This is a genomic window from Mixta mediterraneensis (genome assembly GCF_014946725.1).
Classification (GTDB): Bacteria; Pseudomonadota; Gammaproteobacteria; order Enterobacterales; family Enterobacteriaceae; genus Pantoea; species Pantoea mediterraneensis.
In genome coordinates this window covers 345,138-398,984 of the sequence record NZ_JACFXY010000003.1, presented here as the reverse complement: position 1 = coordinate 398,984, position 53,847 = coordinate 345,138, and the positions used below count along the sequence as shown (strand labels likewise).

The window sequence follows — 53,847 nt, the reverse complement described above, 5'->3', positions numbered from 1 at the left end:
AGGGATCAAAAATACTGGAGAGTTTTTCTTCATCAACGCCCGGTCCCTGATCGCGTACGCGGATCGCCAGCCACTGATCTTCTGCCTGCAATCGCACCTGGATGTGTTGCCCTTTCAGTGAAAAACGCAGCGCATTGCGCAGCACATTTTCAACGCCGCGACGAATCAACTCCGCATTGCCGCGCACGGTATAATCCGCACTTTCATCAACATGAAAATCGACTTTCACTCCAGGGATCTGTGCCTCATAACGCACATCGGTAACCACCGCATGCAGCAGGCCCGTCAGATCAAAGTATTGCTCATCTGGCATGCTTTCGTGCTCGGCACGCGACAACGTAAGCAATTCGCCGATCATCTTATCCAGTCGTCGCGCTTCTTCGTCGATGCGGTCCAGCGAAGCATGGACGCTTTCAGGGGTTTGTCGTGCCAGGCCGGTTGCCAGCTGCAAACGCGCCAGCGGCGAGCGCAGCTCATGAGAAATGTCGTGCAACAGTTCTTCGCGGGCGCGTACCAGCGTATCCAGCCGCTCGACCATCGCATCAAACGCTTGCGCCACGGTAGAGAGCTCATCGTGGCGTTTACGCATTACAGGATAAAGCCGAACGCTTAAATCTCCATCAGCAACGCGAGAAAAGCCTTCGCGTAGCTGGCGCATTGGCCGCGTCAGGTTCCACGCCAGCAGAAAACTGAACAGCAGCCCCACCGAACCGGCAAAAATAAACAGGGGCTCTGGGATATTCAGAAAGTCGCGCGGCCCGTCCATTCGGCTGTCCTCGCGCATCCCTTTGACGTCATAGCGCAGCTCGTACTGCTTACCATCCGCCCCTTTTACCCATCGCACAATCACGTCAGGGACATGGCCTTCGAAAGGCGGATTAAATCCTTCCGGCAGCACTTCACCTTTTATCGGCCTGTTATGCTGAATGATTTTGAAAAACTGGCGATCGTTGGGTTCCCAGTCAGCCATCATGTCATCCAGCGAGCCCAGCCCGCCGCGCTCCAGCACTGAAACCGCAGATGCCATTTGTAAATTCACAATACGGCGGATAGCAACAATTTCTGGCGGCTCATGGCGTTTACCAGCGAGGGTAAAACCCAGCCAAATCAACTGACTAATAATAACGAACACGACCAAAAAGCCGATAAGGATCTTCCAGAACATCCGTCCGCGATAGCTATATTTCATCGAATGCGATAGCCGATGCTGCGTACCGTTTCAATATTGACGCTTTCGGCCGTCAACGCGCTTAATTTCTGTCGAATATTACTGATGTGCACATCTACGCTACGATCGTAGGCTTCCCGTGGCCGTCCCAACCCCTTCTCTGACAGCTCATCCTTTGATACCACACGGTCCGGCGCACGCAGCAGCAGATCGAGCAGATTGAATTCTGAAGCGGTAAGATCAAAGACTTTACCCTGCCATTCGGTGATACGGGTAGCAGGATTTAGCGTCAGTTCGCCCCAGCGTAGCAGCTCTTTCTTATCGGGCAGTGGCGCTTGTTCTTCAAAGCGGCGCAGTACCGCACGCAGACGGGCCACCAGTTCACGTGGATAGCACGGTTTCGGCACATAATCGTCAGCGCCCATTTCCAGGCCGATAACACGATCAATATTATCGCCTTTGGCCGTCAGCATGATCACCGGCAAACGGCTGTTCTGGCGAACCTGGCGTAATACATCAATGCCACTCATGTCTGGTAGCATGATGTCGAGAATCATTGCCATATATTGTCCAGAAAGCGCGCCTTCAATGCCCGCGCTCCCGGTTAAAACCAGTTGTGCATCAAAGCCTTCCGCAATCAGGTATTGGCTTAACATCGTACCCAGTTCTAAATCGTCATCAACCAGCAGGATTTTCATGTTCATCTTCTCGTACAAAATTGCGGCTATTCTGTCCTGAGCCAGCCTCGGACGCAGCCGGTTTTACGCGATCCTTACAGAATCGGCGCCAGAAATTTCTCAGGCTGACTATAGACAAAAAAGGCCTGTCAGCACCAGCAGGGTGCGAACAAGCCTTTCAGGACAGGAGAATTATTGATAAATGCCGGTTGAAAGGTAGCGATCGCCGCGATCGCAGATGATAGCGACGACCACGCTACCGGGATGCGCAGCAGCGATGCGTAATGCGCCAGCAACGGCGCCACCCGAACTCACGCCACAGAAAATGCCTTCTTTTTTCGCCAGCTTGCGCATGGTGTCCTCCGCTTCCTGTTGCGACATATCCATCACATCATCGACCAAATCAGGACGATAAATCCCTGGCAGGTACGCCAGCGACCAGCGACGAATGCCAGGGATATTGCTGCCTTCGCTCGGCTGCAACCCTATGACTTTTACCCCGGTTTTCTGCTCTTTGAGGTAGCGTCCGACGCCAGTGATGGTGCCCGTGGTGCCCATGCTGGAAACAAAATGGGTCATGCGCTGACTGGATTGCTGCCACAATTCCGGCCCGGTGGTTTGATAATGACCTAACGGATTATCGGGATTGTTGAACTGATCAAGCACCAGCCCTTCTCCACGCGCCGCCATCTCCTGTGCCAAATCTCGTGCGCCTTCCATGCCCTGCTCGCGACTCAACAGTACCAGCTCGGCGCCGTAAGCCCGCATTGCATCCTGCCGTTCCTGACTCATGTTTTCGGGCATCAACAAACGCAGACGATAGCCTTTCATCGCAGCGATCATCGCCAGCGCAATGCCCGTATTGCCGCTGGTTGCTTCAATAAGTTGATCGCCAGGTTTGATGTCACCACGCAGCTCGGCCTGATTAATCATCGACCAGGCGGCACGATCCTTAACTGAACCGGCCGGATTATTCCCTTCCAGCTTGAGCAAGACTTCGCTGCCGTTAGCGGGCGTCAGACGCTGTAGTTTAATCAGCGGCGTATTGCCGATGGTGTGTTCGAGAGTCGTCACTTTCATTCCCGGTGCAAATTAAGAAAAGGCGAGGCAAAAAAAGGGCGGGATCTTCTCCCGCCCTGTATTGAAAAAAAATATCAGGCGCTTTCAGCAAAGGCAACAGCGCGTAATGGCTGGGCCCCCTGATAGAGGCGCGCCTGCTGCAAACCGACAAACAGTCGCTCGCCGCGAACCGGTGCAGACTGATCACCTTCAAATACCAGCGAGAATGGCTCGCTCTGCCAGCCACTCGGCTGCACAACCAGTTGCCAGAAGTGACCGCGCGGGCTGACTTCCATAATCTGGACGGGCAGCGGCGTTTCAAGGCTGCTCTGGCGTGATACATCAAGTTCCCAGGGGCGCAGGAACAGATCGACGTTACCCTGAAGTGCTGGCGTATAATTCAGCGGCCAGTGATGGGCACCGACGTAGAATTGTGAACCGCGCACTTCGCCATCGAAACGGTTTACTTCGCCGAGGAACTCCAGTACGAAACGGGTGGCAGGATCGCGCCATACATCGTCTGGTGTGCCAACCTGCTCTATATTGCCTTGGCTCATCACGACCACGCGGTCAGCGACTTCCATCGCCTCTTCCTGATCGTGAGTAACGAACACGCTGGTGAATTTTAACTCTTCATGCAGCTGGCGCAGCCAGCGACGCAGCTCTTTACGCACCTGCGCATCCAGCGCGCCGAACGGTTCATCAAGTAACAGGATTTGTGGCTCAACGGCTAAGGCACGCGCCAGCGCCACGCGCTGTTTTTGTCCGCCTGAAAGCTGAGCCGGAAAACGGTTCGCCAGATGGGACAGTTGCACCATCTCCAGTAAACGCGTCACGCGTTGTTTAATCTCAGCAGACGACGGACGCTCACGGCGTGGCAACACGCTCAAGCCAAAAGCGATATTGTCAAACACTGTCATATGCCGGAACAGCGCATAGTGCTGGAACACAAATCCAACCTGACGATCGCGCGCATGCAGGGTACTGACATCTTTATTGTGAAAACGAATCTGTCCGCTGTTTTGATGTTCCAGCCCGGCAATAATACGCAGCAGCGTGGTTTTACCTGAACCGGACGGCCCCAGCAGCGCCACCATTTGGCCAGAAGGAATATCTAAAGAGAGGTTATTCAGTACCGATGTGCGACCAAATGATTTATTGATCTGGTTAATCTCAATGCTCATGATTTTCCTCCTGTTGCAAGCGCTTGTGCTGTTGCTCTAAACGCCATTGCACAATGCTTTTCAGAAACAGTGTCACTATCGCCATCAGGGTCAGCAATGCGGCAGCGGTAAACGCGCCAACGGTGTTGTAGTCCTGATGCAGTAATTCAACCTGAAGTGGCAAGGTGTAGGTTTCGCCACGGATCGATCCCGAAACCACCGAGACCGCACCAAACTCCCCAATGGCACGCGCATTAGTGAGTACCACGCCATATAACATGGCCCAGCGAATGTTCGGCAGCGTCACGCGGCGGAACATCTGCCAGCCGGATGCACCCAAAAGCACTGCGGCTTCGTCTTCATGACTGCCCTGGCTCAGCATCACTGGCACCAGCTCACGCACCACAAATGGACACGTCACAAATACCGTCGCCAGCACCATGCCGGGCCAGGAGAACATGATCTGGATGTTATGCGCATCCAGCCAGCCGCCTGCCGGGCCGTTAACGCCCCAGAACAGCAAATACACCACCCCCGCCACTACCGGCGAAACAGCAAAAGGAATATCAAACATCGTCAACAGCAACTGACGGCCAGGGAAGGTAAAGCGTGTCACCAGCCAGGCCAGCAGCGTACCGAATACCAGGTTAACCGGCACGGTAATCAGCGCCACCAGAACGGTCAGCCAAATCGCGTGCAGCATATCGCTGTCGGTCAGATTGCTGAAGGTCAGGCCTAATCCCTGATGGAGCGCCTCATAGAAGATGGATGCCATTGGCACCACCAGCAGCAGAATTGAAACCAATGCTCCAATGCCAATTAATAGCCATTTACCCCAGTTTACCGGCTGGCGGGCAGCATGATTAAGTTGCGAAATCTCTGCCATTAATGGCCTCCCAGGCGACGACCAAAGCGGCTCTGCAATGTATTGATAGCGAACAGTAACAGCAGCGATGCAGCCAGAATCACCGACGCGATAGCGCTGGCAGCCGGGTAATCAAACTCCTGCAGGCGAACAAAAATCATCAGTGACGTCACTTCGGTTTTCCAGGCGATATTACCGGCGATGAAGATTACCGCGCCAAACTCGCCCAGGCTGCGGGTGAACGACAGTGCCGTTCCGGCCAGTAACGCGGGCGCGACTTCCGGTAGCACCACGCGGCGAAAGCTCTGCCATGGCGTAGCGCCTAACGTCTGTGCGGCTTCTTCATATTCCGGTCCTAACTCTTCCAGCACCGGCTGCACGGTACGCACCACAAACGGGATGCTGGTAAAAGCCATGGCGATGGCGATACCTATCCAGGTGTAGGAGATTTTGATGTCAAAATAGGCAAACCACTGTCCGTACCAGCCGTTGACCGAAAACAGGCCGGCCAGGGTTAAGCCCGCGACTGCCGTTGGCAGCGCAAACGGCAAATCCATCAGACCATCCAGAATGGTGCGACCCGGAAAACGGTAGCGCGTCAAAATCCATGCCATCAGCATACCGAACACCGTATTGAACAGTGACGCCACACCCGCAGATAACAGCGTCACTTCATAGGCAGCAATCAGCTGTGGATTAGTAATCACATCCCAGTATTGCTGCAGCGTCATTTGCGACAACTGCATGATCACTGCGCTGATGGGCAACAGCAGAACCAAACAGGTGAACAGCAGACTGGTGCCAAGACTGAGACCGAAGCCGGGCAGAACCCGTTTTTGGCTGGCTGCAAACATTATCCGCGCCCCGCCGCTAACAGTTTGTCCAGCTCGCCGCCGCTGGCGAAGCGGGTTTTCATCACGTTATCCCAGCCGCCGAACGTCTCCTCTACGCGAAACAGTTCAGTTTGCGGAAAGCGTTCTTTTTGTTCAGCCATCAGCTGTGGATTGTTCACGCGATAGTAAAAGTCGGTAATAATTTTTTGTGCTGCTGGCGTATACAGGAAATGAAGATAGGCTTTGGCCGCGTCCGCAGAGTTATTGTGCTCAACATTTTTATCGATCCACGCCACCGGGAACTCCGCCAGAATATCGGTTTTTGGCACGACGACCTGGTAGGCGTCTTTGCCGTATTGATTGCGAATGTTATTCACTTCAGATTCAAAACTGATCAGCACATCACCCAGCCCGCGCTCGGCAAAGGTCGTGGTTGCGCCGCGTCCGCCGGTATCAAATACCTCAACGTTTTTCAGAAACTGCGTCATAAAAGCTTCGGTTTTGGCGTTATCGCCGCCGTTCGCTTTATTCGCTGCGCCCCATGCAGCCAGGTAGGTATAACGTCCATTACCGGAGGTTTTTGGATTGGGGAAAACCAGCTTCACGTCTTTACGCGTTAAGTCAGACCAGTCGTGGATTTGCTTTGGATTACCCTTACGTACCAGAAACGCCATGGTGGAATAAAAGGGTGAGCTGTTATTGGGCAGACGATTTTTCCAGTCGGCTGGAATCAGGTTGCCTTTGTCATGCAGCACCTGCACGTCTGTCACCTGGTTATACGTCACGACATCGGCGCGTAGACCTTGCAGAATAGCTAACGCCTGCCGGGATGAACCCGCATGTGACATCTTGATCGTCAGCTTGTCGTTCGGATGGCTGGCATCCCACTGTTTTTCAAAAGGCGCGTTCAGGGCAACAAACAGCTCACGCGACACGTCATACGAGCTGTTAAGCAGTTCAGTTGCGTTGGCTGCGCCCATCAGGCTCAGTGACAACGTGATACCGCAAACGATTTTTTTCATCGCTTTACTAGTCATTTGGCACCCTGAAAAAGTTTGATGCGGAACGCCTCCGCTATATGCCCAGTTTATTTATATCTCAGGGAAAACCTGTAACGGTTTTATATATCGTTTGATGATTTCAAAGTCGAAAAAAGCATAAGACAGCGGCAATGTTTATGCGGAAATTGAGAATAGCGGGAAAGGAGTGATGCAGAGGGATTGTTAACCTGTGCCTGAGCAGATCAGACAAAGGCTGGCCTGGTGCCAGCCCGGTGTACAGTTAACGCTGCCAGATGATTTTGCTTAACGTCCAGCTCTTTAAGGTGTCATCGGATGGCATCAAACCCTCTGGACCATGCCATTCACCGCTGTAGACGTAGCGCAAGTGCTGACTGCCTGGCGCATGGCATTCCACATCCCGGCTATCCAGACCAGAAGCCAGCGTGCAGTTGTTAAAAGCTTTGCTGAACTTGTTGCTGAAGGCGTCACCGATTTTGCTACCGTCGGCGCTGACAATGTCGCTGTCCAGCACGTCAATCCGCTCAACGCGCGTTTGCCCGTAAATCACCAGCTTCACCTTATCGTCATCCAGCGCCTGCCAGAAAGAGATAACCTGACCGTTCTGACCACGCATCCCCTGACGCAAGTCATAATTCCCCTTTAATCCTTCTTTAATGCTGCTTTCATTCATAGGCGTTGACGCGGTAAGCCCCCCGACGCCTTGCCCGGTGACGGTCAGTGAAGAACTAAACCAGTTCCACGGTAATGCCGAAGACCAGTGATAACTCAGCGGATTCCACCAGCTTGCCTGCTGGCTGCTGTTAGCACCGGAGCCGGAACTGGCGCAGCCGCTCAACATAACGGCGGCAATCAGTAGCGTGGAACGAACAGCTTTCATGAAAACTCCTGTTAACGAAATACATAATGATGGAACTGGTTGGAGTCGCAAAGCGGCAAAAAGTTTATTCGAGCTGGTATTCAGGCAAAAAACAGTCGCGCAAGCGCGTATTAAACTGGAGCCAGAGTAGCGCCAGCAGATCAAAACCCGCCAGCAGCAATGGCAGCGGCGAGCGAAGCAAATCGCTTTGTGCAAACTGGACGCCTTGCCATAGCAGATTGACCAGCAGCGATAACACCAGCACGCTGTGACCGTATTGCCATATACGTGGCCAACGCGCGCGATAACCGGTCAGCAGCATGTCGAACAAGGCGGGAGCACCTGACACCAGGCCAATCCAAAATGCCTGTCGATCGGGATAAAACAGCGCCAGCAAATCACTGCCCTGCTGACGCGACGCGCCTGCCATCACCAGCAATAACCACGTTCGCGCCAGTAACAGTAAAATCAGCCAAAAAAGAAAGGGCAGCCGCAGCTGTCCTTTGCCGTCATATTCGTCCGGCAAATATTTCAGTCCATTAATACTCACGATCTTCAATCAACCGTTTGCCAAAAAGCAGCGCATCTACCGGCTCGTAATCCAGTTTTTCATAAAACGCCACGACCTGATCGGTAATGCTCCCAACTTACTGATTTAGTGTATGATGGTGATTTTGAGGTGCTTGCGTGGCTTCCATTTCCATCAGATGTCCTTCCTACTCCGCTACTGAAGGCGTGGTGCGTAACGGCAAAAGCACTGCCGGACATCAGCGCTATCTCTGCTCTCATTGCCGTAAAACATGGCAACTACAGTTCACTTACACCGCCTCTCAGCCCGGTACGCACCAGACAATCATTGATATGGCCATGAATGGCGTCGGATGTCGCGCCAGTGCACGCATTATGGGCATTGGCCTCAACACGGTTTTACGTCACTTAAAAAACTCAGGCCGCAGTCGGTAACCTCGCGCATACAACCGGGCAGTGATGTGATTGTCTGCGCTGAAATGGACGAACAGTGGGGCTACGTCGGTGCTAAATCACGTCAGCGCTGGCTGTTTTACGCGTATGACAGGATACGGAGGACGGTTGTGGCACACGTCTTCGGTGAACGCACTCTGGCCACACTGGAGCGTCTTCTGAGCCTGCTGTCGGCCTTTGAGGTCGTGGTATGGATGACGGATGGCTGGCCGCTGTATGAATCACGCCTGAAGGGAAAGCTGCACGTTATCAGCAAGCGTTACACTCAGCGCATTGAGCGACATAACCTGAATCTGAGACAACATCTGGCAAGGCTGGGACGGAAGTCACTGTCGTTCTCAAAATCGGTGGAGCTGCATGACAAGGTCATCGGACATTATCTGAACATAAAACACTATCAGTAAGTTGGAGTCATTACCGAAAAGTTCAGGATCGTGATTCATCTTACGTTCAATATCCATCTCTGGATCGTTCCACGGCCGTAATAAATCGCAACGTTCCCAGAGCGTAATCACTTCTTCAAAATCTTCCTGGCGGAAGGCGCGAATTTCCATGTTCTTTACCTGCAATTAAGCACAATTTGCTGATTATCACGCATTCTTTGCGTCGTGCAACCCTGTAAAAGCCGGGTCTGGATAAAAAGTACGGTTTTTTCTGTTAGCGAGCTGAAATACAAAGTAAAGCCCTGAAATGACTGGACGCTCGCGAGCGGTAAAACGCTACGATATAACACGTAGCACGTTTCCCTTCACGGACCTGAATATGAAATTGCTTAAACATTTGACCAACCGTCGCCAGCTGCTGCTTTCAGGCATGGCGCTGGCCATTTTGTCACCGCGCGCTGTACTGGCAAAAGAAGATGCCGCCCTGCCTTCATCGCATCATTCACATCCTGCCCCACCGGCAAAAAACGGCAAGCGCATCGTGATGCTCGATCCCGGCCACGGCGGGATCGACTCCGGCGCGGTGGGTGAACAAGGGTCAGAAGAGAAACATGTGGTACTGGAGATTGCCAATAACGTGCGCCGTCAGTTGCAGGATCATCCGCATATTGAGGTGCGTCTTACGCGCGACAGCGACCATTTTATTCCACTCTATCAGCGGGTAGAAATTGCTCACCAACACGGCGCGAATCTGTTTATGTCCATTCATGCGGATGGCTTTACCAGCCCGGAAGCCAACGGCGCCTCGGTTTTCGCGCTGTCCAATCGCGGCGCCAGCAGCACCATGGCGCGCTATCTGTCAAAGCGCGAGAATGATGCGGATAAAATTGGCGGCGCAAAAGTCGAGCAACAGGAGCACTATTTGCAGCAGATCCTGTTCGATCTGGTGCAAACCGACACCATCAAAAATAGCCTGACGCTGGGTAAACATGTGCTCGACCGCATCCGCCCGGTACATCACCTGCATAGTCAGCACACCGAACAAGCCGCGTTTGCTGTCTTAAAATCCCCTTCGATTCCTTCGGTGCTGGTGGAAACGTCTTTTATTACCAATCCACACGAAGAGCTGCTGCTTGGTACGCATGCGTTTCGCCAGAAAATTGCCAGCGCCATCGCCGATGGCATTGTGAATTATTTTGCTGAGTACGATCGCCACACGGCTTAAATTTACGTCCTGGTTCGCGCGGCGGCGCACTGATTATCGCCATCCGTCCCGACTGCATGGGTGGAAGGCTGCCGTGACTTATGCGCTTGCCAGCTTTCCGCAGCGCGGATTATTTAGGATATAATGCCGGTAAAATTTGCAAACTTAAGCGATAAACATGCCTGATATTTCACGCGTAAAAGCCTTTTTGCTGCAATTGCAGGAAGATATTTGTCACCGTCTCGCCGCCGAAGACGGTGGCGCACAGTTTGCCCAGGACAGCTGGCAGCGGCCGGGGGGCGGGGGCGGACGCAGCCGTGTGCTGCGCGATGGCACGGTATTTGAACAGGCGGGCGTCAATTTTTCCCACGTGCATGGCGATCAAATGCCCGCGTCGGCAACCGCGCATCGTCCTGAACTGGCGGGCCGCAGCTTCGAAGCGATGGGCGTGTCGCTGGTCATTCATCCCCGTAACCCCTATGTTCCTACCAGTCACGCTAACGTGCGTTTTTTCATTGCCGAAAAACCCGGTGCCGATCCGGTGTGGTGGTTTGGCGGTGGGTTTGATCTGACACCCTACTACGGTTTTGAAGAAGATGCGCTTCACTGGCATCAAACCGCTTTCGATCTGTGTCAGCCGTTTGGTAACGATGTTTATTCACGCTACAAGAAATGGTGCGATGACTATTTTTACATAAAGCATCGTGACGAGCAGCGCGGCATTGGCGGGCTGTTTTTTGACGATCTCAACACGCCCGATTTCGACCACTGTTTTCGCTTTATGCAGGCAGTTGGCAACGGTTTTATGGCGGCTTATCAGCCGATTGTGACACGCCGCAAAGCCCTTCCGTGGGGCGAACGTGAGCGCCAGTTCCAGCTTTATCGTCGCGGACGTTATGTGGAATTCAATCTGGTATGGGATCGCGGTACGTTGTTTGGCCTTCAGACCGGCGGGCGCACCGAATCAATTTTGATGTCAATGCCGCCGCTGGTGCGCTGGGAATACGATTACCACCCGGAAGCCGGTTCGGCAGAAGCCGCGTTGTACCGCGACTTCTTGCCTGTCCGCGACTGGATTGTGCCCAAATAGCGGCCTTGGTAGCCACGCTGAAGGCGATCATAAAGGCTGGGTTTGGGCTTCAACCACGGCCAGAGCCACCATATTGACGATGCGTCGCACCGAGGCGATGCGGGTCAGTATATGCACCGGTTTGGTAATCCCCATCAATACTGGCCCGACCGTTACCCCTTCTGTACACGATACGCGTAGCAGATTGTAACTAATGCGTGCCGCTTCGACGTTAGGCATGATCAGCACGTTTGCGGTGCCTTTCAGCGGGCTGTCCGGCATGACATCGCGGCGGATACTTTCGATCAAAGCCGCATCGCCGTGCATTTCTCCGTCTATTTCCAGCTCCGGCGCGCGCTGCCTGATCAGTGCCAGCGCATCACGCATTTTGCGTGCCCCTGGCGCATCCGAGGTGCCAAAACTGGAGTGTGACAGCAACGCCACGCGCGGCTCAATGCGAAGCGCCGCACGGTTTCTGCCGCCATCAAAGTAATATCGGTGAGCTGCTCCGGCGTCGGATCTTCATTCACATAGGTATCCGTAATAAAGGTATTGCCGCTCGGCAGCAGTAACGCGTTCATCGCGCCTGCCACTTTCACGTCATCACGAAAACCAAATACCTTTTCGATCACTTCATAATGCTCACGGTATTCGCCAATGGTGCCGCAAATCAGCGCATCAGCTTCGCCACGATGAACCATAATGGCCCCAATTAAGGTCGGATTGCCGATCACGGCACGCTGCGCCTGCTCCGGCGATACGCCGCGCCGCTTCATCATCTGGTAATATTCATTCCAGTACGCTTTGAAGCGTGGATCGGATTCGTTGTTCACTATCTCAAAATCTTTCCCTGCCTCAATCTTCAAATCCTGCTTTTGTAAACGCATAGCAATAACATTAGGGCGCCCAATCAAAATCGGTTTCGCCAGCCCCAGCGAGACCAGCTCCTGCGTAGCGTGCAACACACGAACCTCTTCGCCTTCCGCCATGACCACGCGCTTCGGCGCCTTGCGTGCCTGAGAAAAAATCGGCTTCATAAAAAGATTGGTTTTATAGACGAATTCCGTGAGGTGCTCGCGATACCCATCGAAGTCTTCAATGGGCCGGGTAGCCACACCCGAATCCATTGCTGCTTTGGCAACGGCCGGGGCAATTTGCACGATCAAACGCGGGTCAAAAGGTTTTGGGATCAGATATTCCGGACCAAAACTCAGGTCCTGATCGTCATAAGCTGATGCCACCACATCGCTCTGTTCGGCCTGCGCCAGCGCCGCAATGGCATGCACCGCCGCCAGCTTCATCTCTTCATTAATGGCTGTCGCGCCCACATCCAGCGCGCCGCGAAAAATAAACGGAAAACACAATACATTATTGACCTGATTAGGAAAGTCAGAGCGGCCAGTACAGATAATCGCGTCGGGACGCACGGCTTTCGCCAGCGGCGGCATGATTTCCGGCTCGGGGTTAGCCAGCGCCAGAATCAGCGGGTCTTTCGCCATCTTTTCAACCATGTCTGGCGTCAGTACGCCCGGACCCGAACAGCCAAGGAAAATATCCGCACCCGCAATCACCTCTTCCAGCTTGCGCTTGCCGGTATCTTCTGTCGCGTAATCGGCTTTGGTCGGCACCATATTTTCATCGCGTCCCTGGTAGATAACACCTTTGGAATCGCAAACCACCATGTTGTGCTTCTCCAGCCCCAGTGCCACCAGCAAATTCATGCAGGCGATAGCGGATGCACCTGCGCCGGACACAACCAGCCGCACGTCAGAAATCGCTTTTTTGACAATGCGTAAGCCGTTTAAAACGGCGGCGGTACAGATGATTGCCGTACCGTGCTGATCGTCGTGAAAAACGGGGATTTTCATCCGTTTGCGCAGTTGCTGCTCAATATAAAAACATTCGGGGGCTTTAATATCCTCCAGATTGATACCGCCAAATGTCGGTTCCAGAGCGGCAACGATCTCAATCAGCTTGTCAGGTTCCCGCTCATCAATTTCGATGTCAAAGACATCAATGCCGGCAAATTTCTTAAACAGCCCCCCTTTGCCTTCCATCACCGGTTTGCCCGCCAGCGCGCCAATGTTACCCAGCCCTAGCACCGCCGTGCCGTTGGAGATTACCGCCACCAGATTGCTACGCGCGGTATATTTATGCGCAGCCTGCGGATCCTGAGCTATCTCCAGGCATGGGGCTGCAACGCCTGGTGAATAGGCCAGCGCCAGATCGCGCTGCGTCGCTAACGGTTTAGTGGGTGAAACCTGAATCTTGCCGGGCGTGGGATATTGATGAAAATCAAGCGCGCTTTGCTTCAGTTGATCATCCATTTCGCATCCTTAATCGTCAGGAAAAGTTGTTCCAGTATAGGGAGCCATATCTGGCCAGACGGTGAAGGTGCTCAAAGAAGCGCCTTTACAAACGGCACAGATTGCTACAGTGCAGCCAGCGGCATTTGCTTAGGCTGCTATGCTTAAAGATGGAAAAAGGCGCACCTGGCGGTTTAATAGCAGACGGCAACGCCACACGCTTCCCCAATGGCAACAATCAGAGAAACCGCATTTTCATATGAAAGTGTCTGTTGCAATGTGATAGGTCCGCGTTACCGGAAACAGAACGGCTGCGAAGCCAAAGGTGCCCCCTTTTCGCTTTAATGATTTCTTTTCAAGGAGTTTAGAGATGAACCAGCTAGAAGCCTTAAAACAGTTCACCACCGTGGTGGCGGACAGTGGCGATATTGAATCCATTCGTAATTATCATCCTGAAGACGCCACCACCAACCCTTCCCTCATTCTCAAAGCTTCCGGTCTCGACGCCTACAAACATCTGATTGACGACGCCATTGCCTATGCTAAAAAGCAAGGCGGCAGTAAAGAGACGCAAATCATCAATGCCAGTGACAAAGTGGCGATTAACCTTGGTATGGAAATCCTGAAAAGCGTACCGGGCCGTGTTTCGACCGAAGTGGATGCTCGCCTTTCTTTCGATCGTGGCATGTGTGTCACTAAAGCAGAGAAATTGGTTCGGCTGTACGAAGAAAACGGTATTGACCGCTCGCGTATCCTGATCAAACTGGCGTCCACCTGGGAGGGCATCCGTGCGGCAGAAGAGCTGGAGAAAAACGGCATTAACTGTAACCTGACGCTGCTGTTCTCCTTCGCTCAGGCGCGGGCCTGCGCCGAAGCGGGTGTGTTCCTGGTTTCACCTTTCGTGGGTCGTATTTACGACTGGTACAACACCCGCAAGCCCCTGGACCCCTATATAGTTGAAGAAGATCCGGGAGTGAAATCCGTACGTCGCATCTACGATTATTACAAAAAGCACCGCTACAGCACCATTATTATGGGAGCCAGCTTCCGTAAGGTAGAGCAAATCGTCGCACTGGCAGGCTGTGATCGCCTGACCATTTCGCCAAACCTGCTGGAAGAGCTGCAAAACAGCGATGCGCCCGTTGAACGCAAGCTGGAGCCCTCAACCGAAGGCTTCCATCAGCCTTCCTCGCTGTCTGAAGCCGAATTCCGTTGGGAACATAACCAGGATCCGATGGCGGTAGAAAAACTGTCTGACGGTATTCGCCAGTTCGCGGTTGATCAGCAGAAACTGGAAGATGTGCTCGCTGCTCGTCTGTAGTTTTCATCACATTCTTCTCGGACGAGAGCTTTCTCGTCCGCAGGCATAACAAGGGAGAACCCTATGTCATCACGCAGAGAGTTGGCAAACGCGATTCGTGCATTAAGTATGGATGCAGTACAGAAAGCAAACTCAGGCCATCCCGGCGCACCAATGGGCATGGCAGACATCGCGGAAGTGTTATGGCGCGATTTTCTGCACCATAATCCAACCAACCCCGCATGGCTTGATCGCGACCGCTTTATTCTTTCTAACGGCCACGGCTCAATGCTGCTGTATAGCCTGTTGCATCTGACCGGCTACGATTTACCTATGGAAGAGTTGAAAAACTTCCGTCAGTTACACTCAAAAACGCCGGGCCACCCGGAAATCGGTTACACGCCCGGCGTCGAAACCACGACGGGGCCGCTGGGCCAGGGTTTAGCCAATGCTGTCGGTTTAGCGATTGCTGAGCGCACGTTAGCCGCGCAGTTTAACCGTCCCGACCATGAAATCATCGACCATTTCACCTATGTCTTTATGGGCGATGGCTGTCTGATGGAAGGCATTTCGCACGAAGTCAGCTCGCTGGCAGGTACGCTGGGCCTTGGCAAACTGATTGGATTTTACGATCACAACGGTATTTCCATTGATGGGGAAACCGAAGGCTGGTTTACCGATGATACCCATAAACGCTTCGAAGCCTATAACTGGCACGTAATTGGTGATATTGACGGGCACGACCCGGAAGCCATCAGCCAGGCGATTAAAGAAGCGCAAAGCGTGACGGATAAGCCGTCGCTGATTATTTGTCGCACCGTTATTGGTTTTGGTTCTCCGAATAAAGCCGGTAAAGAAGAGGCGCACGGCGCAGCGCTGGGCGAAGAAGAGATCGCGCTGACGCGTAAGCAGCTCGGCTGGAATTATCCGCCATTCGAAATCCCCAAAGAGATTTATCAGCAATGGGATGCTAAAGCCGCAGGTGCCGAGCGTGAAAAAGCCTGGAACGCCAAACTGGAAGCCTATAAGCAGGCACATCCCGAACTGGCACAGGAATATCTGCGTCGCATGAATGGCGAAATGCCATCGACCTGGGAAGCCGATACGGCGAAATTTATTGCTGATCTGCAGGCTAATCCGCAAAAAATTGCCAGCCGTAAAGCGTCGCAAAACTCGCTGGAAGTTTATGGCAAGCTGCTGCCGGAATTCCTCGGCGGTTCCGCTGACCTTGCGCCAAGCAACCTCACCATCTGGTCAGGGTCAAAATCGATTAAAGAAGACTGGGCCGGTAATTACATTCACTACGGCGTACGTGAATTCGGGATGACTGCCATTGCCAACGGCATTGCGCATCACGGCGGCTTTGTCCCTTACACCGCAACCTTCCTGATGTTTGTGGAATACGCACGTAATGCAGCGCGTATGGCGGCGTTGATGAAAGCGCGCCACATTATGGTTTACACCCATGATTCGATCGGTTTGGGCGAAGATGGACCAACGCACCAGCCGGTTGAGCAACTCGCCAGTCTGCGTCTGACGCCCAATATGAGCGTCTGGCGTCCGTGCGATCAGGTGGAAACCGCAGTGGCGTGGAAAGCGGCCGTTGAACGCCATCATGGCCCCACCGCGCTGATCCTGTCACGTCAAAATCTGGCACAACCGGAGCGTACCCAGGCACAGGTTGAAAACATTGCGCGCGGCGGTTATGTGCTGAAGGATTGTGACGGCACGCCGGAATTGATCCTCATCGCTACCGGTTCAGAGATAGAAATCACGCTGGGTGCAGCCGAAAAACTGACCACCGGCGGCCATAAAGTACGCGTAGTCTCGCTGCTGTCCACCGATCTGTTTGATGCTCAGGATAAGGCCTATCGCGAATCGGTGCTTCCATCAACGGTGAAAGCGCGTGTGGCAGTCGAAGCCGGTATTGCAGATTACTGGTTTAAATACGTTGGCCTTGATGGGGCTATCGTTGGTATGACCACCTTTGGTGAGTCTGCGCCAGCCAGCAAACTGTTCACCGAGTTTGGCTTCACAATCGAGAATATCGTCAGTCATGCTGAAGCATTACTCAAGCCTGTGTAATGCTTTTGCCCTTCCCGCTCAGTCGGGAAGGGCTATTTCAGTTCATCTTCTGAAACAGAAAAAAATCCGCTTTTCCCTCTTCCCGTCCGGCCTAAACTGATTACTATAGGTTTTCCTCTGATCCTGATAGCGTACCCACGCCTGTTGAAAATGCGCATACCTTATTTACTGGCCTTAATGGTTTCTCTGCTTCCATTAAAAAGCATGGCGCAGGTCGCGCCCGATCCGTTACTCGCTTCGCAAATTGTGGATCGCTACGCTGAGCATATCTTTTACGGCAGCGGCGCAACCGGGATGGCGCTGGTGGCGATTGATGGTAATCAGCGCGTATTCACCAGTTTTGGTGATACCCGACCGGGCAATAACGTGCGTCCGCAAAAAGATTCCCTGATCCGTATTGCCTCGCTGAGCAAGTTAATGACCAGCGAAATCATGGTAAAACTAGCCGAGCGTGGTCAGATTAACCTTGACGATCCGCTGAGCAAATATGCACCGCCTGGCGTTCGCGTTCCCAGCTACAATGGTCAACCTATTCGCCTGATCAATTTATCCACCCACACCAGCGGTCTGCCACGTGAGCAGCCGGGCGGTAAACCGCACCGACCGGTGTTTATCTGGCCAACACGCAGCGAACGCTGGGATTGGCTGCCCCATGCCACCCTGAAAACCGCACCGGGTACCGATGCGTCCTATTCTAACCTCGGTTATGATTTGCTCGGCGATGCACTGGCACGCGCCGCAGGTAAACCCTACCCGACGCTGTTCCAGCAGCTGATTACGCGCCCGCTTGGCATGAAAGATACAACCTTTACGCCGTCGCCCGAACAGTGCGGACGCCTGATGGTGGCAGAGAAAGGGGCCAGCCCGTGTAACAATACGCTGGCGGCCATTGGCAGCGGCGGCGTCTACTCCACCCCAGATGATATGAGCCGCTGGATGCAGCAGTTTCTTAACTCAGCTGATTAGACTTGAGATAAATGACAGGGAATAAGTGAGATAATTATGGGAAGAACTGGGTCAACATGGGAAGAGACTGGATGGAATATGCAATAACCTTACAGTATGTGAAAATCAGACCGGCCCGAAAAAAACAGAACTCGCGCCAGCCTGATTGCAGATATTACTCCTTTTTCCCTGTATCGGTATCAGGTTCGCCATCAAACAGTTTGCCCTGCATCCGATCCAATTCTTCTTTTCTGACACGCTTCACCACGCTGTAAACCCACTGTAGTGAAACACCAAATTTGCGGGCCAGTTCGTGATGGTTGCGCCCGTCAAACTCCAGGAAGATTTCCCGGTCGCGCTGGCTGACCTTCCAGACCATGCCCATCGGAAAATAGACGTTTTGCCCGCCCCAGACCTGCATCATGCGGTTAGCGACAGCCTGACCAATCTGGTCGGCAACAGCGGGTTCGATATCAATAATCTCGCGGACGGTCTCAGAGGTATGCTGTGCCAGTTCCACCAACAGTTCCGGCCCTTTACTACGAAACTGATTCAGGTCGCTCATTGCTTCACTCCCGCAGCTCTGCGCTGCCACTTCTTCAGTTTCTCAATCACGCTACTTGCCTGCTCATTGCTGAGCCAGCGTAACGCGCTGATGCCCGTTTCCCGTTTAACCCACAGCGCCAGCGCCTGCTCTGAACTGTCACGGATGATGCCTGCGGCAGCCATTTCAAGCCATAGCGCACGGATTTTCTTTGACTGCGGATGGCTGTCGAGCGGTAAGCCGGGCCTGGCTTTCCCGGCAGGCTTAATGCGAAAGCCTTTCTTTTTCATGGATTCCAGCACGCGGTTTAGCTGTGGGGTATCCATCCCTTTGGTTGAGGCTTTGCCGGTCAGCCCCTGTAGCATCAGGCGGTAGGTGTCCTCATCCATCTGGAGGTCGCTGCGGGCAATATGAATGAGTTGAATAAGACGCTGCTTAGTCATCATTGCCACTCCTTTTACCTGCGCCACCGATATAGTCGACATATAAAGGAAGCGCGACAGGCCAGCACAGGAACATAACGGCCCAACTGATCCAGTGTCCGGCACCGCTGTAACGTGAGTAAAACCCTGAACGGCGGTGCAGTTCAGCAGTACACCACCCCACGAGACCATACCAGAACAGGGCACATACAATTGATTCAGCCATCATAATGAATACCACCCCAGTTAATATGAATGTTACGGGCTGTAGTAACCGGATCGTTATTCCACCATGCACCTGACATATAATTTTTAACCTGTTCTCGTCCAGCAATAACGCCAATTTGAATGCCGGGCTTTACGTTCTTAAAAAAGGCGCGAGCAAAAAGATATTTAGCAGCTGTACGGCAAGGGTTCGGTGCTTTCTTCTTACGCGATAACATCATCTTTCAGCCCTCAGTTTATGCTGCTCCTGCCCGCCAACGGGCTGATGCAGGCGGACGTTTTCCCCTTCTCTGTAACCGATGTGGCGGGACATGTCTGCGTCACGTGATTTCCCGGCCCCACGGCCCCTAGTTGTGCCTGAGTCAGGGTATTTTTGTTCAAGCCAGAGGCTTGCCAGCTCCCGTTCTTCGCGGGACATAGCAAATAAATGAACCTCGCTGCGCACGGCCAGAACCCAGCCTTCGGCAAATTTGTCACCACGGCTGGTCTTGGTCGTGTTTTTGATCCTTTTATTTTGCTGTCGAATATAGTTTTTACGGGCCATGATTAATTGTCTGGCCAGTACCTCCCATGTATATGAGGCCAGTTCAACCCGGTCTTTATTACCGTAAAAGCCAACGCTGGGTTTAAAGCCGGAGTGAATAATAGACTTAACGCCAAATGCCACCTGGATAATGTCCAGCAGACCCAGCATGTAACGCGGCGGATTAACGCTACCTGCAGCCCAGTAGTGACTGACGCTTTCATCAATATCACTGAGTGCGAGGTCAGCCTGGGTGATGTTATAGGCCTGCATCAGTTTCTGGGCGCGTTGCAGGGCCAATGCCGCTTCATGGGGGTTATCGGATTTAGCCAGCGCAAGTAGCTTTTTTAATTTCTCCAGCTGCTTTTCATTATTCTGCGGCATAAGTCACCCCCAGACGTTCGGCAAGGCGTTCCAGCTTTTTCTGCTTATGAAAGTCAATCATCAGGCCCATCCCGTTGAGGCGGAACTGTTCAATCATGATTTCAACGTCAGCCAGTTCGCCAGCCAGGTCAACCTCATTACCCAGCCCATTCATGTTACGGGCGGCAGCAGCGGCCAGTTCGGCGGCTTCTTCCATCAGCTTCAGCGCCTGTGCTTCAGGGCCAAAGGTTTTCAGGGCCAGATTGTATATAGTGGAGCGGTTATATAATTTCATGCCTTTCATTTTTTTGCCTCGCAGGGGATGAACTCCATGGCCGGGACTTCGGTGTAGTAATGCTGGCTGCAGTGAGGGCATACCAGCGTGATGAGGACGGCTGGCACATGGTATTTGCCAGAGGTAATGACGCTGGCGTCGCTGAACTTCAGGGTGGTGATACCTTTCTTACAGTTGGAACATTTGATGGACATGATTTATTCCTCCATGCTGTTTTCGGCGTGCAGAAGCCCACGGCACTGACGCCGAAATAAAAAAGAAATTGAATTAAAATTAAATGGCAGCGATATCTAACGGAATATTAATTAGCTTCCCGTGTTTATCTTTCTCCCGGAAATTAATATAGGTTTTGGACATTGCTACCTGCAGTGATTCCGATATGGCCTCCATAGCACGGTTCCAGCGCTCGTCCTGAATCTTGACGCGGCGCAGGGAAAGAATACGTCCGGTATTAAGCTGGCCCTCTTTGTCCACCTGGAAAGCATCGCTGATGATGGCCCGCAGGTTGGCATTTGCGCCTTCCGACCACTCGGTGACGCACTCGTCTATCAGGTCTTTGGCAATCTGCAGCTCTGGCCCGAAGGTCAGGGTTTCCTGCACGCGGATGGTGATCTGCTGAGCACCGTCGAAGCTGCTGAAGGTCACGTTGCCTTTGGCACCGCCACGCGTTCTGCCGTACTTCTCGGCCACAAGGTCAAGCCAGGCATAGCACTCGTCAAAGGCACGACGCTTGAAGTCACTGAGTTCATCGCGTTTAACCTTCGCGGCGGCAACCTATTCTTTAACGAAAGAGTCCATCGCAAGGTCATAGTCAGACACCTGGTCAACCGGCACCAGACGCCCCTTGCGGTCTTTCATGTAGTTTTCTTTATTTACTTCGCTCATCTCTGTTCACCTTATGGTTAATGTAACGACTCTGACCAGGTAATACGGCAGCCATGCAACTCAAAGACGCCCTGACGAAAGCGCCCTGAGCCGTCATGGCCAACATGGGTATAACTCGCTTTGCCCTGCTCCAGCAGGCGGGCACAGTGCCCGTTGCGGGCGATACGGATAACCGGCTTACTGCCAGCAATCATGACGCTCTGCACGGTGGTGTTCATGGCGTTGAGCGCCATAATGGCGGACTGCACCTTGTTCATCTGCTGGTTGATATCGGCGATGGATTTCATGATTAAACCCCTTTAACGACGTCGGCGTTGACCTGCGGAACCCCGATTTCAGCAGCCAGATTCATGGCGGCTATCACCAGGTTACTGACGGCCAGCGGATACAGCAGGCTGACCATGCTTTTACGGCTACTACCCAGATTGCTCAGACGGGCGCGGATGGCTTCCACTGCGCTGGCGTCCATGATGTCGGCCAGCTGCTTACCGGCGCGTTGCAGTTTGAACGTCAGAAACTCTTCCAGGCTGTTGTCCAGCGGCAGCAGTTCAACCACCTCACAGCGCTGGACGACCTCACGGACTTCCATGTTGCGTTCGGACAGTTTGTCCGCCAGTTCAGGCTGGCCAATCAGCACGATGGACAGCAGCTTTTTGAAGCCGGACTCCAGTTCGAAGAAGCGTTTGAGGTGCTTCAGCGTCGGGATGGGCAGACTGTGGGCCTCCTCAATCACCAGAACGTGGCTGAAACCCGCCTGGCTGCTGTCCTTCAGGACGCGGTGCAACTGGCGGAAACGGGCGTCCTGGCTGCGTTTGATGCTCTCCAGCGGCGCGATGGTGCTGATGATGGCCTCGGCGATAGCTGCCGCCTTCAGTGTTTTGCCCTTCACGTCGTTGTCTTCCATGGCAATGATGTATGGCTCGATAACAATCACCGGCGCGTTCTCGCGGTTGACGCGTTCAATCAGGTCGCGGCGCAGCGTGGATTTACCCGCGCCAGACTCGCCGATAACCGCCAGAAAGCCACCGTGGCGGGCGGTCTGGAACAGCGCCTCACGCACGTAGCGGATATCCGGCGTGGTGAACACATCGTCCGCGCCCTGCATGGCTTCATCGGCGAACGGGTCACGGAAAAGGCCAAACGCTTTTTTGGTTGCTGGAAATAACACCTGCTTTTTGAGTAACATGTTCTCTTCCTCGCTGAGGTTGGTTTTATCGGTAGTACCCGCTGTACGGGGCGTGACAGCGCCCTGTGCAGCATCAAAACTCTTCGCTGTATCAATTCCCTGACTTTCCAGATATAACGCCAGACGCTGGCGCACCTCCTCCGTGCTGGTGCGTGGCCACTCGTTGTGGTTCACAATCTGGGCCAGCGTGGCCTCGGAAACGGCGACGGCTCTTGCCACCACCGCCTGCGGGATGCGGGCCTCTTTCAGTTGTTGCTTCAGTACCAGCATGCCTTCCTCCTCAGTTACCGTTAACGATGCTGATAACGCTGTTGCGGGCCGGAGTGGTCAGGGCGACCATGACCTCATCCAGCGTGGCTTCCGGTACGCCATCCGGGTACTGTGCCGTTAACTGGCGGTAATGTTCCGGCGTCCAGATATGGCCGTTAGCGCCAAACTTCTCGCGCAGGGCTTTCGCGGCCTCCACATGGGTCAGCGGACGCTGCTCAATACGCGGCCCGCGCACGTCTGAAGCCTGACCGCGCTTCGGCATATAGGCCGGAAGCGTGGTGTCGTCGATATGTTTGTACGGGTCAAGTCGCCCGCCGAACGGCAGCGCCTTCGCCTTGCGTGCAGCAGCTGCATCGGCGGCGTTATCGGTGCCCGTGACCAGCTCTTCGATTTCTTTTGCAGCCGTCTGCGCCGGGGTCTCCGGCAGGGCTTTGTAGCTTTCGCCAAATACCACCGCGCTTTCGGCAAAGCCGAACTCGTTCTTTCTGACCTCCTCGACCAGGAAGAACGTCTCGTGACCGTCCTCGCCGGTCAGCACCACCTGTGCCACATCGCTGCGCCACGGGTTACGGGTAATCATCAATTTTTCGCCGACCAGTACGCCCGGTACTGTCGAAACATCAAACTCAGCGCCCCGGAACGAAACACGCAGTTTTGATGTGACCTTGCGGAGTTCCGGTACGGCCACCGCCAGTTCGCGGCAAACCTCAACGGATGGCGCTTTTTTCAGCTGGTCAGCAGTAATCTTCAGCCAGATATCCGTGCGGGTTTTACCGTGGCGGCTGTGGACCGCCGTGGCGTTAAAGTGGCTGCGCCATTTCACCGCCAGCGCGTTCAGTTCGTTCAGGCTATGAACCGGCTGGAATTTGAGACCCGGTTCCAGTTTGCGTTCGATAATGTCACGGGCCTTTTCCACCTGCCCGGTGGCGCGGGCGTTATGCGGCTTGTGCGCTATCAGATTGATGCCCAGCGAGCGGCACATGTTTTTCGTCATGCCAGCGGTGTTCGCCGAGCCGGGGTCGAGGTAGAGTATTTTCGGCACACCGTGCAGCACGTCAGCGCCGCCGCGTTCCTGCATGGCGTTAATAAGAATAGAACAGAGGTTCTCACCGGACTCCGCGCCCATTACGTACTCAACGTAAATCCAGCCACTGGTATGGTCGGTAATCTCATAACTCCACACGCGGTCACTGGCGATGCGGGCGATGTTGGCAGGCTTGTTCTTGTAGAACTTAGCGCTGTCCATCACCTGCAGCCCTTTATGGCCGTTGCTCAGGTAGTAAAGCGTACAAAGTGAGGCATCAATCTCCCAGACGTGGTTGGGATGCAGGCTGGCCATCTCGGATGAAGGTGCCGGTGCGTCAAGCTGTTCCGGGTGCAGGCCATAGTTACGCAGGGCGCGGCTGATGGTGTCCTCGGACAGCGGGAAAAACTCGCCTGTGGCCTCGTCCGTTCTGCCAGCAGTGATAAAGCCGTTTGAACGCAGGGTCTCCACCGCATCCGCGATGGAATACAGGCGCTTACCGTTCTTACGGGTGGCCTCGCGTAGCGTGGCAGATATCAGCGCGGCTTCGTCGCGGCTCAGGGCGCTGCGCCCGGCATCGGCGCGTTTTTTGCGTTTGTCAGTCACTGATACCTCCTTCAGTTTGCGCAGCAGGGTGGCGCGGGACATGCCCAGTTCAGCGCAGGCGGCGTCGTATATCGCACCGCGCTTGCCATGCCCCGCGTCACGTGCCGCGCGGGCAACATAAACCAGTCGTTCAGTCAGGGCGGCACTCATGGGTTATGCCTCCTGCCCGTTAATCTCTGGCGTCGGGTCAGTCAGCCATGAAGGGGCGGCGTTGCCTGTCGGCTCGTCCGGCAGGTCAAATGTGGAGCGCAGGCTACGCGCGGTGCTTTCCAGCTGGCAGACCAGACCGGCCATAAAGTCTCTGGGGGTATCAATCATGTTTTCAGCACAGTATGCGCACAGGGTCTCAAAGGCGCTGGACAGTCGAACGGCGATGGCAGATTCCGCCTCAACCGCTAACGCTGTAACTTCCGCACGCAGCTTCTTCACCTCTTCGTCAGGCTTGGGCGGCTGGATACGGGATTTCTTCTCCAGTTTGGTGGAAAGCGAGTCGATTTTTTCGTTTTTGTCGGCCAGCACGCGCTGTTGTGCTGCGTTGGTTTCGCGGGCTTCGCGTAATGCAGCCCGGAGTTCGCGGCTGGTCATGCGATCGATATCATCTAGGGTTAAGCCTGCAATGGTGCCGCCTTCGGCTAACTCTGATAGCTCTTCGTCGTCCTCTGCTATTAATTCGAACAGTTTAGTTTTGCCCAAATGTGCCAGCGCTGGCACATTTGATTTCAGTGTGGGAGATAAATATTTAGTAGCAGCCTGCATCATTCTTACGGAAGTTCGGTATGGTAAGCCCAACTCATTTTCGAGGACGTTAATAAACTCCCCATGCGGCTCATTCTCTTTCAATATCACCAAACGCTTACCGGCTTCGAGCATAGACTCGGCACTTTGCGCCATATAAAAGCGAGCCTCATGAATAATCCGATCACGTTCATACGGCAGGCCATCACCGAACTGCTGCATGATTTCGAGGCGATGTTCAGTCATGGCATTAAGACTAACGTTGAGGCCATCACTTACCGATGCATCTTCCATTAGTTCAACTGGTTGTGATTTTGTGCGTCCCATTTCAACTCCTTAGCGACTGCCAGCCATAACACGCTGGTTGATTTCATTAATACGATCCTGCGCCCGCGCCATCTCGGTGCTGTGCGCCATGGCGATTTGTAAGAGCTGGACTCCAGGGGCGAAGCGCCCGTTATCCAGTTTCAGGGCCAGTCCCTCTTCGATAAGGGTATTGAGTGCCCGATTGATATTCGCCGGGGACTCGCCCAGAGCCGATGCCAGTTCACCGTTAGAAACACCGTTCAGGGCGTGGCCACGCAGTGCTTTAAGAACGCGCAGAATGCGGGAGCCAGAACTGGATACATTTGCCTTACTCATGTCACATTCCCCTTTTTGCGATATGTGATAATCTGTTACACGGGCTAAAACGTTACGCCGCATTCGAATCTGGTTTCAGACCCAGCTTCACGGCAATTTCGTGTGATTTGCCGTAACGAGCTTTGGTGAAGCCGTTAAGAACACGGTAGACCTCATTGCGGCTGTAGCCGTTTTCTTCAGCCCAGCGGGTGAAAGTGACCCCGCGCTGGCGGAAGAGAGATTTGACTTGTTCTGCAGTCATCGTTGTCTCCTTTGTTCATGCAATGATGTTTGCCTTATGTGTGATAGATTATGGTGCAGATTTCCTCACCAGTCAACTTTAAGAGTGCAGAAATACTCACATGATCGGTTTACGTATTAAAGAAGAAAGAGAACGTCTATCCCTTACGCAGCAAGGGTTAGCTGACGCTATAGGTGTGGCGAAGAGAACTTTCATAGATTGGGAGAAAGATCGCACCTCCCCAACTGCAGTGCAGTTATCTGCACTATCAGAAATCGGCGTGGATGTTTTGTATGTAGTTACTGGGACGAGGAGCCAACCAGTTGTTGCACCTTACGAGTCACAAGAAAAGAAAGAGTTGATGGACGCGTTCGACGACATGAGTCCCGAACAGCGGAGGGCTATTCTTGAGGTCGGCAAAGTCCTCACTCAGCCAAAGCCCAGCAAGTTTGCTAGTTGAGCACACTGGTAAAAAGGGGCTGAAAGTAAAGATAATGTGGTCGATTTTGCTACCTTTCGCAGGCTAAGTTACAAAAAGAATAAATAGGGTTAGAACGTTCTAACAGACAACATAAGGATATATATGCGTAAGATGTTTTTGGTCTTAGCTCTGTCATTGCTGGTCGGTTGTGATAGTGGATCAGATGGTGTATCGGATTCTCCTTCTACTCCGTCCGTAGAATTCAATGTAAAAACGGACGATTTGACTGTAAACAAGCTGTTGCCTGCTATCAAAAATCTACTGCCAGGGTTGAATCGGTACGCAGATCAGTTCGAAAATATTCACGTTGAGCAAAATCATTGGCTCACTATCGTGTTTCATGTTCCCGAAAATGCAAACATACCCGCAGATTATCTCTCTCAGGGGAATAATTGCTTCATCGAGATCAATAAAGAAGGTACAGCTATAAAAGTGCCTAAAAGAGCCTGTAAATCCGTTGCCCTAGATAGAGTTGTGCAGGATTTAGATAGCGACTATTGGTTCTATTTCAATGCCGACGAATTAACCTATATGCCGTATGATTTTGCAAAGTTAAACGACAAACAACGTGTAGATATTGGTGTCGCATATCTAAAAAAAATGTGGGATATCGTGCAGATGGTTAAGCAAAAAACAGACTGGCAACCAGATGATTTTCCTAACTACGCCAGATTGTTCAGGCAACTGGAGAGTGAGGGTAAGCAGTTTGTAATGGAGGGGGATATGTTCCCAGCTTATGGCTCTTGCAGGATGGCGGGGGCTAACGCTCAGCAATGGTGGTCTACACAAATTAGCTCACTTAAAGATTTATCTTCAAATGACCCCCAACGAGCGGGTTCCGCTTTAAAACAAATTAAACGTCAATATGACTCATATCATGAAAGCGCTGTGAGTTGTGCAAAAGAAATCAGGCAAGCTCCACCAGTAGAGAAAAAAATGGAGGTGTTACCCCCTACGACAGACAATAAACCTCCAAGAGCGGGCTGTCTGATGATATTTACACCTGATGACAAGACTAGCTGGAGCTGCCCGATAAACTAACATTAGCAAGGCTTTCTGCTTTGGGGGTTGGCGCTGATGGTCAGTCTTATCTCTCCAATGAGTATTCCTTTCAGCTCATTTTCAGGGAGCATTCGTGGCGTTTTCTCCACCTGCTCAAGCGCGGCCTGCATCTCTCTTAGTGCCTCTGCCAGATTGTCGGCATTGACGCTAAGTGTGTAGATTTTTGCTGCAGTTTCATACTCATCGCAGGTTATTCCCATTAAGTATGAGTGTTTGGGTTTATTAGTTGCTGAACTCATGCGTTTCTCCTTTCAGAAATTGCATATCACAAGTTCCTGGCGCGGTGATGACTTACCCGACAGGCTGTAGTTGATGCAAACGGTCTGGATGTTGAGGCCTTTGAAAGCCTGCCTCATCTCTGGGATATCGTTCACCGATATAATCATTTTCCCTTTGATACTCCGGGCCAGTTCCGACATGTGGATATAGTTCCCTATTGGAAAATCCACGCCATAGCCCTCTGTTCCCCAGTACGGTGGATCACAGTAGAACAGCGTATGCGGGCGATCATAACGCTCTATGCATTGGTGCCAGTCCAGATGCTCTATCAGCGTTCTGGACAGGCGCAGGTGTGCCATCGACAGTTCTTCTTCGATGCGCAGGAGGTTAAAGCACGGCGCACTTGTGGTGGAGGTTCCGAACGAGTGATCGGCCACCTTGCCGCCAAACGCCTGTTTCTGTAGGTAGTAGAACCGGGCCGCCCGCTGAATGTCAGTGAGCGTTTCTTCCGGCGTATCCTGCAGCCACTTGTATATCTGACGGCTGACCAGCGCCCATTTAAACTGGCGAATAAATTCTTCCAGATGATGCTTGACCACCCGATAGAGGTTCACCAGTTCCCCGTTGATATCGTTAATGACTTCGGTCTTGCTGGGCGTCTTGAGAAAATAGAGCGCAGCTGCCCCGCAGAACGGCTCCACATAGCAGGTATGGGCCGGAAACAGCGGCAGAATATGTTTAGCCAGACGACGTTTGCCGCCAATCCATGGGACGATGGGTAAAGATTGTTCTTTCATTATCCGTAAGCCTTTTGCAATCAATGAAAATATGGCAGGCTAGTCAGGTCTCGCGAGACTGACTGAACCCTGGTCGGCTCACAGTGCATACCTGTGGGTTGATGACCAGCCTGGTGTTACAGCACCGGGCTGGTCGTTCTTTCAAAGCCATCATGCGGTTCACGTCCGCATCCTCACTATTAACGCTGTTTAAAATCCCTTTCCCCGACCATTTGTGATGCTGTCTCCACTACACAAGGAGACGCACCATGAAAAACCTGAAAAAACTCATTCCCCCTGTTAAAAAGCCACGTCTCAGCGGCTGGCTGCTGACCGCAGTGCTGTTGCTCGGTACCATCGGTCTGGTATCGCCCCAGCAGCTTCCGGTGGTTGTCTACAAGCTGTCACTCATCACGCTGGCAGCAGTGCTGGGCTACTGGCTTGACCGTTCGCTTTTCCCCAAAGCCCGTCCCGGTCAGTACCTGAAGCATGATGACAGGCTGATGGCTGATGGTCGCTTCCCCGTCCAGACTGGCCTTCACCTGGTCTTTTCCGCTGCGCTAATCCGCCGTGCGCTGATTGTTGCCGCAGTCTGTCTGGCCGTAGCGACGGGGCTGTAATCATGAACTGGCCTCAAATCACCCTCATCATCCTGCTTGCCTTTGGTCTGGGCGTAACCGCCATTAAGCATGGCGAGCCACGCAACGATAAATACAGCTTCTGGTGGCAGCTCGCTGGCAACCTGGTTATTGCCTGGCTGCTCTGGTGTGGCGGCTTCTTCAGTCAGGCCCGCGCAGCCCAACCACCGCAGGCCGCGCTGCAGTATCGCGACGATGTGATCCGTAATGCCCGGCTTGAATGGGGACTGTCTGCGCCGGTGGCTGACTTCGCCGCACAGCTGCATCAGGAAAGCGGCTGGCGACCTGATGCGGTCTCGCCGGTTGGCGCTCAGGGGCTGGCGCAGTTTATGCCCGCCACCGCTGACTGGATAAGCCAGCTGATGCCGGGGCTGAACAGCCGCGAGCCGTTTAATCCGGCGTGGGCCATCCGGGCGCTGGTCAGCTATGACCGCTGGCTGTGGCAGCGTGTCAGCGCCGCCAACGGCTGCGAACGTATGGCCATGACGCTGTCGGGCTATAACGGCGGTCTGGGCTAGGTACAGCGGGACAAGCGGCTGGCCTCGCAGCAGGGGCTGGACAGCACCCGCTGGTTTGGTCATGTCGAGACGGTGAATGCCGGACGTAGCGCCGCCAACTGGCGGGAGAACCGCCACTACCCGCAGCGTATCCTGCGGGAGCTGGCTCCGCGCTATCTCACATGGGGAGGCAGCAGCTGTGTGGAACCTGGTTAAAAGATTGCCGTGGCGCGGCATGGTGCTGGCGCTTGTTCTGGTGGCTGCTCTTTATGGACTGAACCGCTGGGGCTATCACGACGGTTCTGAGGACGCAAAACGTGACGGTGACGCAGCGCTCAGTCGGCTGCAGTCAGCGTTTGATACCTATAAAACCGAACAAACGACGCTTGAGAACGCAGCGCTGCGGGCCTGGGCAAAACGGTATCACGAGCAGGTTGCCGCCGGGCATCAGGCCGAAGCCAGTTACCTTGAGCAGATTGCTCAGCTAGAGAGCCATAACAAACAACTACAGGGGCAAATTAACGATGTCACACAGCGCTGGATTGATGAAAAAGGTAAGAGCCATCCCATTGAGTGCGTGTTTACTCGCGGTTTCGTACGCCAGTACAACGCCGCGCTCGGATATGACAACGCATCCGTCGGCACCGGTCATTCAGACACAACTGCCGCCGCTGGCACCGGCACTCGCGCAGCGTCCGGGCAACCTGAAGCCGCTGACGCCTGGCTACGCGACTCAGGCGTCACCCAGCGTGACGTCCTCGCCAACATCATGTCAATACCGATCGAATTCTGACCCACCCTGCCAAAGTAAAACTGACCCACCCCCTTTGAATCATTCGAGCGTTGTTGCTTTCGTTTTCTTCTGGAGTTGACCGCTTTTCAGCTTATCTTTCAGTCGATAGCTTTGGCCGCTGATTTGGGCGATATGCGCATGGTGAAGCAGCCGATCCAGCATCGCTGCCGTCAGTGTCTCGTCATCACCAAACGTTCCGGACCACTGCGTAAACGGCAGGTTGCTGGTCAGGATCACGCTGCCTGACTCATACCGTTTAGCGACTACCTGGAAGAACAGGTTCGCCTCCATTTTACCGAACGGCAGATATCCCACTTCGTCGATGATCAACAGCTTAGGTTTACCTACGACGCGGTTCAGGTAGCCCTTCAGGTCACCCTGACGATGTGACGCCATCAGTTGCAGCATCATGTCGGCGGCGGTAATGAACCGAATGCTTAAACCCGCCATCGCGGCCTTATAGCCAATGGCGGTCGCCAGGTGCGTTTTGCCGACGCCAGAAGGCCCGAGCAGGACAACGTTCTCCTGACGTTCGATAAATGTCAGACCCGCCAACTCCTGGATCTGACTTCGTGGAACGCCACTGGCATAGGCGTAATCGAACTGCTCCAGTGTTTTTATCACCGGCAGGCCTGATAACCGCAAAATGGTCTGGCGACGCCGTTCGTTCTGGCCATCATGCTGGAGCTGCAAAACGGCTTCCAGGAAGTCGGCATGCGTGCCGCTGTTGTCGATGGTCGCCTGTGCCACACCCGGCCACTCTGCCGGCAGGCGGTCGAGCTTGAGTTGCTCGCAGAGCGCGGCAATACGATCATGTTGAAGGTTCATGCTGGCACCTCGAGCAAGGCCTGGTACGTTGCCAGAGGATGTTGCAGGCTCTCGGTCGGCACCGGACGCTGGCTGAGCGCTGGGACAGGTGCAGGCAATGCCAACGTGACCTTCGGTAACGGCAATAGCGCAGCACGCTCGCGCGGCATGCGCTGCTCAGGCGGTACGCCTGTGGTGCCATGCACTCGTGTGTTCGCGACGGTGACCAGCCACTCGCCGATGCGTGTGTTGGCAGCAGGTACATCCAGTACCAGCCCGGCCTGCCGGAAGGTCGCGGTAAGAGGCACGATAAAGCTGTTCTTGAGGTAATGGTTAAACCGCTCAACCTTACCCTTGGTCTTGGCGCGATAGGGTCGGCAGACCTTGGGAGTAAAGGCATACTTCTCGGCGACGTGCATCAACTGCGGGTTCCAGCGATGCTTACCGGGGCCGTAGACATCGCGCTCAATGATGATGGCCTTGGCGTTGTCGAACAGCAGCTGATGCGGCGTCCCGCCGAAGAACCTGAGCGCAGACTCAATGCCGTCACACCAGGCAGCGGAGTCCTGGTTGCTGTAAAACTTGACGAAAGTCGCGCGGCTCCAGCCCAGCGTGGCGACAAAGGCCAGCAATGGGTTATGACCGAGTCTGATGATGGTGAAATCAACTTGCATCTGAAAGCCAGGCTCGGTCTCGAAGCGTGTTACCTCTTCAGTGACGGGCTGCTTAATGGGGTGCAGGAAAGCGGTCAGCATGCTGTAACCACCCTCGTAACCACGCTGACGGATCTCGCGCAGCAGCACACTGGCGGGGACCCAGAGGGGCCTGGGCGCGGCCCCCCGCTCAAGGATATAGGTCTTGAACGGGTCAAGCTTGCAGGGTCTGGGTGCGCGAGGCTTGTAGCGCATATCCGCTACGGGCAGCGGGCTACGAATATATCTGCGAACGGTCTCACGAGAGCATGAAAGCTGGCGCGCGATGGCGCGTATCGACATGCCCTGACGGTGTAAAACACTAATCTCCACTCTGGTCTCCAATGTCATCATTGGCAGTGCCTTAAAACTGCCATTTTTACCCTAGGTGGGTCAGATTTACATCGGCAGGTGGGCCAGTTTTACATCGGTAGCGACAACATCATCGACAACGCGAAGCAGTGCCGCATCTGGCGCAGCCAGATAAACCAACTGCTGGACGAACGGGAAGGATTACAGAAATGACGTTGCAGGTTGAATTCTGGACGGTGGTGGGCTTTCTCATCACCTTCATGAGCTTTGTCGGCGGTATGGCCAAGTGGCTGTTCAGTAAAGCGGAGGAGCGTCAGGCGGCGCGGTTCGCCTCCCTTGAGCAGTCGCTGCAACAGTCCGCCTCCAACTGGGGCGAGCTGGAAAAAGAATTTATGCGGTTTAAGGCGGATTTACCGCTGAACTACGTCCGCCGCGAGGATTATATCCGTGGCCAGACGGTCATCGAGGCCAAGCTGGACGCACTCTACAACAAACTGGAAGTGGTACAGCAGTACCGTCATACAGGAGGTCACCATGGTTGATATCGCCCGCGTGCGCCGGGAATCCCTGCGCTGGAGTCTGCTGGTTGCTCTGAACAAAACCCGCCCGTACACCGCCAGCGAGACGCTGCTGCTGGACGTGTCCCGCGCCATCTACCAGGACACCACGCCGCTGGAGCTGCGCCGTGAGCTGGATTATCTGGCTGACCGCAAGATGGTTGATCTGGAGAAAAAACCCTCCGGCGACTGGTTTGCCGACCTGACCCGCCTCGGCGTTGACCTGGTGGAATACACCGTGGAATGCGGCCCCGGTATCGCCCGCCCGGAAAAGTACTGGAGTGAATGATGGCCAGACGCAGCACGATAGAAAAGCTGCCGGAAGACGTGCGTCGCTGGCTTGAGCGGGCGCTGACTGAATCCGGCTTCAGCGGGTATAACGAGCTGGAGTCCCTGCTGCGTGAGCAGGGTTACGTCATCAGCAAATCAGCTATCCATCGCTATGGCCAGAAGATTGAGCGCCGCTATGGCGCTATCCGTGCGGCCACCGAAGCGGCACGCATGCTGACCGAGGGCGCGGCTGACGATCAGGATGCGCGTTCGGAGGCGGTGATCGCCCTGATTCAGACTGAGCTGTTCGAGAGTATTGTCCAGCTGCAGGAGACGGAAGAAGGCGAAGTCGACCCTAAAGAGCGGGTGGCGCTGCTGTCGAAGGTGGCGAAGAACGTGGCCACGCTGTCCCGCGCGTCCGTCAACCTCAAGAAGTTCCAGTCCGAAGTCCGGGCCAGAGCGCAGCAGGCGGTCAGCAACGCCGAGAAAATTGCCCGTAAGGGTGGACTGTCAACCGATGCAGTACAGGCGCTGCGCCGTGAAATTCTGGGGGTTGCCACATGAGCCAGCTTGCTCCCGTTTTGCCTGATACCTCGGCGCTGGATATCCCCGCCGTTCTGATGCCCTACCAGCAGCGCTGGGTGGCTGACACGTCTCCGCTTAAGGTGATTGAGAAGAGCCGCCGTACCGGTATCACCTGGGCTGAGGCGTCCGATGATGTGCTGACCGCTGCCTCTTCAGCGCCTGCGGGCGGGATGAACGTGTATTACATCGCCTATAACCAGGACATGACCGTCGAATATATCCAGGCGTGTGCGATGTGGGCGCGGGCATTCAACTATGCCGCCAGTGAAATCGAAGAGGGTTTCTGGGAGGAGGACGAAGACGACAAGCACATCAAGACCTACACCATCAAATTCCCTGACTCCGGCTTCCGCGTTGTCGCGCTCTCAAGTCGCCCGTCTAACCTGCGTGGCCGTCAGGGCATCATCGTTATCGACGAAGCGGCGTTCCATGAGCAACTGGACGAACTGCTGAAGGCGGCGCTGGCGATGCTTATCTGGGGCGGTAAAGTGCGCGTTATTTCCACCCATGACGGTGACGATAACCCGTTCAATACGCTTATCGGTGATATCCGGGCCGGGCGTCAGGGGGGCAGCGTACATCGCATTACTTTTCAGGAGGCTGTGTCCGAGGGACTGTTCCACCGCGTCTGCCTGCGTACCGGGAAAGAATGGTCGGAAGCGTCCGAGCAGGCGTGGATGGCATCGGTATACAAATTCTACGGTGCCGGTGCATCGGAGGAGCTTGACTGTGTTCCGGCCAACGGTGGCGGAGCCTGGCTGTCCCGCGCCCTGATTGAGTCCCGTATGTCGGCTGGCACGCCGGTGTTGCGCCTGACCTGCCCGGAGGGTTACGAGCTGAAGCCCGATGATGTCCGCTGGAGCGAGACGCAGGAGTGGCTTGATACACATCTGAAACCGTTGCTGGAGGCGCTGCCTGCTGACGCACGTTCTTTCCTGGGGCGCGACTTTGGCCGCAGCGGTGACCTGTCGGTGGACTATCCCCTGCTGCAGGAGAAGAACCTGGTTCGCCGCGTGCCGTTCGTGCTGGAGCTGCGTAACGTGCCGTTCAAACAGCAGGAGCAAATCGCCTGGTACCTGATGGATGGCCTGCCAAACCTGATGGGCGCGGCGCTTGATGCCCGTGGTAACGGCTCTTACCTCGCCGAATACGCCATGCAGCGCTACGGCTCCAGCCGGGTTAAGCAGGTGATGCCAACTGAAAACTGGTATCGCGAGCATATGCCGCCGGTCAAGGCTGCGCTGGAAGATGGCAACCTGGTGGATTTACCGAAGGATGAAGACACGCTGGATGATCTGCGGGCCGTTCAGGTGGTAAACGGCGTTCCCCGCGTGCCGGAACAGCGCTCAAAAGCGAAGTCTGACAGTGGCAAACGTCACGGGGATTCAGCCATCGCGCTGACGCTGGCGTACTTCGCCAGCCGTGAAATTAACAAAGGGCCGGTGAAGGCAAGCTCACGCCGTCGTCGTCAGGCGGCCCGTATGCTGGAGGATTACTGATGGCCCGTGGACTCTGGGTTTCACCCAGTGAGTTCGTCAAATTTGCCGAACCCAATAAAACGCTGACGGAGCAGATCGCCTCGCGCAGCCGCTCCATCGACTTCTTCGGGCTGGGGATGTACCTGCCTAACCCTGACCCCATTCTGAAATCTCAGGGCCGGGATATCCGCATCTATCGCGAGCTGCGTACCGACCCGCTGGTCGGCGGCTGCATCCGCAGGCGTAAGGCGGCGGTCAAGTCGCTGGTGCGTGGTCTTGAGCGCGGTCATGCCCCGGCGCGGGTATTCAGCTTCATCCGGGATATGCTCGATGATCTGGATTTGTCCCGCATCATCGGCGAGATGACCGACGCCGTTCTCTACGGGTATCAGCCCTGTGAGGTCATGTGGGGGCGTTCTGTTAAATCCTGGGCCATTGCCGATATTGTGGGCAAGCCGCCAGAGTGGTTCCAGTTCGATAATGACAACCTGCTGCGCTTTCGCGCCAAGGACGCCGGGCTGGAAGGCGAGCCGGTACCGCTGAACAAGTTCGTGGTACCGCGTCAGGATGCGACCTACGACAACCCGTATGGCTTCCCTGATTTGTCGATGTGCTTCTGGCCCGTGACCTTCAAAAAAGGCGGCATGAAATTCTGGGTGCGTTTTGCCGAGAAGTACGGCTCACCGTGGGTCATCGGCAAGCATCCGCGCGGGACGGCCCAGGGCGAGATTGACCTGCTGCTGGATTCCATGGAGGCAATGGTGGAAGACGCGGTGGCCGCTATCCCTGACGATTCCTCCATTGAAATTAAGGAGGCCGCAGGCAAGGCCGACAGCAGCGATATTTATCAGAACCTGATAACGCTTGCCCGCAGTGAAATCTCCATCGCCCTGCTGGGGCAGAACCAGACCACCGAGGCCAACAGTAACCGCGCCTCCGCGCAGGTCGGACTGGAGGTTACCGATGATATCCGTGACGCTGACGCTGATATCGTGGAAAGCGCGGTGAATCAGGCCATCAGGATGGCGGTATCAATGAACTTTGGCGATGTGGCCAGCCCCGTCTGGAAGATGTGGGAACAGGGAACGGTCGACGATACCCAGGCAACCCGCGACGAGAAACTCAGCCGCGCCGGTGTGGTCTTCACCCCGCAATACTTTAAGCGTGAGTACCAGCTGCAGGACGGCGATATTGACGAGGCACCACCGTCAGAACGCCAGAAGAACATGCTGCCGCTGTCATTTGCCGAGGCCATTGATGCCGATATTCAGGCACAGCAGGCCCTGGACGACGCGCTGGATATTCTGATGAACGGAGGCGCGTTAAATGGCACGCTGGAACCCGTACTGGCTCCTCTGTTTAAGCGGGTTGAAGATGGCGTCAACCCTTCTGAGCTGCTGGGCGAACTGGCCGAGCTGTACCCTCAGATGAACGCTGAAGACCTGCAGGAACGGCTGGCACGGATTATGTTTGTTGCAACTGTCTGGGGGCGTCTGCATGAGCGTGACAACGGCTGAACTGGCGTACTGCATGACGTTGCCCCCCAAACGGGCTATCAGTTACCTGAAGTCCAAAGGGTATAGCTTCACGTGGGACTGGGAGGAGATGTGGCAGGATGCCCATGCCCGCGCCTTTACCGTCGCCAAAGTGACCCGCCTTGATATCCTGGAAGATATTCGCGGGGCACTGCAGCAGGCTGTCGATGAAGGAAAAACAGGCCGCTGGTTCCGGCAGGAGCTGGAGCCGGAGCTGCAGCGTAAGGGATGGTGGGGGCCACGTGACACCACCGACCCGGTAACGGGCGAGCCGGTCACCATCCAGCAGGGCAGCTCGTGGCGGCTCGACACCATCTTTCGCACCAATATGTCCGTACTCTACAGCGCCGGTCGCTGGGCTGAGCAGATGGAGAACGTCGACGACAGGCCGTACTGGATGTATACCGGCATCAACGACAGCCATACCCGCAAGAGCCATCTGGCGCTGCATGGTCTGGTACTGCGCTATGATGACCCGTTCTGGCAGGCGTTCTACCCACCGAACGGCTGGCGCTGCCGCTGTGGTGTGATTGCCCTGAGCGCGGCGGATGTGCGTGCCCGTGGCCTGAAGGTGTCAGGTTCTGGCTCAGCCATGGGATGGGAGCTGAAGCTGGTTTCAGAGAAAACAGGCGAGATGCAGAACGTCGCCACCTTCAATACCGGCACCACGAAGGTGGCCACCGACGTCGGCTGGTCTTATGCGCCGGGGGCTGCATACCGTCCCGACCTTGCCCGCTATCAGGGTACGCTTCAACCGCTGGCACAGCAGGAACTGAGAGGATAACGATGGCTTCCGATAACCTGGTCAATGTCACCATTAACGATGAATCCCTGCGCCGGAGCCTTCGTGCGCTGGACCTTGCAGCCACAGACCTGGAACCCGCGATGCGCAAAATCGCCGGAACCCTGCTGGCGGAAACGCAGTTTAACTTTCTCGATGAGGGGCGTCCGGGGTGGACTCCCTCACTGGCAGCGCAGGAGCGCGACGGGCAAACGCTGCAGGATACCGGGCGTCTGATGGGGTCGGTATCAACCGACCATGACGACCGGCAGGCAGAGGTTGGCACTAATGTCGTTTATGGGCCGATTCACCAGTTCGGTGGTAAAACGGGACGTAATGAGTCCGTTGAACTTCCTGCCCGTCCGTTCCTGCCGCTGACGGGGGACGGTGAACTGCAGCCTGAAGTGGTTGTCCCCATCCTCGATACGATTGTCCGCCATCTTGAAGCAGCGGCCCGTCGCTGAGTTTTGTCTCTACAGGCGGGTGATTTAATCATTGCCAGCCGCTGAGGGGCTGTATTACCTTTATAAAGGCTTTACAGCCCCCGCTTTGCACCACTATTCGCCTGCAGCATGACATTCCCCGTACTGATACCCCCGATTTTTTCTAAAGCAGATTAAAAGCGCTGCTGATGCTTTTTCCACAGACTGTCCCCGACAACGTAACGCGGGACAGCAAAATGCCAGCCATTCACATTTTTAAAGCCGGTACTCATACCGATATGCACGGCACGAAACTGCCGTTCACGCAAAGCGATCTTGCCGCCTGCGTGAAAGTCTATGACCCGTCCGTCCATGAAGCGCCTCTCGTTATTGGCCACCCCAAAACGGAAGATCCGGCGTGGGGCTGGGTGAAATCCCTGTCGCTTAACGGCGGCGATCTGCTCGCTGAGCCTGACCAGCTCGATCCGCAGTTTGCCGAACTGGTGGGCAACGGACGCTTCAAGAAGGTCTCCGCCTCATTCTATCTCCCTGACTCACCGAACAACCCGAAGCCCGGCACGCTTTACCTGCGTCATGTCGGCTTTCTGGGCGCGCAGCCACCTTCCATTAAGGGGCTGAAGCAGGTCTCGTTTGGTGAGAAAGAAGAAGGCGTCGTGGAGTTTGCCGACTGGAGTGATATCACCAATGCCTCTTTATGGGGCCGTCTGCGCGATTTTCTGATTGCTCAGTTCGGGCTGGACGAGACCGACAAGGTGCTTCCTTCATGGCAGGTTGACTCCCTGCGTGAAGAGGCTTACCGCGACACCGGGAAGTCTGAACCGGACTTCAGTGAACACAATCCCAACCCTCAACAAGAGAACAGCACCATGACTGAAGAAGAAATCAAAGCGCTTCAGGCGGAAAACACACGTCTGAAAGCGGAAGCCACCCAGCGGGCAGAACAGGAAGCGAAGAGCAAGCAGGACAAACTGCACGCGGAGAACGTCTCCTTTGCCGAGAAGCTGGTTGGCGATGGCCGACTGGCCCCCAAAGCGAAGTCGGTAGTCGTGGCCATCCTGGACGCGGTCTCTGCAGGTGACAAGCCGGTTGAGTTTGCTGAAGGCGATACCCGCACCCCGCTGGCCACGGCGTTTAAGACGCTGCTGGACAGCACTGATCCGGTACTGAATTTCAGTGAGCATGCGACCAAAGACCGCGTGAACACGGATATCAAAACGACGTCAGCGGAGTTCGCTGAAGCCGACCCGGAACGTCTGGCGCTGCATCAGAAAGCGCTGGAACTGTCGAAAAAAGAAGGCATCAGCTACGACGCTGCTGTCTCCCGCTGCCTGTAATTAAGGAGAGAACATGTCTGACTATTTAAAGGGTAAGCGCGTCGTTGACCCGGTGCTGACCAGCATCGCTCGCGGTTATAAAAATGCCGCGTTCATCGGTGAGCGCATTTTCCCCATTGTCCTTACCGATAAGGAAGGTGTGACCGTGCCGACCTTCGGTAAATCCGCTTTTGTGGAGTACGACACCGAGCGTGCCGTGGGGGCTGACAGTAACGTTCTGGTGCGCGAGAAAACCGGCAAGCTGGACCTGGTTCTCAACGAGCACGATCTGGCCGCGCCGGTGGACTATCGCGAGCAGGCAGAGTCGATGTTCAACGAAGAGGCCAAAGCCATTCGCCGTGTGACGAGCGGCGTCAACCTGAAGCGAGAACTGTATGCGGCCCGTCTGGCCCAGGACAAAAACGTCTATCGCGCGGCTAACGTCAAGGCGCTGGCTGCGGCTGACCGCTGGGGCGGTGGTAAGGGTGACCCGATTGGCGTCATTGAAGGCGGGATTGAGGCGGTACGTAACGCCACCGGCCTGCGTCCGAACCTGATGACCATGGGGGCAAGTGTCATGTCGCTGCTGAAGTTCCACCCGGCGATTCAGGCCGCGATTGGTGCTAACGAGCGCAAGCGTATCACCATCGAAATTCTGAAAGATCTTTTCCAGCTGGAAGATGTGGCGATCGGCGAGCCGGTCTCCATGGCCTCCATGAAAGACGCGCAGAACAAGGACAAAGTCCCGACCGATATCTGGGGTGACAACCTGATGCTGCATTACGTTGGCAAACCGCAGCCAGGCACCGACAGCGCCGACGAAAACGAGCCGTCCTTCGGCTACACCCTACGCCGTAAAGGGATGCCGGTGGCGGATAAATATGACGGCGTCGGCGGTAAGGTGAAGTACTGCCGTTATACCGATATCTACAAAGTCGCCGTGGTCGGTGGCGATGCCGGGTATCTCGTCACCAACATCGTGAAATAAGGAGACGGTTATGGGTACAACTCAACAGGTCATTCTGACCACCACCGTGACGGCCAGCGCAGCGCTGACGCAACAGCGCTTTGTCGGTGCCGATAATGGCCCCTGTCAGGCCGGAGCCGTCGCGCTCGGCGTGGCAGAGGTGGATGCCGCTGCCGGTGATGTAACGCCGGTCAACGTACTGGGTATTGTTGCAGTCGAGGCTGGTGCTGCGATTGCTAAAGGGCAGAACGTCCAGTCGGATGATAATGCCTGCGCCGTTCCCCAGACAGCCGCATCAGGCGAGACCCCGGCGGGTATTTCTGCCGGGATTGCGCTGGATGAGGCTCTGGCCGAAGGCGACGTTATCCGCATCCTGCGCGGGGTGTGATATGTACTGCACCCTCGCGGATTTGCTTGAACAGGTTCCTGAGCGGACGCTAATTCAGCTCACCAATGAGGAGCTGGACTTCGACTCGCCCGCGACGGTGAAAACTGAGGTGGTGGACAGCTGTATTCGCTATGCCGATGAGCTGATTGATGCCCATCTGCGCGGACGCTATACCCTGCCGCTGGCAGAGATACCGACCGTTCTGCGGGACATTGCCATCACGCTGGTGCGTTACCGGCTTTACACCCGCCGCCCGGAAGGGGCTGTCCCGGATACCGTGAAGGATGACCACAAAGAGGCCCGGCGACAGCTGGAGGCCATCCGCGACGGGAAGCTGACGCTGGGGCTGCAGTCCACTCAGAAGGATGTGCCCGAGTCCGGTGAAATCCGGGCGCGGGCACGCCGCCCCACCTTTGGCGGGCGCGACGGATTACTGGAGAAATACTGATGAACGTTCTGCCCGTCCTCGATGCGGTACTGGCCCGGTTACGGGAGAAGCTGCCACAGTTGCAGGTGGAGTACTTCCCGGAAAAACCGTCCGAATACCGCCTGAATCATCCTGTCGGGGCGTTGCTGCTGAGTTATGCCGGTTCGCGCTTCGACAAACCCGATGATATTGGTGCGGTGCTCCAGCCTCAGAGTATCCAGCTCTGCGTCACGGTGGTCTTTCGCCAGCTCAACGGTAAAAGAGGTGCGATTGACGTTCTGGATGCAGTCCGCCGCATCCTCGGTGGCTACACCCCGACGAACTGCCGCCGTCGTATCTGGCTGACCCGTGAAGTGTTTATCGGTGAGGTCAAGGGGCTGTGGCAGTACGCTCTCGACTTCGCAACCGAAAGCGTCTTTATCGAAGACAGCGACTTACCGTCCGGCCCGCTGTTAACCGAAGTGAACTATGAGGAAAGCGAGTGATGAAAGAATACCGCTATTCCGGCCCGGCCAGCGGCGTCACGCTGTCGGACGGAACCGAAATCCTGCTCTGGCCGGGGAAGAATGTTTCCCTGCCGGAGGAGCATGACTATGTGAAGGTACTGGTGGCGCTGAAGCATCTGACGCCGGTATCTGAAGAGACTAAACCCGCCAGCACACCGGCTGTGCAGTCACCAAAGCGCAGGAACGCCGGCGACAACGATGTGAAAACGGAGGACTCCCATGGCAGCTAACTATCTGCATGGCGTCGAAACCATTGAGGTGGAAAACGGTGCCCGCCCGGTAAAAACGGTGAAGTCTGCCGTCATTGGCCTGATTGGTACTGCCCCGATGGGGGACGTCAATACGCTGGTGCAGTGCCTGTCTGAGAAAGATGCAGCGACGTTTGGCAGCCAGCTCACCGGCTTTACCATTCCGCAGGCACTGGATGCGATCTACGACCATGGCGCAGGCACCGTTCTGGTCATTAACGTGCTAGATCCAGTTGTGCATAAAACCACTGTGGCCGATGAAGACATAACGTTCGACAAGGCGACGGGCAAAGCGCAGCTGGCTAATCCGGTGGTCGCGCAGCTGGTGCTGAAACCGGACAGCGATGGCCAGCCTTATGTGGAAGGTCAGGACTACTCGCTTGATGCACAGACCGGGGTGATTACCAACCTCGGTAAGAGCATTGCTGCAGATGCAACGGTGAAGGCCAGCTATAACTATGCTGATCCGACCAAAGTCACCCCGGCTGATATCATCGGTGCCGTTAACGCGGCGGGCAACCGTACCGGCATGAAGCAGCTCAACGACAGCTTCAACCTGTTTGGCTACTTCGCCAAAATCCTGATTGCCCCGGTATTCTGCACCCAGAACAGCGTCTCGGTTGAGCTTATCGCCATGGCTGAGAAGCTGGGCGCGGTGACCTACATCGACGCGCCGATTGGTACCACTTTTGCGCAGGCTCTGGCGGGGCGTGGCCCGGAAGGCACCATTAACTTCAATACCAGCTCCGACCGCGTCCGTCTGTGCTACCCGCACGTCAAGGTGTACGACGCGGCCACCAACAGCGAACGGCTGGAGCCGCTGAGCCAGCGTGCTGCAGGTCTGCGTGCCAAAGTCGACCTGGACAAGGGCTACTGGTGGTCGTCCTCCAACCAGGAGATTCTGGGTATCACCGGCGTCGAGCGCCAGCTGTCGGCAATGATTGATGACCCGCAGAGCGAGGTGAACCTGCTCAACGAACAGGGCATCACTACGGTCTTCAGCAGCTACGGCAGCGGCCTGCGTCTGTGGGGGAACCGGACGGCAGCATGGCCAACGGTCACCCATATGCGCAACTTTGAGAACGTTCGCCGCACCGGTGATGTGATCAACGAGTCGCTGCGTTATTTCAGCCAGCAGTACATCGACATGCCGATTACCCAGGCGCTGATTGATGCGCTGACGGAGTCGGTCAACGCCTACGTCGCAAGCTGATTGGCGACGGTGCGCTGCTGGGCTTCAGCTGCTGGTTTGATCCGGCCCGTAATGAAGAGACGGAGCTGGCCGCCGGTCACCTGTTGCTGAGCTACAAATACACGCCGCCACCGCCACTGGAGCGACTGACGTTTGAGACTGAGATCACCTCGGAATACCTGTTAACCCTGAAGGGGAATAGCTGATGGCAAAGATTGAGATCAACCGCATCACGAATGCCAACATCTACCTGGATGGCGCTAACCTGCTGGGCCGGGCCGAGGAGGTCAAACTGCCTGACGTCTCCATGACCATGCAGGAGCATAAGGCGCTGGGGATGGTGGGCAAGGTGGAACTCCCTGCTGGCTTCGACAAGCTTGAGGGCGAGATCAAGTGGAACAGCTTTTACCGCGACGCGATGCTGTCTGCCGCGAACCCGTATAAGTCGCTGGCGCTGCAGTGCCGTTCCAGCGTTCAGCGCTACAGTTCGCAGGGGCTGATTGACGAAATTCCGCTGGTCACTTTCCTGACGATCATGTTTAAGAAGAACCCGCTGGGGACGTTCAAACAGCATGAGAACGCCGAGTTCTCCAGTAGCTTCACCTGCACGTACATCAAGCAGGTACTGGATGGTGAAGAGTTGCTGGAGCTGGACTATCTGGCCAACATCTTCCGCGTCGGCGGCATTGACCAGTTGACCGACTACCGCATCAACATCGGGGGCTGACGGTGACCGTCGAGATTGAAGATAAAGGCGGGAACTGTGGTTCGATTGGCATGGGGAATGGTACGTGGTTTACCATCCTTGATATTTCAGGGGTGGAAAACCTTTTTAATACCCAGAAAACCAATGACCCGATTGACTGCACACGCTCCAAAGCACGAAAGCTAGCTGACCTGATTGAGGCATGAGAGCCACCTGACCACTGGTTCACCGGCATCGGCAAATCTGAAGGAAAGGCACTTCTTATCGCCTTCCTGCGTAACTGCAAAGGCTTTCGCACTCACTGATATCACAGGGGCTTCGGCCCCTTTCTTCTTAATCCCCTTTAATATCTGCCAGTCCCACCACCAGACATACTGCTCTGAACTTACACAGGAGCACGATCATGTCACAAACCCAATCCGATACTTTTAAGCTGTCTTACCCCTTCACCACCGCTGCTGGCACCAGAGTTGAGCAGGTTGAACTGAAACGCCTGACGGTCAAAGACCTGAAGCAGGTGCGCAAAATCAGTAAAGACCCGGCTGACTGGGACGAGCCGCTGATTGCCCGTAGCACCGGTATTCTTCCGGAAGACCTCGATAATATGGATCTTGCCGACTACATGGAGCTGCAGAAACGATTTCAGCAAGTCACTGGGCTGGGCAAGAGCGACGAAAACGCTGATGCAGGCGCAGGGGCTGCTGGCGAGGTGGTTTAGATTTCAGCCGGGGGAGATTGATGCCCTCGATACTGACGATCTGGAGATGTGGCTGGAGCAGGCTGAAGAGCAAATCAGAAGCGAGTTCGGCGATAATCATTAACTCCTCATCACTTAACAGCCGCTACTCGCGGCTGTTCTGCATGGCTCTCAGACATTTTCCTTCCGTTTTTCCGCTTTCAGAGGATAACCACCGTGGCCAGTGAATTTTCAGTCGGCGTCATTATTGGCGGCATTGTCGGGAGCAGCTTCCGCTCAGCCGTCAGCGGTACCCGACGCGCCCTTGATTCCCTGGGCGATACATCGCGCCGCCTGCAGGAACGCCAAAACGCCTTAACCCGTGCAACAGAACGCTATGGTCAGTTGGGTTCTTCCCGGATGCAGCGCCTCAACAGCGACCTGCTGCGGGTAAGCCGCACAATGGAGCAAATTGAGCGCCAGCAGCGCCGTTTGTCAGCAGTATCAGCCACCAGTGACGCGCTGAAAGCTAACCGCATGGCGCTCTATGGCCAGGGAGCAGAAACCTATGCCATCGGCAGAACACTGGGTGCACCGGTCATGGCCTCAGTCAAACAATATGCCTCGTTTGAATCGCAGTTGCGGGATATCAGTGTCACTGGTGATCTGGATTCAAGGCAGGAACAGGCCATCGGTACTGCCATTCGTCGGGCATCCCTTCAGGTCAATCAGCTCCAGGAGTCCCTGCTAGGGGGTGTTAATCAGTTAGTTGCCGATGGTATGAACCCGGAGCAGGCAGCTAAATTTGCCGGGATGCTCGGTAAAGCGGCCACGGCCACCAAAGCGGATATGACTGACCTCGCAAAAATGACCTACGCCTTTAGCGATGCGCTGAAAATTACCGATGCGAAAGAGCTGGAGCAGGCGTTTGGGATTGCGGCAACCGGGGCTAAGCTAGGCTCGTTTGAACTAAAGGATATGGCGAAAGCGTTACCCGGTATGGCCAAAGCCTTCGCTGCACGTGGTATTTACGGCAAAGACGCCATAACCCAGATCGTCGCCAGTCTGGAAGTTGGTAAAGGCAGCGGCTCAGCGGAAGAGGCCGTCACCAATATGTCAAACTGGCTGGCGGCGATGGGGCGCGGAGATACTATCCAGAAATATGCTAAAGCCGGGGTGGATTACCAGGGGTCAATGCAGAATTACGTCGCTCAGGGCTTTTCACAGTACGAAGCCTCGCTGATGATTGCCAACCGTTTCATTGACGGTAAAGGTAAGGCGTTTTTACAGCAATGGAAAGCAGCAGGATCAAGAGGCGATCAGGAAGGCCAGCAGAAACTAATGGAGGCATTTGGTCTGGCAGAAGTCTTCACTGATATCCAGACCGTTAACCATTTACTGTCAATGCGTCAGGGCTGGAATAAATACCTTTCCAGCAAGCAGGAAATGAATACCCCGTCAGCAATGTCTACGCTGGATAAGGATGCTGCAAAACAAAATAATACGCTCGAAGGTCGTTGGCGCAGAACTCAGATTGGTTTTAACGAGGCAGCCATCAGCATTGGTGAGTCACTACGCCCGGCCTTGATCCAACTGGGTGAGACTTTTATTCCTTTAATGGACAGTGTCGGCAAATGGATAGCGGCAAACCCGCAAATCGTCAGCGGCACCATAAAGGTTGTAGGAGCATTACTCGCTTTCAAGATGGCCACTATCGGTCTCAAGCTGGGGCTGAATCTCCTTATTTCCCCCTTTGTTAACGTCTGGAAAAATGCCGTTTTACTGCGGGCCAACTGGCTTCGACTGTCGCTTGCACTCGGTGAAGGCGGTAAGCTCCGCTGGCTGGTGACCGGCTTCAGCGCCGTCGCCAGAGGAGCCAGAACACTGGGTGGTGTGCTGTCAGGTGGGCTGGTTCGCGGCATTATGATCGCCGGGCGGGCCGTTCTCTGGATTGGCCGGGCGCTGCTGATGAATCCCATTGGTCTCGCCATCACCGCCGTCGCGGCAGCAGCTTACCTTATTTATCGCAACTGGGGCGCAGTCAGTAGCTGGTTTAAACAGCGCTGGGCTGACATTAAAGAGGCGTTTAATGGCGGTGTCGTGGGGATTGGTAAGCTGCTGATTAACTGGTCGCCGGTTGGTCTGCTCTATAAAGCCTTTGCGGCTGCGCTGAAATATCTCGGCGTTGATCTGCCAGCGAAGTTCACCGACTTCGGTGGCCATCTTATCGACGGCCTGATTAACGGCATCAAAAACAAATGGGAGTCGCTCAAAACCACCGTCACAGACATGGGCGACAGCGTCGGTGGCTGGTTTAAAGAAAAGCTGGGTATCCATTCGCCAAGCCGGGTATTCATGGGCTTTGGTGACAACATCGCGCAGGGAGCGGCTATCGGCCTGCAACGCACGACACCACAGGCTGCGCTGGCCGGGCAGCGCCTGGCCACTGAAATGACACCGGATGTTCCCCGTATCCCGTCGCCGGAAATCATGGCGGCGGGATATTCAGGTCGTGGCGCAGCTGCAACTGGCGGCGGAGCGTCTGGCGGTATTCAGGTCAGCTTTAATCCTCAGTTTTTCCTCAATGGCAAAGAAACCGCAGCGCCTGACGGGTTGACCGGCACACTGAATATGAGCCTGCATGAACTGGAGAAAATGCTGGAGCGTCTGCTGGCTCAGCAACAACGCAGGAGGTACAGCTAATGTTCGCAGTACTGGGAGATATTGAGTTTGAACTGATTACCTACTGGGACGGTTTCGAGGCGACGTTCGGCGTCGATTATGCGGAGCATCCCCGTATCGAGGGTAAGCCCGGCCTGCAGTTCGTTGGCGATAAGCTCGACGAAATCCAGATAAGCCTGGTCTTCCATCAGCACTATTGTGTGCCCGACGTGGAGCTGGCGAGACTGCGAACGGCCATGAAGGCCCATCAGGCGCTGGCGCTGGTCTTCGGCAACGGTGACTATCGCGGCTGGTTCGTGATTACCGATGTTACTGCGACCAGCGAGCAGACCGACAGCACCGGCAACGTGCTGGCCGTCAACGCCACCGCGTCTCTCCGGGAGTACATCGGCGACCCGAAAAACCCGCTACAGCCATCCGCAATACGCACGCAGGTTCCCGGCGTCGGGGCGGTCTCCGGTGCCGTTCCTTCACCTTCCGGGGTAGCGCAGTACGTCCGCGACGGCGTCAACTACGCCAAACAGGCGCAGTCTGTTCTCCAGACCACCATCAGTGCCGTTCGGGTTGCGCAGAAAATGAAGGATAACCCCGCCGTTGCACTGATCCGCGTACCGGGGCTTATGAGCGGGCTGGGCAACGTGTCCGGGGCGTTGGGTCAAAGCGTTCCGGCATTTAATGCGCTTTCTGAATCCATGCCTGATGCCATCAGTCTGGCCAGAGCCACCAGTGATGCGGCCACGTATGTACAACAGGCACAGTCTTCACTGAGCGGCGTGGACGGCAGCAATATCGCAGCAGCGCTGGATGCCGTTTCCGGGCAGCTTAACTCCGCCAGCACCACCTTCACCCGTATGTCGCCGGGGTTAAGCACCATGGCAGCCAAAATTCTGGCGAGGAGTGTGTGATGTTTCTTGAACATGTCACCCGTGACGGAGAGCGCTGGGACTCTCTCGCATGGCAGTACTACGGCGACCCGCTGGGCTATCCCCGGATAATTGCCGCCAATCCACACGTGGCCATCACGCCGGTGCTGCCCTCCGGGCTGTTGTTACTGATTCCGGTTATCGAGGCTGAAGAAGCCAGTACAGAAGAGGATATTGCCCCATGGCTGAGATAAACAGCACTGCACAAGCCGCATCAGCGTTAACCGGCGTCAGCGATGTTCTGAGTCCGGTGTTCACGCTATGGTATCTGCAGAAGAACATCACCACCGATATCGCCCCCTATGTCACCCGCGTAACCTACAGCGATAACATCAAAAGCGAGTCCGATACCATTGAGGTGGAACTGGACGACACCGATGACCGCTGGCTGGATAAGTGGTATCCGGGCGAGGGTGACACGCTGACGCTGAAAATGGGTTATCAGGGCGAGAAGCTGCTGTCCTGCGGTACGTTCTCTATAGACGAGATCGAGGTGAGTTCGCCCGCGTCCGTTGTCGCTATCCGGGGCGTGGCCACGTCGGTCAACAACGCCCTGCGGACAAAATCCAGTCGTGGTTTCGAGAGCACCACGCTGGCGGCCATCGCCGGACGGATTGCCAAAAAGCATCAGCTGAAGCTGGTTGGCAGTATTGAGTCCATCAAAATTGACCGGGTGACCCAGTATGCTGAAACGGACGTGGGCTTCCTGCGCCGACTGGCCAGCGAGTATGGTTATGCCGTGAAAGTGGTCAGCGACCAGCTGATTTTCTCTCATCTGGCCACGCTGCGCGGTCAGGAGCCGGTAAAACAGTTGAAGCCGCAGGATGTGGCCAGCTTTTCCCTGCGTGACACCATCAACCGCGTCTACAAATCAGCGAAAGTAAAACACCAGAAGAGCAGCGATAAAAAGCTGATCGTTTATGAAGCTGATGGCGGTACCAGCGAAAGCGACAAAAAAACCAAAGGTGGTAAGGTCACCAGTGCCGACTCACTGAAGGTCAACAGCCGCGTCAGCGACCCGGACACCGCACGGATTAAAGCAGATTCGGCGCTGGCCAGGCATAACGAATACCAGCAGAACGGCTCCCTGACGCTGATGGGGACGCCCCAGTTGACTGCAGGCAACAAAATTGAACTGGTGGGTTTTGGTCAGTTATCCGGGCCATGGCTGATAACTACTGCCCGCCATGCGTTTGACCGTAACAGCGGCTACATCACCGAACTGGAAGTGGCACGAGGGCCGGTTACGCAGGGCAAAGCGAAGAAAGGTAAAAAGACCGGAAAAACCCAGACGCTGACCGTCTATAAACCGGACGGCAGCACGTCCACGGTAATAAAGGAGAAAAAATAATGACAGGCGTCACCCGTCAGGTCGGTACGGTCAGCGCCGTCGATGCCGACAAGGTTCAGGCCCGCGTTCGTCTGCCGGAATGCGATAACCTGCGCACTAACTGGCTTAACGTGCTGCAGCGCAATACCCAGGATAACAAGGATTACTGGCTCCCTGACGTGGGGGAGCAGGTTGAAGTGCTGCTCGATGCCAACGGCGAGGATGGTGTCATTCTGGGCGCGGTGTACTCAGAAGTCGATAAACCGCCGTTCAGCGACAAAAATGTCCGGGGCACGAAATACGCGGATGGCGCAGAGTTCAGCTATAACCACGCGACCCATACGCTGACGGTCAAAGGTGGTATCGAGCATGTGGTGATCGAGGTTGCGGTAGGTATCAGCCTGAAGGGAAAAACCATTGATTTGACCGCTGACACCACCAGTAAGCGTCTCATCCAGACCGTCTTTTATTTTTGCCCGCGTTTCCTACCATGGACACTTTCGCGAACATGGACACTACCGTGGACAAAAATACGCCTTACACCAGAAGACCATGGATCTTCACAGCGCTGAGCCTGCGCTTTAATGAGGCTCTGACTTACCGTGAAATAGCAGAACAACTGAACCTTAGCTCATCTGCCATACATAAAATGTTCACGCGTTTTCGACGAACCGGAATTAACTGGCCATTGTCGGAAGAATACACGCCTGAACGCCTGGAGGAAGAGCTCTATGCCTTCAATCTTGAGACAAATCTTCCTGTAAAAAAACGCCGGCCGGACTGGCCTCTGGAATTCAAAATTCGCATGGCGGAGCTGACCCTGCAGCCGGACGCCTGTGTGGCTCAAATTGCCCGTGAGCATGGCATTAACGATAATCTGCTGTTCAACTGGCGCAATCTGCATCGTCAGGGGCTACTGGATCCGGCCAACAGAGCGACTCTGATTCCGGTTACTATGGAGCCTGTTGTCCCTCCGCCCAGGCAAAACGGCGTCGTATCAGCAGACCTGCCACCGGTCATCAGCTGCAGGCTGACGTTGCCAGGTGGAAGCCTCAACCTGACTGGCCCGCTGACGCCTGAACTTCTGCGCGCACTGGTCAGCGAACTCAGGGAGGGTGAGTCATGATTAGCTTTCCGGCAGGTTCGCGGATCTGGCTGGTTGCTGGCGTGACAGATATGCGCTGTAGCTTCAACGGGCTGGCAGCGAAAGTGCAGAACACGCTTCGCACCGATCCGTTCAGCGGTCATCTGTTTATCTTTCGCGGTCGTCGCGGCGACATGATAAAGGTGCTGTGGGCCGACCGGGACGGCCTGTGCCTGTTCACCAAACGACTGGAGCGGGGGCGCTTCGTCTGGCCGGTGACCCGTGACGGAAAAGTGCATCTGACGCCTGCGCAGCTCTCCATGCTGCTGGAAGGCATTAACTGGAAGCACCCACAGCGGACTGAACGGCCTGGCCTGCGGATATAACCTGCTGTAAAATGGGGTTATGGACGCATCCCTTCCCGATGAAAACGCCCGGCTCAGGGCGCTGCTGCTGGAGCAGCAGACCACCATCCGCAAAATGGCGGAGTATAACCGCCTGCTCTCACAGCGGGTGGCGGCGTACGCCAGCGAAATCAACCGGCTGAAGGCGCTGATCACTAAGCTTCAGCGCATGCAGTTCGGCAAAAGCTCCGAAAAGCTGCGTGAGAAAACGCAGCGCCAGGTGCGCGAGGCTGAAGAGCGCATCGGCGCCCTGCAGGAGGAGATGGCTGAGGCGCTGGGTGAGCAGCATGACCCGGTGGTTCCGCAACCGCTGCGCCAGTCTTCTGCCCGTAAACCATTACCGGCCACACTCCCCCGCGAAACCCGCACGCTGTCGCCGGCAGAAACCGCCTGCCCGTCGTGCGGCGGAGAGCTCAGCGCGCTGGGCTGCGACGTATCGGAGCAGCTGGAGCTCATCAGCAGCGCCTTTAAGGTTATCGAAACGCAGCGGCCAAAACTGGCCTGCTGTGGATGTGACCACATCGTTCAGGCGACCATGCCGGCAAAACCCATAGAGCGCAGCTACGCGGGTCCCGGGCTGCTGGCGCGCATCGTCACGGCAAAGTTCGCAGAGCACACGCCTCACTATCGTCAGTCAGAGATATACCGGCGTCAGTGCGTGGAGCTGAGTCGTGCCACACTGGGGCGCTGGTCCGGTGCGGTCAGCGAACTGCTGGAGCCGCTGTATGACCTGCTGCGCCAGTACGTGCTGATTCCGGGCAAGGTGCATACCGACGATATCCCTGTGCCGGTTCAGGAGCCGGGCAGCGGTAAAACCCGCACGGCCCGGCTGTGGGTCTACGTGCGGGACGACCGTAACGCGGGCTCACCGCTTCCCCCGGCGGTGTGGTTCGCGTACTCGCCGGACCGTAAGGGGATACATCCGCAGCAACACCTTGCCGGATACAGCGGTATCCTGCAGGCCGATGCTTACGGCGGCCACAACGCACCGGACGAAGACGGCCGGAACGCCGAAGCGGGCGGCATGGCGCACGCCCGGCGAAAAATCCATGACGTTCACGTCCGCACACCGACCGACGTCACAACCGAAGCGCTGAAGCGCATCGGTAAACTGTATGCCATCGAGGCGGAGATACGCGGCAGCCCGGCAGAGGAGCGGCTGGCGGTCCGGAAAGAGCAGACGGTCCCGCTGATGCAGTCGCTGTACGACTGGGTACAGGCACAGATGAAGGTGCTGTCGCGCCACTCGGATACGGCGAAGGCGTTCTCGTACCTGCTGAAGCAGTGGGATGCGCTGAACCTGTACTGCAGCAACGGCTGGGCCGAGATAGACAATAACATCGCAGAGAACGCGCTGCGTGGCGTTGCCCTGGGGCGGAAAAACTGGCTGTTCGCGGGTTCAGACGCGGGCGGGGAACGTGCTGCGGTACTGTACTCGCTGATCGGCACCTGCCGGCTTAACGGCGTGGAACCGGAGGCGTGGCTGCGTTACGTCATCGGTCATATCCAGGACTGGCCGGTGAACCGGGTCCGTGATCTGCTGCCCTGGAAGGTCGATCTCACTTTTGTCTGAGCGTCAATACGGTCTGGATGAGACGCTTACGGCCAGTTTGATACGCTCGCGGAGCCTGTCATTGTCTTCCTGCTCAGAACCGCCAGAACTGGCCGCCAGATTGGTCACCTGCAGGTCGACGTTATCAATCTCATCGAGCAACTGGCTGACCTGCGCAGGTTGCCAGCCGTTGCCAGCGGCTCCCGGTTCGGTACAGGTGGCCGTGGCATTGACCAGCAGCAATCCGGCTTTCAGCACCACGTCCGTATCGGTGGCAAAAATAATGCTGTCGGAAGCGCTGACGCGGGTGCCTGCCGGAATCAGCACATCAATGGCCAGCGCCTCATCCACGGAGAACTGGAGCGTGGTCGTGGCAGGCTGCGCGGCAAGACGGTATACACCGACCAGTTCACCGAGGTAATCAATCATCGGCTCACGGGCAAAGGCGACCAGATTCTGTTTGGCTGCTTCCTGCGCCGCTACCCTGACCAGCATTTCGCGGTAGGCCCACAGGTCAATCAACAGGCGCTCAGCCTGAGCGGGGTACAGCGTTTTGCCGGTTGCGGCTTCGTACTGTGCAATCATTTCAGCCGTGATTTTATCGGCATTGCGTTCAATAAAGTCGGGTTCTGTCAGCGCCATAGCAACTCCTGAGTCCGGGTCTGTCCGTCAGAGCCTTTCCAGCTCACCCGGAGCGTAAGATGTTCGCCGTCGACGGCGGGTTTTACCGACATCAGCTGGCAGCGAGGCTCCCAGCGGCGGATGGCATCGACGGATTCGCGCACCACATGCGGGATAGCCCGGTCGATGGGCCAGTCGATATAAAGATGCAGATTGCTGCCGAACTCCGGGCGATGCGGGTCGCTGCCGCGAGGAGTACGCAGGATGATTTGAATGGCCTGCCAGATATCATCCAGCCCCCGGACGATTTCGCCAGGGGCCTGCAGGGCCGGTTGCCAGAATACTGAGGTTGTTTTCATGGGGGCAGTATTGCCCCTGTGCGGGAACGCCGATATTAAAGGCGTTTAAGAAGGTCAGTGGGAGTGGTGATTGGAGTTCTGGCCGTCAGCAAAAATGTTACCTGTCGCATGGGCGTTCCCGTTGATTTCAAAGTTGCCGTTCACCGTGGTGGTGGTAAGCGTCTCATCCAGACCGTATTGACGCTCAGACAAAAGTGAGATCGACCTTCCAGGGCAGCAGATCACGGACCCGGTTCACCGGCCAGTCCTGGATATGACCGATGACGTAACGCAGCCACGCCTCCGGTTCCACGCCGTTAAGCCGGCAGGTGCCGATCAGCGAGTACAGTACCGCAGCACGTTCCCCGCCCGCGTCTGAACCCGCGAACAGCCAGTTTTTCCGCCCCAGGGCAACGCCACGCAGCGCGTTCTCTGCGATGTTATTGTCTATCTCGGCCCAGCCGTTGCTGCAGTACAGGTTCAGCGCATCCCACTGCTTCAGCAGGTACGAGAACGCCTTCGCCGTATCCGAGTGGCGCGACAGCACCTTCATCTGTGCCTGTACCCAGTCGTACAGCGACTGCATCAGCGGGACCGTCTGCTCTTTCCGGACCGCCAGCCGCTCCTCTGCCGGGCTGCCGCGTATCTCCGCCTCGATGGCATACAGTTTACCGATGCGCTTCAGCGCTTCGGTTGTGACGTCGGTCG

Annotated in this window: 60 protein-coding genes and 10 pseudogenes (2 of these 70 running past the window's edge); 36 read left to right on the top strand and 34 right to left on the bottom strand. The window is 55.5% G+C overall.

The window, feature by feature from the left end; genetic code table 11:
• The 10 genes and pseudogenes from H2P46_RS08575 to H2P46_RS08530 all read right to left on the bottom strand — a co-directional run.
• Positions 1–1,189, bottom strand: the 5' portion of a protein-coding gene (locus H2P46_RS08575) for an ATP-binding protein (RefSeq protein WP_193404682.1). Its footprint begins 158 nt before the window's first position; only the first 1,189 of its 1,347 coding nucleotides appear in the window; its start codon is at positions 1,187–1,189; the stop codon falls past the left edge of the window.
• Complete coding sequence (locus H2P46_RS08570; protein ID WP_193404681.1) at positions 1,186–1,866, bottom strand: response regulator transcription factor; 681 nt, start codon at positions 1,864–1,866, stop codon at positions 1,186–1,188. Before H2P46_RS08570 ends, H2P46_RS08575 begins: the two co-directional genes overlap by 4 nt.
• Positions 1,867–2,037: 171 nt before the next feature.
• Positions 2,038–2,919: a cysteine synthase CysM gene (cysM, locus tag H2P46_RS08565; protein ID WP_193404706.1), complete on the bottom strand. Its 882-nt coding sequence runs from the start codon at positions 2,917–2,919 to the stop codon at positions 2,038–2,040.
• Between the two features lie 80 nt (positions 2,920–2,999).
• Positions 3,000–4,088 (bottom strand): sulfate/thiosulfate ABC transporter ATP-binding protein CysA, encoded by a 1,089-nt coding sequence (gene cysA, locus H2P46_RS08560; RefSeq protein ID WP_193404680.1) that lies wholly within the window; start codon positions 4,086–4,088, stop codon positions 3,000–3,002.
• A complete protein-coding gene (gene cysW, locus H2P46_RS08555) occupies positions 4,078–4,953 on the bottom strand; it encodes a sulfate/thiosulfate ABC transporter permease CysW (RefSeq protein ID WP_193404679.1) in 876 nt (291 codons plus the stop codon). The genes cysA and cysW overlap by 11 nt, the downstream gene beginning before the upstream one ends.
• Positions 4,953–5,786, bottom strand: coding sequence for a sulfate/thiosulfate ABC transporter permease CysT (gene cysT, locus H2P46_RS08550; protein ID WP_193404678.1), 834 nt, complete (start codon positions 5,784–5,786; stop codon positions 4,953–4,955). Before cysT ends, cysW begins: the two co-directional genes overlap by 1 nt.
• The gene (locus tag H2P46_RS08545; protein WP_193404677.1) at positions 5,786–6,802 is read right to left on the bottom strand and encodes a sulfate ABC transporter substrate-binding protein; all 1,017 of its coding nucleotides are present in this window, start codon (positions 6,800–6,802) and stop codon (positions 5,786–5,788) included. Before H2P46_RS08545 ends, cysT begins: the two co-directional genes overlap by 1 nt.
• Positions 6,803–7,046: 244 nt before the next feature.
• Entirely contained in the window at positions 7,047–7,664 is a 618-nt protein-coding gene (locus tag H2P46_RS08540; protein WP_193404676.1) for an RpoE-regulated lipoprotein, read from the bottom strand.
• A 64-nt stretch (positions 7,665–7,728) separates the two neighbouring features.
• Positions 7,729–8,187, bottom strand: a complete 459-nt coding sequence (locus tag H2P46_RS08535) for a DUF2919 family protein (RefSeq protein ID WP_420846536.1) — start codon at positions 8,185–8,187, stop codon at positions 7,729–7,731.
• Positions 8,183–8,275: pseudogene (locus tag H2P46_RS08530) on the bottom strand (GNAT family acetyltransferase); the annotation flags it as partial. The gene H2P46_RS08535 and the pseudogene H2P46_RS08530, both read right to left, overlap by 5 nt.
• A 55-nt stretch (positions 8,276–8,330) precedes the next feature.
• On the opposite strand from H2P46_RS08530, the gene H2P46_RS08525 reads away from it, so the two are divergent.
• Positions 8,331–9,028, top strand: a protein-coding gene (locus H2P46_RS08525) for an IS1 family transposase (protein ID WP_338103636.1) whose coding sequence is annotated in 2 segments (ribosomal slippage) — positions 8,331–8,580 and positions 8,580–9,028 — 699 coding nt in all. Because the reading frame shifts where the segments join, the coding sequence is not laid out codon by codon here.
• 15 nt (positions 9,029–9,043) lie between these two features.
• Here H2P46_RS08525 and H2P46_RS08520 read toward each other — a convergent pair.
• Positions 9,044–9,178: pseudogene (locus tag H2P46_RS08520) on the bottom strand (GNAT family acetyltransferase); the annotation flags it as partial.
• 208 nt (positions 9,179–9,386) lie between these two features.
• On the opposite strand from H2P46_RS08520, the gene amiA reads away from it, so the two are divergent.
• Together amiA and hemF are read left to right on the top strand one after the other, a co-directional pair.
• Complete coding sequence (gene amiA, locus H2P46_RS08515) at positions 9,387–10,232, top strand: N-acetylmuramoyl-L-alanine amidase AmiA (RefSeq protein ID WP_193404674.1); 846 nt, start codon at positions 9,387–9,389, stop codon at positions 10,230–10,232.
• 157 nt (positions 10,233–10,389) lie between these two features.
• The gene (gene hemF / locus H2P46_RS08510) at positions 10,390–11,301 is read left to right on the top strand and encodes an oxygen-dependent coproporphyrinogen oxidase (protein ID WP_193404673.1); all 912 of its coding nucleotides are present in this window, start codon (positions 10,390–10,392) and stop codon (positions 11,299–11,301) included.
• A 27-nt stretch (positions 11,302–11,328) separates the two neighbouring features.
• Here the strand turns inward: hemF and maeB are convergent.
• Positions 11,329–13,607, bottom strand: a pseudogene (gene maeB / locus H2P46_RS08505) (NADP-dependent oxaloacetate-decarboxylating malate dehydrogenase).
• Positions 13,608–13,956: 349 nt separating this feature from the next.
• On the opposite strand from maeB, the gene tal reads away from it, so the two are divergent.
• The 3 genes and pseudogenes from tal to ampH all read left to right on the top strand — a co-directional run.
• Positions 13,957–14,907, top strand: coding sequence for a transaldolase (tal, locus tag H2P46_RS08500; protein ID WP_193404672.1), 951 nt, complete (start codon positions 13,957–13,959; stop codon positions 14,905–14,907).
• Positions 14,908–14,970: 63 nt separating this feature from the next.
• Positions 14,971–16,971, top strand: coding sequence for a transketolase (tkt, locus tag H2P46_RS08495; RefSeq protein WP_193404671.1), 2,001 nt, complete (start codon positions 14,971–14,973; stop codon positions 16,969–16,971).
• 150 nt (positions 16,972–17,121) lie between these two features.
• Positions 17,122–17,931: pseudogene (gene ampH / locus H2P46_RS08490) on the top strand (D-alanyl-D-alanine-carboxypeptidase/endopeptidase AmpH); the annotation flags it as partial.
• 160 nt (positions 17,932–18,091) lie between these two features.
• Here ampH and H2P46_RS08485 read toward each other — a convergent pair.
• The 14 genes and pseudogenes from H2P46_RS08485 to H2P46_RS08425 all read right to left on the bottom strand — a co-directional run bounded on the left by H2P46_RS08485 (position 18,092) and on the right by H2P46_RS08425 (position 25,877).
• Positions 18,092–18,481 carry a Mor transcription activator family protein gene (locus H2P46_RS08485; protein WP_032637458.1) on the bottom strand — a complete coding sequence of 130 codons (390 nt, stop codon included), beginning with the start codon at positions 18,479–18,481 and terminating at the stop codon, positions 18,092–18,094.
• Positions 18,478–18,906 carry a gp16 family protein gene (locus H2P46_RS08480; protein ID WP_238938962.1) on the bottom strand — a complete coding sequence of 143 codons (429 nt, stop codon included), beginning with the start codon at positions 18,904–18,906 and terminating at the stop codon, positions 18,478–18,480. The genes H2P46_RS08485 and H2P46_RS08480 overlap by 4 nt, the downstream gene beginning before the upstream one ends.
• Entirely contained in the window at positions 18,896–19,111 is a 216-nt protein-coding gene (locus H2P46_RS22950) for a hypothetical protein (RefSeq protein ID WP_024160642.1), read from the bottom strand. Before H2P46_RS22950 ends, H2P46_RS08480 begins: the two co-directional genes overlap by 11 nt.
• Complete coding sequence (locus tag H2P46_RS08475) at positions 19,101–19,328, bottom strand: hypothetical protein (RefSeq protein ID WP_193404670.1); 228 nt, start codon at positions 19,326–19,328, stop codon at positions 19,101–19,103. The genes H2P46_RS22950 and H2P46_RS08475 overlap by 11 nt, the downstream gene beginning before the upstream one ends.
• Entirely contained in the window at positions 19,325–20,014 is a 690-nt protein-coding gene (locus H2P46_RS08470) for a DUF2786 domain-containing protein (RefSeq protein ID WP_193404669.1), read from the bottom strand. The genes H2P46_RS08475 and H2P46_RS08470 overlap by 4 nt, the downstream gene beginning before the upstream one ends.
• Entirely contained in the window at positions 20,001–20,297 is a 297-nt protein-coding gene (locus H2P46_RS08465) for a nucleoside triphosphate pyrophosphohydrolase family protein (protein ID WP_001569383.1), read from the bottom strand. The genes H2P46_RS08470 and H2P46_RS08465 overlap by 14 nt, the downstream gene beginning before the upstream one ends.
• Entirely contained in the window at positions 20,294–20,482 is a 189-nt protein-coding gene (locus H2P46_RS08460; RefSeq protein WP_055312239.1) for a hypothetical protein, read from the bottom strand. Before H2P46_RS08460 ends, H2P46_RS08465 begins: the two co-directional genes overlap by 4 nt.
• 79 nt (positions 20,483–20,561) lie before the next feature.
• Positions 20,562–21,173: pseudogene (locus tag H2P46_RS08455) on the bottom strand (DUF3164 family protein).
• A gap of 17 nt (positions 21,174–21,190) precedes the next feature.
• Entirely contained in the window at positions 21,191–21,460 is a 270-nt protein-coding gene (locus H2P46_RS08450; protein WP_000835317.1) for a hypothetical protein, read from the bottom strand.
• Positions 21,461–21,462: 2 nt separating this feature from the next.
• Positions 21,463–22,629: an ExeA family protein gene (locus H2P46_RS08445; RefSeq protein ID WP_193404668.1), complete on the bottom strand. Its 1,167-nt coding sequence runs from the start codon at positions 22,627–22,629 to the stop codon at positions 21,463–21,465.
• A 10-nt stretch (positions 22,630–22,639) separates the two neighbouring features.
• Positions 22,640–24,409, bottom strand: coding sequence for a DDE-type integrase/transposase/recombinase (locus tag H2P46_RS08440; RefSeq protein WP_193404667.1), 1,770 nt, complete (start codon positions 24,407–24,409; stop codon positions 22,640–22,642).
• Between the two features lie 3 nt (positions 24,410–24,412).
• A complete protein-coding gene (locus tag H2P46_RS08435) occupies positions 24,413–25,321 on the bottom strand; it encodes a DUF3102 domain-containing protein (protein WP_193404666.1) in 909 nt (302 codons plus the stop codon).
• A gap of 9 nt (positions 25,322–25,330) precedes the next feature.
• Complete coding sequence (locus H2P46_RS08430; protein ID WP_020803508.1) at positions 25,331–25,636, bottom strand: helix-turn-helix domain-containing protein; 306 nt, start codon at positions 25,634–25,636, stop codon at positions 25,331–25,333.
• Positions 25,637–25,688: 52 nt separating this feature from the next.
• Entirely contained in the window at positions 25,689–25,877 is a 189-nt protein-coding gene (locus H2P46_RS08425) for a DNA-binding protein (RefSeq protein WP_032438825.1), read from the bottom strand.
• Positions 25,878–25,977: 100 nt separating this feature from the next.
• On the opposite strand from H2P46_RS08425, the gene H2P46_RS08420 reads away from it, so the two are divergent.
• On the top strand, positions 25,978–26,316 hold the full coding sequence (locus tag H2P46_RS08420) for a helix-turn-helix domain-containing protein (RefSeq protein WP_193404665.1): 339 nt from the start codon (positions 25,978–25,980) through the stop codon (positions 26,314–26,316).
• A gap of 123 nt (positions 26,317–26,439) precedes the next feature.
• A complete protein-coding gene (locus tag H2P46_RS08415) occupies positions 26,440–27,378 on the top strand; it encodes a hypothetical protein (protein ID WP_193404664.1) in 939 nt (312 codons plus the stop codon).
• Positions 27,379–27,380: 2 nt separating this feature from the next.
• On the opposite strand, the gene H2P46_RS08410 is transcribed toward H2P46_RS08415, so the two are convergent.
• Positions 27,381–27,638 carry a hypothetical protein gene (locus H2P46_RS08410; protein WP_193404663.1) on the bottom strand — a complete coding sequence of 86 codons (258 nt, stop codon included), beginning with the start codon at positions 27,636–27,638 and terminating at the stop codon, positions 27,381–27,383.
• A 12-nt stretch (positions 27,639–27,650) separates the two neighbouring features.
• Positions 27,651–28,415: a DNA adenine methylase gene (locus H2P46_RS08405; RefSeq protein WP_193404662.1), complete on the bottom strand. Its 765-nt coding sequence runs from the start codon at positions 28,413–28,415 to the stop codon at positions 27,651–27,653.
• Between the two features lie 248 nt (positions 28,416–28,663).
• On the opposite strand from H2P46_RS08405, the gene H2P46_RS08400 reads away from it, so the two are divergent.
• The 3 genes and pseudogenes from H2P46_RS08400 to H2P46_RS08390 all read left to right on the top strand — a co-directional run bounded on the left by H2P46_RS08400 (position 28,664) and on the right by H2P46_RS08390 (position 30,322).
• The gene (locus H2P46_RS08400) at positions 28,664–29,014 is read left to right on the top strand and encodes a putative holin (protein WP_032438834.1); all 351 of its coding nucleotides are present in this window, start codon (positions 28,664–28,666) and stop codon (positions 29,012–29,014) included.
• A 2-nt stretch (positions 29,015–29,016) separates the two neighbouring features.
• A pseudogene (locus H2P46_RS08395) lies at positions 29,017–29,745 on the top strand (transglycosylase SLT domain-containing protein).
• Positions 29,729–30,322, top strand: coding sequence for a hypothetical protein (locus tag H2P46_RS08390; RefSeq protein ID WP_193404661.1), 594 nt, complete (start codon positions 29,729–29,731; stop codon positions 30,320–30,322). Before H2P46_RS08395 ends, H2P46_RS08390 begins: the two are co-directional and overlap by 17 nt.
• Positions 30,323–30,361: 39 nt before the next feature.
• Here the strand turns inward: H2P46_RS08390 and istB are convergent, their stop codons facing one another.
• Together istB and istA are read right to left on the bottom strand one after the other, a co-directional pair.
• Positions 30,362–31,150: an IS21-like element helper ATPase IstB gene (gene istB / locus H2P46_RS08385; RefSeq protein WP_193403211.1), complete on the bottom strand. Its 789-nt coding sequence runs from the start codon at positions 31,148–31,150 to the stop codon at positions 30,362–30,364.
• Positions 31,147–32,175 carry an IS21 family transposase gene (gene istA / locus H2P46_RS08380; RefSeq protein ID WP_193404660.1) on the bottom strand — a complete coding sequence of 343 codons (1,029 nt, stop codon included), beginning with the start codon at positions 32,173–32,175 and terminating at the stop codon, positions 31,147–31,149. The genes istB and istA overlap by 4 nt, the downstream gene beginning before the upstream one ends.
• Before the next feature lie 167 nt (positions 32,176–32,342).
• Between istA and H2P46_RS08375 the strand changes: the two genes are divergently transcribed.
• The 25 genes and pseudogenes from H2P46_RS08375 (at position 32,343) to tnpC (H2P46_RS08255) (ending at position 52,201) form a co-directional block, all read left to right on the top strand.
• Positions 32,343–32,675, top strand: a complete 333-nt coding sequence (locus tag H2P46_RS08375; RefSeq protein WP_000175096.1) for a hypothetical protein — start codon at positions 32,343–32,345, stop codon at positions 32,673–32,675.
• Positions 32,668–32,979: a hypothetical protein gene (locus H2P46_RS08370; protein ID WP_097760436.1), complete on the top strand. Its 312-nt coding sequence runs from the start codon at positions 32,668–32,670 to the stop codon at positions 32,977–32,979. The genes H2P46_RS08375 and H2P46_RS08370 overlap by 8 nt, the downstream gene beginning before the upstream one ends.
• Positions 32,979–33,524: a DUF3486 family protein gene (locus tag H2P46_RS08365; RefSeq protein ID WP_193404705.1), complete on the top strand. Its 546-nt coding sequence runs from the start codon at positions 32,979–32,981 to the stop codon at positions 33,522–33,524. The genes H2P46_RS08370 and H2P46_RS08365 overlap by 1 nt, the downstream gene beginning before the upstream one ends.
• Positions 33,521–35,044: a hypothetical protein gene (locus H2P46_RS08360; RefSeq protein ID WP_193404659.1), complete on the top strand. Its 1,524-nt coding sequence runs from the start codon at positions 33,521–33,523 to the stop codon at positions 35,042–35,044. Before H2P46_RS08365 ends, H2P46_RS08360 begins: the two co-directional genes overlap by 4 nt.
• Positions 35,044–36,540: a DUF935 domain-containing protein gene (locus tag H2P46_RS08355; RefSeq protein WP_193404658.1), complete on the top strand. Its 1,497-nt coding sequence runs from the start codon at positions 35,044–35,046 to the stop codon at positions 36,538–36,540. The genes H2P46_RS08360 and H2P46_RS08355 overlap by 1 nt, the downstream gene beginning before the upstream one ends.
• On the top strand, positions 36,521–37,342 hold the full coding sequence (locus tag H2P46_RS08350) for a phage head morphogenesis protein (protein WP_193404657.1): 822 nt from the start codon (positions 36,521–36,523) through the stop codon (positions 37,340–37,342). Before H2P46_RS08355 ends, H2P46_RS08350 begins: the two co-directional genes overlap by 20 nt.
• Before the next feature lie 2 nt (positions 37,343–37,344).
• Complete coding sequence (locus tag H2P46_RS08345; protein WP_193404656.1) at positions 37,345–37,803, top strand: phage virion morphogenesis protein; 459 nt, start codon at positions 37,345–37,347, stop codon at positions 37,801–37,803.
• A gap of 215 nt (positions 37,804–38,018) precedes the next feature.
• On the top strand, positions 38,019–39,116 hold the full coding sequence (locus H2P46_RS08340) for a peptidase (protein WP_193404704.1): 1,098 nt from the start codon (positions 38,019–38,021) through the stop codon (positions 39,114–39,116).
• A gap of 13 nt (positions 39,117–39,129) precedes the next feature.
• The gene (locus H2P46_RS08335; protein ID WP_023214050.1) at positions 39,130–40,083 is read left to right on the top strand and encodes a hypothetical protein; all 954 of its coding nucleotides are present in this window, start codon (positions 39,130–39,132) and stop codon (positions 40,081–40,083) included.
• A gap of 10 nt (positions 40,084–40,093) precedes the next feature.
• Entirely contained in the window at positions 40,094–40,450 is a 357-nt protein-coding gene (locus tag H2P46_RS08330; protein ID WP_193404655.1) for a DUF2190 family protein, read from the top strand.
• 1 nt (position 40,451) lies between these two features.
• Positions 40,452–40,898 carry a gp436 family protein gene (locus H2P46_RS08325; protein WP_032637441.1) on the top strand — a complete coding sequence of 149 codons (447 nt, stop codon included), beginning with the start codon at positions 40,452–40,454 and terminating at the stop codon, positions 40,896–40,898.
• Entirely contained in the window at positions 40,898–41,362 is a 465-nt protein-coding gene (locus H2P46_RS08320; protein ID WP_193404654.1) for a Gp37 family protein, read from the top strand. Before H2P46_RS08325 ends, H2P46_RS08320 begins: the two co-directional genes overlap by 1 nt.
• Positions 41,362–41,613 (top strand): hypothetical protein, encoded by a 252-nt coding sequence (locus H2P46_RS08315; protein ID WP_187424347.1) that lies wholly within the window; start codon positions 41,362–41,364, stop codon positions 41,611–41,613. The genes H2P46_RS08320 and H2P46_RS08315 overlap by 1 nt, the downstream gene beginning before the upstream one ends.
• A pseudogene (locus tag H2P46_RS08310) lies at positions 41,603–43,029 on the top strand (phage tail sheath subtilisin-like domain-containing protein). The gene H2P46_RS08315 and the pseudogene H2P46_RS08310 overlap by 11 nt, the downstream one beginning before the upstream one ends.
• Entirely contained in the window at positions 43,026–43,550 is a 525-nt protein-coding gene (locus H2P46_RS08305) for a phage major tail tube protein (RefSeq protein WP_164965982.1), read from the top strand. Before H2P46_RS08310 ends, H2P46_RS08305 begins: the two are co-directional and overlap by 4 nt.
• Before the next feature lie 2 nt (positions 43,551–43,552).
• A pseudogene (locus H2P46_RS08300) lies at positions 43,553–43,834 on the top strand (hypothetical protein).
• A gap of 98 nt (positions 43,835–43,932) precedes the next feature.
• Positions 43,933–44,247 carry a phage tail assembly protein gene (locus H2P46_RS08295; protein ID WP_000084225.1) on the top strand — a complete coding sequence of 105 codons (315 nt, stop codon included), beginning with the start codon at positions 43,933–43,935 and terminating at the stop codon, positions 44,245–44,247.
• Between the two features lie 195 nt (positions 44,248–44,442).
• Positions 44,443–46,908, top strand: coding sequence for a phage tail tape measure protein (locus H2P46_RS08290; RefSeq protein WP_193404653.1), 2,466 nt, complete (start codon positions 44,443–44,445; stop codon positions 46,906–46,908).
• Positions 46,908–47,792 carry a phage tail protein gene (locus H2P46_RS08285; RefSeq protein ID WP_193404652.1) on the top strand — a complete coding sequence of 295 codons (885 nt, stop codon included), beginning with the start codon at positions 46,908–46,910 and terminating at the stop codon, positions 47,790–47,792. The genes H2P46_RS08290 and H2P46_RS08285 overlap by 1 nt, the downstream gene beginning before the upstream one ends.
• Positions 47,792–48,004, top strand: a complete 213-nt coding sequence (locus H2P46_RS08280; protein WP_021544461.1) for a tail protein X — start codon at positions 47,792–47,794, stop codon at positions 48,002–48,004. Before H2P46_RS08285 ends, H2P46_RS08280 begins: the two co-directional genes overlap by 1 nt.
• Positions 47,992–49,161, top strand: coding sequence for a phage late control D family protein (locus tag H2P46_RS08275; protein ID WP_193404651.1), 1,170 nt, complete (start codon positions 47,992–47,994; stop codon positions 49,159–49,161). The genes H2P46_RS08280 and H2P46_RS08275 overlap by 13 nt, the downstream gene beginning before the upstream one ends.
• Entirely contained in the window at positions 49,161–49,712 is a 552-nt protein-coding gene (locus H2P46_RS08270) for a phage baseplate assembly protein V (protein ID WP_238938960.1), read from the top strand. The genes H2P46_RS08275 and H2P46_RS08270 overlap by 1 nt, the downstream gene beginning before the upstream one ends.
• Positions 49,631–50,266, top strand: a complete 636-nt coding sequence (tnpA, locus tag H2P46_RS08265) for an IS66-like element accessory protein TnpA (protein ID WP_193403483.1) — start codon at positions 49,631–49,633, stop codon at positions 50,264–50,266. Before H2P46_RS08270 ends, tnpA begins: the two co-directional genes overlap by 82 nt.
• The gene (tnpB, locus tag H2P46_RS08260) at positions 50,263–50,610 is read left to right on the top strand and encodes an IS66 family insertion sequence element accessory protein TnpB (protein ID WP_193403484.1); all 348 of its coding nucleotides are present in this window, start codon (positions 50,263–50,265) and stop codon (positions 50,608–50,610) included. Before tnpA ends, tnpB begins: the two co-directional genes overlap by 4 nt.
• 19 nt (positions 50,611–50,629) lie before the next feature.
• Positions 50,630–52,201, top strand: coding sequence for an IS66 family transposase (gene tnpC, locus H2P46_RS08255; protein WP_193404650.1), 1,572 nt, complete (start codon positions 50,630–50,632; stop codon positions 52,199–52,201).
• Positions 52,202–52,231: 30 nt separating this feature from the next.
• Here the strand turns inward: tnpC (H2P46_RS08255) and H2P46_RS08250 are convergent.
• The 4 genes and pseudogenes from H2P46_RS08250 to tnpC (H2P46_RS08235) all read right to left on the bottom strand — a co-directional run.
• Positions 52,232–52,822 (bottom strand): annotated as a pseudogene (locus H2P46_RS08250) (baseplate J/gp47 family protein); the annotation flags it as partial.
• Positions 52,813–53,160 (bottom strand): GPW/gp25 family protein, encoded by a 348-nt coding sequence (locus H2P46_RS08245; RefSeq protein ID WP_016191673.1) that lies wholly within the window; start codon positions 53,158–53,160, stop codon positions 52,813–52,815. The gene H2P46_RS08245 and the pseudogene H2P46_RS08250, both read right to left, overlap by 10 nt.
• A gap of 54 nt (positions 53,161–53,214) precedes the next feature.
• A pseudogene (locus H2P46_RS08240) lies at positions 53,215–53,331 on the bottom strand (phage baseplate assembly protein V); the annotation flags it as partial.
• A 13-nt stretch (positions 53,332–53,344) separates the two neighbouring features.
• Positions 53,345–53,847, bottom strand: partial view of an IS66 family transposase gene (tnpC, locus tag H2P46_RS08235; RefSeq protein ID WP_193404199.1) — the 3' end only. The gene runs 1,069 nt beyond the window's last position; only the last 503 of its 1,572 coding nucleotides appear in the window; its start codon lies off the right edge, out of view; its stop codon occupies positions 53,345–53,347.

What these genes read in the sequence shown, in the direction of transcription:
- H2P46_RS08400 (WP_032438834.1), top strand. Translation starts at nt 28,664, where the DNA reads ATGAAAAACCTGAAAAAACTCATTCCCCCTGTTAAAAAGCCACGTCTC.
- tal (WP_193404672.1), top strand. Translation starts at nt 13,957, where the DNA reads ATGAACCAGCTAGAAGCCTTAAAACAGTTCACCACCGTGGTGGCGGAC.
- H2P46_RS08270 (WP_238938960.1), top strand. Translation starts at nt 49,161, where the DNA reads ATGACAGGCGTCACCCGTCAGGTCGGTACGGTCAGCGCCGTCGATGCC.
- H2P46_RS08450 (WP_000835317.1), bottom strand. Translation starts at nt 21,460, where the DNA reads ATGAAATCCATCGCCGATATCAACCAGCAGATGAACAAGGTGCAGTCC.
- hemF (WP_193404673.1), top strand. Translation starts at nt 10,390, where the DNA reads ATGCCTGATATTTCACGCGTAAAAGCCTTTTTGCTGCAATTGCAGGAA.
- H2P46_RS08470 (WP_193404669.1), bottom strand. Translation starts at nt 20,014, where the DNA reads ATGCCGCAGAATAATGAAAAGCAGCTGGAGAAATTAAAAAAGCTACTT.
- amiA (WP_193404674.1), top strand. Translation starts at nt 9,387, where the DNA reads ATGAAATTGCTTAAACATTTGACCAACCGTCGCCAGCTGCTGCTTTCA.
- H2P46_RS08410 (WP_193404663.1), bottom strand. Translation starts at nt 27,638, where the DNA reads ATGAGTTCAGCAACTAATAAACCCAAACACTCATACTTAATGGGAATA.
- H2P46_RS08545 (WP_193404677.1), bottom strand. Translation starts at nt 6,802, where the DNA reads ATGACTAGTAAAGCGATGAAAAAAATCGTTTGCGGTATCACGTTGTCA.
- H2P46_RS08570 (WP_193404681.1), bottom strand. Translation starts at nt 1,866, where the DNA reads ATGAAAATCCTGCTGGTTGATGACGATTTAGAACTGGGTACGATGTTA.
- tkt (WP_193404671.1), top strand. Translation starts at nt 14,971, where the DNA reads ATGTCATCACGCAGAGAGTTGGCAAACGCGATTCGTGCATTAAGTATG.
- H2P46_RS08435 (WP_193404666.1), bottom strand. Translation starts at nt 25,321, where the DNA reads ATGGGACGCACAAAATCACAACCAGTTGAACTAATGGAAGATGCATCG.
- H2P46_RS08430 (WP_020803508.1), bottom strand. Translation starts at nt 25,636, where the DNA reads ATGAGTAAGGCAAATGTATCCAGTTCTGGCTCCCGCATTCTGCGCGTT.
- tnpC (WP_193404650.1), top strand. Translation starts at nt 50,630, where the DNA reads ATGGACGCATCCCTTCCCGATGAAAACGCCCGGCTCAGGGCGCTGCTG.
- H2P46_RS08405 (WP_193404662.1), bottom strand. Translation starts at nt 28,415, where the DNA reads ATGAAAGAACAATCTTTACCCATCGTCCCATGGATTGGCGGCAAACGT.
- istB (WP_193403211.1), bottom strand. Translation starts at nt 31,150, where the DNA reads ATGAACCTTCAACATGATCGTATTGCCGCGCTCTGCGAGCAACTCAAG.
- H2P46_RS08245 (WP_016191673.1), bottom strand. Translation starts at nt 53,160, where the DNA reads ATGAAAACAACCTCAGTATTCTGGCAACCGGCCCTGCAGGCCCCTGGC.
- H2P46_RS08445 (WP_193404668.1), bottom strand. Translation starts at nt 22,629, where the DNA reads ATGCTGGTACTGAAGCAACAACTGAAAGAGGCCCGCATCCCGCAGGCG.
- H2P46_RS08340 (WP_193404704.1), top strand. Translation starts at nt 38,019, where the DNA reads ATGCCAGCCATTCACATTTTTAAAGCCGGTACTCATACCGATATGCAC.
- H2P46_RS08420 (WP_193404665.1), top strand. Translation starts at nt 25,978, where the DNA reads ATGATCGGTTTACGTATTAAAGAAGAAAGAGAACGTCTATCCCTTACG.
- H2P46_RS08295 (WP_000084225.1), top strand. Translation starts at nt 43,933, where the DNA reads ATGTCACAAACCCAATCCGATACTTTTAAGCTGTCTTACCCCTTCACC.
- H2P46_RS08375 (WP_000175096.1), top strand. Translation starts at nt 32,343, where the DNA reads ATGACGTTGCAGGTTGAATTCTGGACGGTGGTGGGCTTTCTCATCACC.
- H2P46_RS08280 (WP_021544461.1), top strand. Translation starts at nt 47,792, where the DNA reads ATGTTTCTTGAACATGTCACCCGTGACGGAGAGCGCTGGGACTCTCTC.
- H2P46_RS08345 (WP_193404656.1), top strand. Translation starts at nt 37,345, where the DNA reads ATGGCTTCCGATAACCTGGTCAATGTCACCATTAACGATGAATCCCTG.
- H2P46_RS08360 (WP_193404659.1), top strand. Translation starts at nt 33,521, where the DNA reads ATGAGCCAGCTTGCTCCCGTTTTGCCTGATACCTCGGCGCTGGATATC.
- H2P46_RS08330 (WP_193404655.1), top strand. Translation starts at nt 40,094, where the DNA reads ATGGGTACAACTCAACAGGTCATTCTGACCACCACCGTGACGGCCAGC.
- H2P46_RS08460 (WP_055312239.1), bottom strand. Translation starts at nt 20,482, where the DNA reads ATGTCCATCAAATGTTCCAACTGTAAGAAAGGTATCACCACCCTGAAG.
- cysT (WP_193404678.1), bottom strand. Translation starts at nt 5,786, where the DNA reads ATGTTTGCAGCCAGCCAAAAACGGGTTCTGCCCGGCTTCGGTCTCAGT.
- istA (WP_193404660.1), bottom strand. Translation starts at nt 32,175, where the DNA reads ATGATGACATTGGAGACCAGAGTGGAGATTAGTGTTTTACACCGTCAG.
- H2P46_RS08355 (WP_193404658.1), top strand. Translation starts at nt 35,044, where the DNA reads ATGGCCCGTGGACTCTGGGTTTCACCCAGTGAGTTCGTCAAATTTGCC.
- H2P46_RS08440 (WP_193404667.1), bottom strand. Translation starts at nt 24,409, where the DNA reads ATGAGTGCCGCCCTGACTGAACGACTGGTTTATGTTGCCCGCGCGGCA.
- H2P46_RS08480 (WP_238938962.1), bottom strand. Translation starts at nt 18,906, where the DNA reads ATGATGACTAAGCAGCGTCTTATTCAACTCATTCATATTGCCCGCAGC.
- tnpB (WP_193403484.1), top strand. Translation starts at nt 50,263, where the DNA reads ATGATTAGCTTTCCGGCAGGTTCGCGGATCTGGCTGGTTGCTGGCGTG.
- cysW (WP_193404679.1), bottom strand. Translation starts at nt 4,953, where the DNA reads ATGGCAGAGATTTCGCAACTTAATCATGCTGCCCGCCAGCCGGTAAAC.
- cysA (WP_193404680.1), bottom strand. Translation starts at nt 4,088, where the DNA reads ATGAGCATTGAGATTAACCAGATCAATAAATCATTTGGTCGCACATCG.
- H2P46_RS08475 (WP_193404670.1), bottom strand. Translation starts at nt 19,328, where the DNA reads ATGATGTTATCGCGTAAGAAGAAAGCACCGAACCCTTGCCGTACAGCT.
- H2P46_RS08335 (WP_023214050.1), top strand. Translation starts at nt 39,130, where the DNA reads ATGTCTGACTATTTAAAGGGTAAGCGCGTCGTTGACCCGGTGCTGACC.
- H2P46_RS08465 (WP_001569383.1), bottom strand. Translation starts at nt 20,297, where the DNA reads ATGAAAGGCATGAAATTATATAACCGCTCCACTATATACAATCTGGCC.
- H2P46_RS08485 (WP_032637458.1), bottom strand. Translation starts at nt 18,481, where the DNA reads ATGAGCGACCTGAATCAGTTTCGTAGTAAAGGGCCGGAACTGTTGGTG.
- H2P46_RS08425 (WP_032438825.1), bottom strand. Translation starts at nt 25,877, where the DNA reads ATGACTGCAGAACAAGTCAAATCTCTCTTCCGCCAGCGCGGGGTCACT.
- H2P46_RS08350 (WP_193404657.1), top strand. Translation starts at nt 36,521, where the DNA reads ATGAGCGTGACAACGGCTGAACTGGCGTACTGCATGACGTTGCCCCCC.
- H2P46_RS22950 (WP_024160642.1), bottom strand. Translation starts at nt 19,111, where the DNA reads ATGATGGCTGAATCAATTGTATGTGCCCTGTTCTGGTATGGTCTCGTG.
- H2P46_RS08320 (WP_193404654.1), top strand. Translation starts at nt 40,898, where the DNA reads ATGAACGTTCTGCCCGTCCTCGATGCGGTACTGGCCCGGTTACGGGAG.
- H2P46_RS08275 (WP_193404651.1), top strand. Translation starts at nt 47,992, where the DNA reads ATGGCTGAGATAAACAGCACTGCACAAGCCGCATCAGCGTTAACCGGC.
- H2P46_RS08325 (WP_032637441.1), top strand. Translation starts at nt 40,452, where the DNA reads ATGTACTGCACCCTCGCGGATTTGCTTGAACAGGTTCCTGAGCGGACG.
- tnpA (WP_193403483.1), top strand. Translation starts at nt 49,631, where the DNA reads ATGGACACTTTCGCGAACATGGACACTACCGTGGACAAAAATACGCCT.
- H2P46_RS08540 (WP_193404676.1), bottom strand. Translation starts at nt 7,664, where the DNA reads ATGAAAGCTGTTCGTTCCACGCTACTGATTGCCGCCGTTATGTTGAGC.
- H2P46_RS08315 (WP_187424347.1), top strand. Translation starts at nt 41,362, where the DNA reads ATGAAAGAATACCGCTATTCCGGCCCGGCCAGCGGCGTCACGCTGTCG.
- H2P46_RS08415 (WP_193404664.1), top strand. Translation starts at nt 26,440, where the DNA reads ATGCGTAAGATGTTTTTGGTCTTAGCTCTGTCATTGCTGGTCGGTTGT.
- H2P46_RS08365 (WP_193404705.1), top strand. Translation starts at nt 32,979, where the DNA reads ATGGCCAGACGCAGCACGATAGAAAAGCTGCCGGAAGACGTGCGTCGC.
- H2P46_RS08285 (WP_193404652.1), top strand. Translation starts at nt 46,908, where the DNA reads ATGTTCGCAGTACTGGGAGATATTGAGTTTGAACTGATTACCTACTGG.
- H2P46_RS08370 (WP_097760436.1), top strand. Translation starts at nt 32,668, where the DNA reads ATGGTTGATATCGCCCGCGTGCGCCGGGAATCCCTGCGCTGGAGTCTG.